38 protein-coding genes and 1 pseudogene (1 of these 39 cut by a window edge) are annotated in these 47,374 nt (G+C 46.5%); 26 read left to right on the top strand and 13 right to left on the bottom strand.

The window, feature by feature from the left end:
• Window positions 1-110: 110 nt before the first annotated feature.
• Both QT973_RS11495 and QT973_RS11490 read left to right on the top strand, forming a co-directional pair.
• A pseudogene (locus QT973_RS11495) lies at window positions 111-1,013 on the top strand (RNA-guided endonuclease InsQ/TnpB family protein); the annotation flags it as partial.
• Between the two features lie 590 nt (window positions 1,014-1,603).
• Complete coding sequence (locus tag QT973_RS11490; protein WP_006635253.1) at window positions 1,604-1,801, top strand: NblA/ycf18 family protein; 198 nt, start codon at window positions 1,604-1,606, stop codon at window positions 1,799-1,801.
• A gap of 435 nt (window positions 1,802-2,236) precedes the next feature.
• Here QT973_RS11490 and QT973_RS11485 read toward each other — a convergent pair whose 3' ends face one another.
• From QT973_RS11485 to QT973_RS11475, 3 genes are all read right to left on the bottom strand, one after another.
• Complete coding sequence (locus QT973_RS11485; RefSeq protein ID WP_445243021.1) at window positions 2,237-2,668, bottom strand: hypothetical protein; 432 nt, start codon at window positions 2,666-2,668, stop codon at window positions 2,237-2,239.
• A gap of 98 nt (window positions 2,669-2,766) precedes the next feature.
• Window positions 2,767-3,969 (bottom strand): anhydro-N-acetylmuramic acid kinase, encoded by a 1,203-nt coding sequence (locus tag QT973_RS11480; RefSeq protein WP_333056053.1) that lies wholly within the window; start codon window positions 3,967-3,969, stop codon window positions 2,767-2,769.
• A gap of 90 nt (window positions 3,970-4,059) precedes the next feature.
• Window positions 4,060-4,791, bottom strand: a complete 732-nt coding sequence (locus QT973_RS11475) for a PP2C family serine/threonine-protein phosphatase (protein WP_333056054.1) — start codon at window positions 4,789-4,791, stop codon at window positions 4,060-4,062.
• A gap of 117 nt (window positions 4,792-4,908) precedes the next feature.
• Between QT973_RS11475 and QT973_RS11470 the strand changes: the two genes are divergently transcribed.
• Window positions 4,909-6,090 (top strand): RNA-guided endonuclease TnpB family protein, encoded by a 1,182-nt coding sequence (locus QT973_RS11470; RefSeq protein ID WP_333056055.1) that lies wholly within the window; start codon window positions 4,909-4,911, stop codon window positions 6,088-6,090.
• Window positions 6,091-6,408: 318 nt separating this feature from the next.
• Here QT973_RS11470 and QT973_RS11465 read toward each other — a convergent pair whose 3' ends face one another.
• From QT973_RS11465 to QT973_RS11455, 3 genes are all read right to left on the bottom strand, one after another.
• Complete coding sequence (locus QT973_RS11465) at window positions 6,409-8,175, bottom strand: AarF/ABC1/UbiB kinase family protein (protein ID WP_333056056.1); 1,767 nt, start codon at window positions 8,173-8,175, stop codon at window positions 6,409-6,411.
• A 111-nt stretch (window positions 8,176-8,286) separates the two neighbouring features.
• Window positions 8,287-8,619: a DUF6825 family protein gene (locus QT973_RS11460; protein ID WP_333056057.1), complete on the bottom strand. Its 333-nt coding sequence runs from the start codon at window positions 8,617-8,619 to the stop codon at window positions 8,287-8,289.
• An 888-nt stretch (window positions 8,620-9,507) separates the two neighbouring features.
• Window positions 9,508-11,076: a serine/threonine-protein kinase gene (locus tag QT973_RS11455; protein WP_333056058.1), complete on the bottom strand. Its 1,569-nt coding sequence runs from the start codon at window positions 11,074-11,076 to the stop codon at window positions 9,508-9,510.
• 754 nt (window positions 11,077-11,830) lie between these two features.
• Here QT973_RS11455 and QT973_RS11450 point away from each other — a divergent pair.
• The 3 genes from QT973_RS11450 to QT973_RS11440 all read left to right on the top strand — a co-directional run bounded on the left by QT973_RS11450 (window position 11,831) and on the right by QT973_RS11440 (window position 15,848).
• Window positions 11,831-12,445 (top strand): hypothetical protein, encoded by a 615-nt coding sequence (locus tag QT973_RS11450; RefSeq protein ID WP_333056059.1) that lies wholly within the window; start codon window positions 11,831-11,833, stop codon window positions 12,443-12,445.
• Between the two features lie 497 nt (window positions 12,446-12,942).
• A complete protein-coding gene (locus tag QT973_RS11445; protein ID WP_333391347.1) occupies window positions 12,943-14,601 on the top strand; it encodes an ABC transporter substrate-binding protein in 1,659 nt (552 codons plus the stop codon).
• A 236-nt stretch (window positions 14,602-14,837) separates the two neighbouring features.
• The gene (locus QT973_RS11440; RefSeq protein ID WP_333056061.1) at window positions 14,838-15,848 is read left to right on the top strand and encodes an ABC transporter permease; all 1,011 of its coding nucleotides are present in this window, start codon (window positions 14,838-14,840) and stop codon (window positions 15,846-15,848) included.
• Window positions 15,849-15,859: 11 nt separating this feature from the next.
• Here the strand turns inward: QT973_RS11440 and QT973_RS11435 are convergent, their stop codons facing one another.
• Window positions 15,860-16,270 (bottom strand): hypothetical protein, encoded by a 411-nt coding sequence (locus QT973_RS11435; protein ID WP_333056062.1) that lies wholly within the window; start codon window positions 16,268-16,270, stop codon window positions 15,860-15,862.
• 520 nt (window positions 16,271-16,790) lie between these two features.
• On the opposite strand from QT973_RS11435, the gene QT973_RS11430 reads away from it, so the two are divergent.
• From QT973_RS11430 to QT973_RS11415, 4 genes are all read left to right on the top strand, one after another.
• Window positions 16,791-18,677, top strand: a complete 1,887-nt coding sequence (locus QT973_RS11430; RefSeq protein ID WP_333056063.1) for an efflux RND transporter periplasmic adaptor subunit — start codon at window positions 16,791-16,793, stop codon at window positions 18,675-18,677.
• Window positions 18,678-19,151: 474 nt separating this feature from the next.
• On the top strand, window positions 19,152-20,369 hold the full coding sequence (locus tag QT973_RS11425) for an ABC transporter permease (protein WP_333056064.1): 1,218 nt from the start codon (window positions 19,152-19,154) through the stop codon (window positions 20,367-20,369).
• A gap of 122 nt (window positions 20,370-20,491) precedes the next feature.
• Complete coding sequence (locus QT973_RS11420) at window positions 20,492-21,712, top strand: ABC transporter permease (RefSeq protein WP_333056109.1); 1,221 nt, start codon at window positions 20,492-20,494, stop codon at window positions 21,710-21,712.
• Window positions 21,713-22,039: 327 nt separating this feature from the next.
• Window positions 22,040-23,770: a chemotaxis protein CheB gene (locus QT973_RS11415; RefSeq protein WP_333056065.1), complete on the top strand. Its 1,731-nt coding sequence runs from the start codon at window positions 22,040-22,042 to the stop codon at window positions 23,768-23,770.
• 130 nt (window positions 23,771-23,900) lie between these two features.
• Here QT973_RS11415 and QT973_RS11410 read toward each other — a convergent pair whose 3' ends face one another.
• A complete protein-coding gene (locus QT973_RS11410; RefSeq protein WP_333391345.1) occupies window positions 23,901-26,936 on the bottom strand; it encodes a glycerol-3-phosphate acyltransferase in 3,036 nt (1,011 codons plus the stop codon).
• A gap of 211 nt (window positions 26,937-27,147) precedes the next feature.
• Here QT973_RS11410 and psb35 point away from each other — a divergent pair, with 211 nt between their 5' ends.
• Window positions 27,148-27,360: a photosystem II assembly protein Psb35 gene (gene psb35, locus QT973_RS11405; protein ID WP_332981549.1), complete on the top strand. Its 213-nt coding sequence runs from the start codon at window positions 27,148-27,150 to the stop codon at window positions 27,358-27,360.
• Window positions 27,361-27,819: 459 nt separating this feature from the next.
• Here psb35 and QT973_RS11400 read toward each other — a convergent pair whose 3' ends face one another.
• Both QT973_RS11400 and QT973_RS11395 read right to left on the bottom strand, forming a co-directional pair.
• Window positions 27,820-28,404, bottom strand: coding sequence for a DUF6658 family protein (locus QT973_RS11400; protein ID WP_333056067.1), 585 nt, complete (start codon window positions 28,402-28,404; stop codon window positions 27,820-27,822).
• Window positions 28,405-28,637: 233 nt separating this feature from the next.
• Entirely contained in the window at window positions 28,638-29,375 is a 738-nt protein-coding gene (locus tag QT973_RS11395) for a DUF2993 domain-containing protein (RefSeq protein ID WP_333056068.1), read from the bottom strand.
• 445 nt (window positions 29,376-29,820) lie between these two features.
• On the opposite strand from QT973_RS11395, the gene QT973_RS11390 reads away from it, so the two are divergent.
• The 5 genes from QT973_RS11390 to QT973_RS11370 all read left to right on the top strand — a co-directional run bounded on the left by QT973_RS11390 (window position 29,821) and on the right by QT973_RS11370 (window position 33,868).
• Window positions 29,821-31,230 carry an HD domain-containing phosphohydrolase gene (locus QT973_RS11390; protein WP_333056069.1) on the top strand — a complete coding sequence of 470 codons (1,410 nt, stop codon included), beginning with the start codon at window positions 29,821-29,823 and terminating at the stop codon, window positions 31,228-31,230.
• 94 nt (window positions 31,231-31,324) lie between these two features.
• A complete protein-coding gene (locus QT973_RS11385) occupies window positions 31,325-31,918 on the top strand; it encodes a pentapeptide repeat-containing protein (protein WP_333056070.1) in 594 nt (197 codons plus the stop codon).
• A 127-nt stretch (window positions 31,919-32,045) separates the two neighbouring features.
• Complete coding sequence (locus tag QT973_RS11380; protein ID WP_333056071.1) at window positions 32,046-32,801, top strand: DUF2993 domain-containing protein; 756 nt, start codon at window positions 32,046-32,048, stop codon at window positions 32,799-32,801.
• Between the two features lie 235 nt (window positions 32,802-33,036).
• Window positions 33,037-33,327 (top strand): DUF1816 domain-containing protein, encoded by a 291-nt coding sequence (locus tag QT973_RS11375; RefSeq protein ID WP_333056072.1) that lies wholly within the window; start codon window positions 33,037-33,039, stop codon window positions 33,325-33,327.
• A 265-nt stretch (window positions 33,328-33,592) separates the two neighbouring features.
• Window positions 33,593-33,868, top strand: coding sequence for a DUF1816 domain-containing protein (locus QT973_RS11370; protein ID WP_333260521.1), 276 nt, complete (start codon window positions 33,593-33,595; stop codon window positions 33,866-33,868).
• A 376-nt stretch (window positions 33,869-34,244) separates the two neighbouring features.
• Here the strand turns inward: QT973_RS11370 and QT973_RS11365 are convergent, their stop codons facing one another.
• Window positions 34,245-35,168, bottom strand: a complete 924-nt coding sequence (locus QT973_RS11365; RefSeq protein WP_333209488.1) for an ADP-ribosylglycohydrolase family protein — start codon at window positions 35,166-35,168, stop codon at window positions 34,245-34,247.
• A 321-nt stretch (window positions 35,169-35,489) separates the two neighbouring features.
• Here QT973_RS11365 and minC point away from each other — a divergent pair, with 321 nt between their 5' ends.
• The 7 genes from minC to QT973_RS11330 all read left to right on the top strand — a co-directional run bounded on the left by minC (window position 35,490) and on the right by QT973_RS11330 (window position 40,667).
• Entirely contained in the window at window positions 35,490-36,290 is an 801-nt protein-coding gene (gene minC, locus QT973_RS11360; RefSeq protein WP_333056111.1) for a septum site-determining protein MinC, read from the top strand.
• A 325-nt stretch (window positions 36,291-36,615) separates the two neighbouring features.
• A complete protein-coding gene (minD, locus tag QT973_RS11355) occupies window positions 36,616-37,422 on the top strand; it encodes a septum site-determining protein MinD (protein ID WP_333056075.1) in 807 nt (268 codons plus the stop codon).
• A 206-nt stretch (window positions 37,423-37,628) separates the two neighbouring features.
• Window positions 37,629-38,000 carry a cell division topological specificity factor MinE gene (gene minE, locus QT973_RS11350; RefSeq protein ID WP_333056077.1) on the top strand — a complete coding sequence of 124 codons (372 nt, stop codon included), beginning with the start codon at window positions 37,629-37,631 and terminating at the stop codon, window positions 37,998-38,000.
• 117 nt (window positions 38,001-38,117) lie between these two features.
• The gene (locus QT973_RS11345) at window positions 38,118-38,327 is read left to right on the top strand and encodes a hypothetical protein (protein WP_333056078.1); all 210 of its coding nucleotides are present in this window, start codon (window positions 38,118-38,120) and stop codon (window positions 38,325-38,327) included.
• A gap of 287 nt (window positions 38,328-38,614) precedes the next feature.
• Entirely contained in the window at window positions 38,615-39,190 is a 576-nt protein-coding gene (locus tag QT973_RS11340) for a TerD family protein (RefSeq protein ID WP_333056080.1), read from the top strand.
• 12 nt (window positions 39,191-39,202) lie between these two features.
• Entirely contained in the window at window positions 39,203-39,805 is a 603-nt protein-coding gene (locus tag QT973_RS11335) for a TerD family protein (RefSeq protein ID WP_333056081.1), read from the top strand.
• 160 nt (window positions 39,806-39,965) lie between these two features.
• The gene (locus tag QT973_RS11330; protein WP_333056082.1) at window positions 39,966-40,667 is read left to right on the top strand and encodes a zinc-dependent metalloprotease family protein; all 702 of its coding nucleotides are present in this window, start codon (window positions 39,966-39,968) and stop codon (window positions 40,665-40,667) included.
• 27 nt (window positions 40,668-40,694) lie between these two features.
• Here the strand turns inward: QT973_RS11330 and QT973_RS11325 are convergent, their stop codons facing one another.
• Window positions 40,695-41,150, bottom strand: a complete 456-nt coding sequence (locus QT973_RS11325; protein WP_333056083.1) for a TerB family tellurite resistance protein — start codon at window positions 41,148-41,150, stop codon at window positions 40,695-40,697.
• Window positions 41,151-41,368: 218 nt separating this feature from the next.
• Window positions 41,369-42,538, bottom strand: coding sequence for a DUF58 domain-containing protein (locus QT973_RS11320; RefSeq protein WP_333314272.1), 1,170 nt, complete (start codon window positions 42,536-42,538; stop codon window positions 41,369-41,371).
• A gap of 282 nt (window positions 42,539-42,820) precedes the next feature.
• Between QT973_RS11320 and QT973_RS11315 the strand changes: the two genes are divergently transcribed.
• The 3 genes from QT973_RS11315 to QT973_RS11305 all read left to right on the top strand — a co-directional run.
• The gene (locus QT973_RS11315; RefSeq protein ID WP_333056086.1) at window positions 42,821-44,101 is read left to right on the top strand and encodes a PilT/PilU family type 4a pilus ATPase; all 1,281 of its coding nucleotides are present in this window, start codon (window positions 42,821-42,823) and stop codon (window positions 44,099-44,101) included.
• Window positions 44,102-44,671: 570 nt separating this feature from the next.
• Window positions 44,672-46,303, top strand: a complete 1,632-nt coding sequence (locus QT973_RS11310) for a polysaccharide biosynthesis protein (RefSeq protein WP_333260514.1) — start codon at window positions 44,672-44,674, stop codon at window positions 46,301-46,303.
• Between the two features lie 591 nt (window positions 46,304-46,894).
• Window positions 46,895-47,374: the start of a glycosyltransferase family 2 protein gene (locus QT973_RS11305; RefSeq protein WP_333056088.1), read on the top strand. The gene runs 708 nt beyond the window's last position; the window shows 480 of its 1,188 coding nt (coding positions 1-480); its start codon is at window positions 46,895-46,897; the stop codon falls past the right edge of the window.

Raw genomic sequence — 47,374 nt, 5'->3', positions numbered from 1 at the left:
TTTGCCCAAAAATAGCTCAAAACCTCTGCCCTAGTATTTTTGGGTATTTATACTCATTGCAAAAGTGACACGCTCCCAATAAATACCTCCTCAAGAAATTCTTTAACAACCATGTAAAACCTGAGTTTACGTGGATTAAAGAGGCAGGTATTTGCCAAAAAATTACCCAGTATGCGTTTGATAACCTTGGGGATTCTTTCTCTAGATTCTTCTCAAAAAAAGGTGGCTATCCCAAATTCAAGAAGAAGGGGCATCACGATTCTTTCACTATTGATGCGAGTGGTAAGCCTATCCCTGTGGGCGGTACATCTATAAAGTTGCCGACAATCGGCTGGGTAAAAACTCACGAGGGATTGCCTCATACAACTTGCAAGTCAATTACCATTTCGCGCACTGCCGATAGTTGGTTTATCGCATTTGCCTACGAACAACATCATGAACCTACAATCAAAAGTCATGATGTTGTAGGAGTTGATTTGGGAGTCAAAGAGTTAGCTACACTTTCAACTGGCGTAGTATTTCCGAACCCAAAGCACTACAAAGCACATCTCGCAAAACTCAAGAGGTTGTCAAGGGTTCTTGCCAGAAAAGTCAAGGGTTCCGAGAATAGATACAAAGCCAAAATTCAATTAGCAAAGCATCACGCTAAGGTAGCAAATCTTAGAAAAAATACTCGGCATCAAATCACTACTTACTTATGCAAAAACCACGCAAAAATAGTAGTAGAAAATTTGAACGTTTCCGGGATGTTGGCAAATTATAAACTAGCTCAAGTAATAGCTGATTGTGGATTCCATGAATTCAAACGCCAGTTAGAGTACAAGGCTAAAAAGTTTGGCTGTGAAATAATCGTTGCCGACCGATGGTTCCCGTCGAGCAAGACCTGTTCAAACTGTGGACACATCCAAGATATGCCACTCAAAGAAAGGACTTATAACTGTGGAAGTTGTGGTCATTCGATGGACAGAGATTTAAACGCAGCAATTATGTTATCGCGGTTGGCTAAACCGTGAAAGCTTACTGAGGGATAACCGCTCCCATGCTCCCGATGAAGTAAGAAGCAAATGTCTAGACTTGTCTAGTATTTGTGTAGCAGAAATAGAAATTTTCCCAATCTCCTCATCTCCCGCTCTCCCGCTCTTCCGCTCCTCATCTCCTCATCTTTCAATCTCCCCCTTTCCGCATCTCCCCATCTCCCGCTATCCTCATCTCCCGCTATCCTCATCTCCCGCTATCCTCATCTCCCGCTATCCTCATCTCCCGCTATCCCCCTCGCGGAGAGAAGATCCGCCGGATTTGGTATAAAGGGCTTCAATTATTTTGGTTCGTACTGAGCCTTTTTTCTCTTGACAAGTAGATACACTTGTATATGCCTGCGGAAGGAACTTTTGCAGACATCTCGCCATCTCTATCCCTAAGTAAGTTATTTCCTAGGACAGATGGTAATTTTGTCAAATCATTGTTACCTTTTGTAATATATACTAAAGCCAGATGGGAAATCGGGCATCCCGAAACCAACGGTCGATCGCTGAAACAACTTACAAATCTGGTTAATCCAGGTGTTCAGTTTTAAGTCACCTTTACTTACAGAGGAGTCAAAGTCATGAGCCAACCAGCAGAATTGTCTTTGGAACAGCAATTTAGCCTGTGTTCCTTCAAAACACAGGTAAGTGACATGAGCCGCGAACAAGCTCAGGAGTTTTTGGTCAAGCTTTACGAGCAAATGATGCTACGAGAAACCATGTACCGCCATTTTCTGAAACACCACTGGGGTTTAGAACCTAACCCAGGTGTTGAGTAGCCAAGAGTCGCAGTCGGCGACCTCCGTCTCTTACTCTGTTCCCTCAAGCGGAAAGGAGTTGGGGGTGATGGGGCGTCACTCGAAGGCAGAAGCTAGAACGCATCTGTAAAGACGTGAGGAAAATTTGACAATTCCTTTGTGGATTTCACTGAATGTGGAAGTCGATGTCAGCAGTTTGTCGATCGACACCACTGGAGAGTGCAAAGATAATTTATCGCGTCTCAACTCGAAAATTGGACAACTATTAATAAAAAGTGTTAATTTTTTAACCACTTAAAATTTTTAACAAATTCAATATATTTTTGTTTATTTGCAGCGGATGAGGTTTGACAACAATGGCGCTAGTCGGACATCTGAGCGCGACCTCCGACTAGCAAAACCTTTAGTTTTCACATCACAATCCCTAGAACTGGCAACTGTGGCCTCTAGAAAGAGTTATTCCGGCTGACGTTCCAGAGTCGCCTCCATTGTACTTGTCAAGTAATGACCAGACATGATGCCGCTAGATTGGTAGTAGCGGTTCTCATCAACCCGGTGAAGGGTATCAAAACCCGTCCGCCGCTGGCGTTCGTCTCCCAATACCCAATAACGCTGGACGATCGACTGGGGAGCAATCCAACCTTCGCCCTCGACGCGGGCGAGTTCGCTGTGTTGGAGTACAAAAGTATACTGCCGTTCATCACTGTTGAGGTGTCCTCGGTACTGCAAAATAATCTCTTCGCGATCGCCTCCAGGAAATACGAGCTTTGTCACCATACTGAACCAATCTGTTCGGTTCCAGCTCACTAAAGTTTTGCCTTTAACCGTAATTGGCACGCCATTGCGCTCAATCCAGCTTCCTTCGAGCGTCCATTGGCCAGATTCCATTAAAAACGTGTGAGCCACAGTGCTGTTCCTATGCTTTTCCTGCTGGCTACAATGCTGGTGCAACAACGCACAGCCGTTGTCCCTCAGACTCTATGCTATCACGCCCAACTGTGCCAACAAGAGTTAATTTCTCCTAAAAGTACCGATGTCCGGGCACCAGTAACTTGAGGCAGATTGCCGGGAATGCCCCGAACCCGCCATGCGGCTAAAACCGCGAACGCGATCGCCTCTTTAAAATCTACATTCAAGCCTGCCTCTGAAGTAGTCAACACTTGCACTGGATGCAATTGAGATTGCAATCGGCGTTTTAAGTAGAGGTTGTGGCTGCCGCCCCCGCATAGTAAAACTCGATCGGGCATAGCCGGTAAAAAAGTTTGGTAACTGTGAACGATCGAGGCAACAGTCAGTTCTGTCAGAGTAGCCAGCACGTCAGCAGGACTGAGGTTGTAACCTTCGGCCTCGACCAAACACCTGTCAAAATAGTCTACACCAAATAGCTCTCGCCCCGTTGATTTCGGAGGTGGTTGGCGGAAGAACTCTGATGCGAGCCAATCCTCGACTAAAGCTTGACAGGGAGTGCCCGATGCCGCCCAAGCTCCACCTTCGTCGATCGTCTTAGTGCCGCCTGAGAAGTGCTGTACTGCCAAATCTAACAGGGAATTCGCCGGGCCTGTATCCCAGCCCGATATGCCATCCCCAAGACTGAAAATCTCAGACTCGTCATTCTTTCCCCCTTTTCCCCTGGCCGGAAGATAGGTAACATTGCCAATTCCCCCTAGATTTTGGATGCAGAGGCTGATGTTGGGTTCCGCCAGCAGGCAGGCATCAACTATTGACACTAAGGGTGCTCCTTGACCCCCGGCCGCAATGTCTGCCGATCGAAAGTTACTCACCGTAGTAATTCCTGTCAATTCCGCAATTAGCGCGCCCCGCCCGATTTGCAAGCTGTAGCCCATTAACGCACCGGCGCTGTCTTTCTGGGCTTTCCCAGCAGGTCGGTGGTAGACGGTTTGACCGTGAGAGCCGATTAATTCGGCTTTATCATATTCTGCTTGAATTGTCAAGGCTGCCCTGGCAAATTCTTGGGCGATGGCATCATCTAATTGGGCTAGTTCAGCCATTGACAAAGCTGAGCCACTGCAAACCGAGAGAATTTGCGATCGCAAATTAGCAGGATAAGGGAAAGTGTTGCCGGCCACCAATTGCACTTTCAAGTCTGTTTGGGAACCGACCACATCCACCAAAGCAGCATCTATGCCATCCACCGACGTGCCGCTGATCAAACCGATAACGCGGGTCATTCTATTTTAGATTTTAGATTTTAGATTTTAGATTGTTCAATTTTTCGATTTTTCGATTTTAGATGGTCGGGTGCGATCGGGCGATGAATATTATTTGAGGTCGATCGTCACGATCACCACAGTAATATTATCGCGTCCACCTTTATCCTTCGCTGCTTGAATTAAAGCATTTGCAGCGCCCTCGCAGGCGCGAATCGACTTCAGAGGCGAAGCTATCAAAGGATCGGAAAGTTCTTCAGTCAAGCCATCGCTGCAGAGCAGCAAGCGATCCCCAGGCTGCACGTCCACCGGCAAAATATCTATCTCCCGCAAATCATCGCGGCCCAAACACTGGGACAAAACGTGACGCCAAGGATGAGAGCGAGCCTGGTCAGGAGTTAGGGCCTTTCTTTTCACAGCCTGAGCCACCCAAGTCTGGTCTTCAGTAATCTGTTCCAAGCGAGATCCGTGCAGTCGGTACAAGCGAGAGTCCCCGATATTAGCGCACCAGGGTCGGCCCTCATCCCTAAACATGAGAACCACAGCCGTAGTTCCCATATCAGCACGCTCCGGGTGGTCGAGCTGATCCGTCAAAATTGCTTGATTGGCAATTAAAAAAGCCTTTTCCAACAACAGGGGAGAATCCTCTGGCCCTTCCCAATGTTCGAGCAAATAAGATTGAATCGCCTGAGTCGCAATCCGGCTGGCTTCTTGACCTCCGGCGTGTCCTCCCATTCCGTCGGCCACTATGAAAAATCGCCCGTCAGAGTCTATGTAGTACGAATCCTGATTTACGGAACGAACTAGCCCTGTGTCTGTCTTACCTGCGAAAGAGCGTTTCATCAGAAAAAATGGGTCTGAAACCCCGTCCTTGTAGGACGGCTTTACATAGATTTTTGTTAAGACGTACCATCTTACATAAGAGGTGCTACTATGTAAAACAGCACATTTAAAGTAAGCATGACACTAAAAGCCTTCAGCTATCGATTATACCCAACGCCGGAACAGGAAAATTTGTTGCGACGTACTCTGGGTTGTGCTCGTTTGGTCTACAACCGTGCTTTAGCCACAAGGACTGAAGCTTGGTACACAGAACAGAAACGAGTAGGATATGCTGAGACTTCTTCAATGTTAACCGAATGGAAGAAAACTGAAGAACTAGATTTTCTTAACGAAGTTAGCTGCGTGCCTTTGCAGCAATGCTTGAGACATTTACAGACGGCTTACACCAATTTTTTTGATGGGCGAGCAAAATACCCTAACTACAAAAAGAAACGTAACGGTGGCAGCGCAGAATTTACTAAGTCGGCATTTAAGTTCAGAGATGGACAAATCTACTTAGCAAAAAACACACAAGCATTGCCAATTCGCTGGAGCCGTATATTACCTGATGGTGCCATACCATCAACTATTACGGTAAAGCTTGCACCATCGGGCAGGTGGTCAGTTTCTCTACTGGTAGATGTAGAAATTGAAAAATTACCCGAAACAGGTAATCAAGTCGGTATCGATTTGGGAATTACCAGCTTGCTTACCTTGAACACTGGCGAAAAGATTGTCAATCCCAAAGGATTCAAAGCAAAGTATCGCAAACTTAGAAGAGCGCAGAAAGCTTTAAGTCGTAAGCAAAAGGGATCAAATAATCGTTACAAGGCACGACTTAAAGTAGCGAAAGTGTATCAAGAGATCACTGATGCAAGGAAAGATAATCTTCACAAGTTAACGACGCGGTTGGTGCGTGAAAACCAAACCATCGCCGTAGAAGACTTAGCTGTGAAGAATATGGTTAAAAATCGGAAACTCGCCGCTTCTATAAGTGACGCAAGCTGGGGGGAATTGGTCAGACAACTTGATTACAAGTGTGATTGGTATGGTCGCACTTTAATTAAGATTGATCGCTGGTTTCCGAGTTCTAAGCGATGTGGCAATTGTGGCCACATTGTTGACAAGTTGCCGTTAAATATCCGGGAATGGGATTGCCCTAAGTGCGGTACTCACCATGATCGTGATATTAACGCTGCGAAAAATATTTTGGCGGCAGGGCTTGCCGTATCAGTCTGTGGAGCGACTGTAAGACCCCAACAGAGTAAATCTGTTAAGGCTGGTGCGAAATCCCCGTCAGGGAAAGAAGCAGAAACCTAAGTTGTGAGTCTTAGGAATCCTCGCCCTTATAGGGCGGGGTGGATGTCAAATTGTAGATCGTATGATGGTAATCCCATCTTAAAATTTCGGTAAACCCAGTAAATTAAGCAGCACCTGCAAAAAAAACAGGATTTATACCCAAAATCAGAGGTTTAGCTGGCGAAAAACTTAGGCAGCAACCGGGTTTTTCGCCTCAAAGCGCGTAAGTGTTGTAAATTTTAGCAATCTGTGGTATGGCAGCCAAAACTTAACATTCGAGGTCAAATTTTGGCTGGCGAGAAATCTCAAACCTGAAATTTCAAATCCCAAATTGCCCCATTATGACATCCTGTCTAAACGATCGATCCGCTTGAACAAACGCATAAGAGCCAACCCTGCACCCGCAGCCAGCACGGCAACAGCGACAGCCGGCCAGACCTGATTGCTGACAAACAAAATTGTCGCCGACAAAGTAAAAGCACTCATCAGCAAAGCATAATTCGTGCCCATTTGAGCGCTGCTCATCCGGCGGAGCAAACGCTCTGTTTCGGCAGAACGGACGCGAATCCGCAAATCTCCCTGTTCGAGTTTATCAATAGTCTCCTCAATCCGGCGGGGCAAACCCAAAGCACTCGAACTCACCTGAGCCGCCTGACGGCCGATTTCATTAAAAATGCTGCTACTTGTATCATGGCCATTTCCATTAGTCATAAGCTGCATGGCAAAAGGTTGTGCCACCTCCATAAAGTTGAACTCGGGATCTAAACCTCGGCCCACCCCTTCGATGGTGGAAAAAGCTCGCATTACAAAAGTAAAAGTAGCTGGGAAGCGAAAAGGTTGATTGTAGGCAATATCGTAAAGGTCGTCGGTAATCGCGCTCACAGACTGATTTTCAAAAGGCTTGTCCATGAAGTTATCCAGCATATACTGGATGCTGCGGCGCACCGGACTCATATCACCCGTAGGCACCAAGGCTCCCAAATTGATCAGAGAATCCATAATCCGCTGTCCATCCTTGGAAGCAATGCCGTAGAGCGTCTCCATCAGTCCTTCGCGGACGTTCGACTGGATTTGCCCCATCATGCCAAAATCGTAGAAAATCAGACAACCGTCAGCACTAACTGCGATGTTGCCGGGGTGTGGGTCAGCGTGGAAAAAGCCGTCGTTGAGCAACTGGCGCAAATAAGCTTTTGCGCCCAACTGAGCGATTAATTTACGATCGATACCGGCCGCTTCCAAAGCTTCGTAGTGGCTGATTTTAATCCCCGGCAGGTATTCCAAAGTCAGCACTCGCGGAGCCGCGTACCGCCAATAAACCCTCGGCACCCGCACCCAGTCACAGTTGCTAAAATTGCGGCGAAAAGTATCAGCATTGCGGCCTTCATGGAGATAGTCAATTTCCAGCCACAGAATGCGACAGCATTCCTCATAAATCCCCATCCAATCGCGGCCGCGGCCCCACTTAGGATGGTTTTGAAAGTAGCGGGCTATTCCCTTAAGAATTTGCAAATCGATCTCGAACAGTTTCCGCAGTCCCGGCCGCTGCACCTTGACCACCACTTCCGGGCCCGAATGCAGTTGAGCTTTGTGTACCTGACCCAGACTGGCAGCAGCCAGGGGCACCGGGTCAAAGCTGCGGTAGAGTTCTTGAACAGTCTTGCCCAAGTCTTGCTCGACAATTACCTCTAACTGCTCGTAGCTGAAAGCAGGCACTTTATCTTGCAGCTTAGAAAGTTCCTCGACAAACTCTGCGGGGAACAAGTCGGCGCGGGTGGAAAATAATTGGCCGACTTTAATGAAAGTTGGCCCCAAATCCAAGAGTGTTTCTCGAACCCAGATAGCTTGAAAGCGCCGTCTGGCAACTTTCTTTTCTTCAGTCACGCCTCCCCAGTAGCTCCAATTTTTGCTGTCGAGCCACAGCGAAGCCAGCCAGAGCAAGACAAAGGCCCAAATGTCGAAGAAGCGCCGCTTCCGGGAGTATTTTTCGCGATTCCAGCGATAAGCTTTACTTTTGTAGGATTTACTAGGAGTTTTTTGCTCATCGGCTTCGCCAGTGTGCTTGGGGGAGCGCTGGCGATTAACAGAGTCATCAAGGAGAGCAGACACTTGGGTTCCCAAATTGCTTATTTTATGTTGTTGCTTTGATTGAAAGTAGGAGCGCAGGAGCGCAAAGCAGTGCGCTCACGTTGTAAATAATAGTTGTGGTCGAGTCGATCCCTAGGGCAAACTGCTGCGGTAACGCTGCAATTCCGATCGCACCAGAGCCACTTCGGCGCGCAGCTCGTCAATAGTCGCTTGCAAATCAGCGGGATGGATGTCTTGAATGGTGGTGGTGCGATCGGTGCCAGTTCTGGTCTGCATCGCCTCATCCGAAGCTCTATTGGCCCGTTCCACAACTCGATCGGTGAACTGCCGCAGGCGTTCTCTTTGTTCTGCGTCAAATTTGCCGAGTTCAGAGAAAGCGTTGGTGGCCGCGCTTTCTAATTGCTCGTACAGTGCTTCGGCAAGTGCTCTGCCTACAAAAAAAGCATGAACTGGGGGTTTACTCATAAAAAATATTCGGTAAGTGGGAAACTCAGAGTCTTTAGACCTGAGAGGAAAACGACTCGGCGGTTTCAACCGCCTTGAATCCCCTTTCGGGGTTAGAGGGGTATGGTTGCCCCTCCAATGGAGATACAGTTGTCTCCTTCCTCCCTTGCGGGGTAATGTTCGTGCAGACCTGGTTATAAAGGCTTGTTAGACCTGCAACACTGTCGAGCGTGACTTTAAAACTGTTTAATTGCAGATGACAGAGCGGAAAACTGGCGTCGCACTCAAGGAGTGTCGTGACCTGAATAACGTCTCCTCCTGAGAGGGGTCTGGTCAGAACAGCTTGTAAGAAATTACAAGCTCAGTGGCTTTAGCCCTGAGTTCCTGACAAAAAATCTCTGTGCGCTTCCGCAACAAATTATAACTTGCTTGTCCCCGATGATGCTTGCTCCCAAAGGAAGGAATTTTGGGGGAATTGACACTCCCACCCCGAGTGTCGGAGATGGGATTCTTGAGATTTAGAACAGTCTAACGCGCCACGGCGTAGCCCTAAAGCGTCGCTTACACTGGCTCAAATTCGAGGTTGGGGTTGCTTTGTACCAAAATGTTTGCAGCTTGGCAGTATTAATACGCGACATCACACCACCTCAGCGCCGCGCACATATTATAACATAATTTAAATCCAAATAGAAAACAGTCCTGCAATTTTTTGCGGGCATTTAGATTGCCGAGGGAATAGGAAATATTCGATAAACTCAGACGGCGACTGTTGGGATTTTCAGATTCGACGGAAGTTTTTGGAAGATAGTCGTTGGCTAGGTAGGGCCTTATTATCTCAACTACTGAGCGGATATTTGCTGACTCATAAAACCAAGTATTTGTCCGCACTTTTAACCAACAAAAACCATACTAATTTGTCGCAGGTTCGGGAAAAGGCATTGTGGGATCTGCCACAGGGGGTGGTGAATCAGGTGCGATCGAACTATCTGAATAGTTGTCACTGCCGCTTGGTATTGCAGGCTCAGGCGATCGCTCGATCGGCGAGGCTATTACTGGTGACGGGGATTCCGACGACGGCCAGGTTTCAGCGCTAGCACTCTCAGGGGCAGGTGGGGCGGGTGGGGCGGGCGGTTCTGGAGGCAGGGGCGCAACTTCCGGTACCGGTGCGGCTTCTGGTTCGGGCTCTGGCTCGATTTCGGTTTGAGGCTCTGGAATGAGGGACTCAGAAGGCTCCTCTGCGGGTTCTGGCGCCGGGGATGGCTCAGATTCCGCTTCGGGATCTGGGGCGGGAGTTTCCTCGTTTGGAGACTCAGAAAGTTCGGCGCTAGTTTCTGAGGACTCGATTTGTTCGGGAATGTTGCTGCTGTCTAAGGGGGGTTTGGGGAGCTTGTTGAGTTCGATGGGGTAGAGAGGGGTGCTTTCGACAGACGGCTGTCCGAACATCGGCTCTGATAAATCGCGGGATTTGAGCAAATCTTCGAGAGATGGGAAGGATTCAATTTTGGGACTATTACTGAGACTGGTGCTGTTGTAGTGCGATGCTAGGTCAAAACCCATCCAGCCTGCAATTGCAGCCGTTACCACAAATGCCACAAAAGTCAACTGCGGCGGGGGAGGTGCGGGCAATCTTAGACTTTGCTTGCCTTTTCTTTTTACTGATACTCGCTCTGTTTCTTGCAGCATGGTGAGCCAATTTTCCACTGTCTGAGGGCGGTTGTGGGGGTCGATTTCGAGTCCCTGAAGGATGGCTCGCTCGATTCCTGGGCTGAGGTTGGGCTGAAATTGCCGTAAGTCAGTCAAGGGAATGCGATCGCGCAGGGGTGCTGCTACGGGCGCCACGCCGGAGAGTAAGTAGTAGAGGGTGGCGGAGATCGCGTAGATGTCAGTGGCCGATGTACATTTACCGTCATGGAGGTATTGTTCGATCGGCGCGTACCCAGGGGAGAGCAAGTTGGTGTGGGTTTGCTTGGTGCCGGCGGTAAAGCCGCGAGCAATTCCGAAATCTATTAACATTACTACGTGAGAATCGGCTCGCCGGATAATATTTTCTGGCTTGATATCTCCGTGCAGCAATCCGCTGTGGTGAACTGTACTTAAGGCTGAGGCTATTTGCCGAATATAGTGCAGGGCCTGGGCTTCTGGGAGCGGCCCATCGGTTTCGACTATTTGGGCGAGAGTTTGGCCCGGAATGTAGTCCATTGCAATAAAAGACTGTCCGGCTTCTTCAAAAAAGTCGATTACCCTGACTATGTTGGGATGCTGACACCGCGATCGCTGTTGGGCTTCGGCAATAAACTGCTGCTGAAATTGGGCAGATTCTGGGTGTTGGCGCAGACTTTCGTTGAGGGTTTTGAGTACGACGGTTTGGTTTAAATGGGTGTGGATAGCTCGGTAAGTGATGCCGAACCCTCCTATCCCTAAAGTCGCGTTAATTGTGTATTTGCCCTGTTGCAGGACTGTTGCTGGCGCTAAGTTCATCTTCAGTTGATGCCGTTTCCCAAACTATGCTACCGCCTTTGGGTTATTTCGCAGAGTTAGGGGTGAGGTTCGATCGGCGCCCTAGTTTGAGCTTTAGCTCTGCTATATCTTTAATCTTGGCATCCCCACGTCATTTTATCTGTAGTAGCGTGAAACTTAACGCTCCGGCTTTCCAATAATAAAAATCCCGCTCTTGTGGAACGGGAAAGCCATCAGGGTGCATCTATAATATCTGACTCTAACTTGTGGGGGGTACAACCCCTCATTGCTTTAGCAAGTCTTTAAAATTAGCCGATTTTTGTAAAAATTTAGGTTTTATGTTGACTTATGAGCAATCTTATGATCGCTAAGATTGCCGGATGGCGATCTTGAGCTTGGGGAATTGACACTCTCACGTCTGATGTTGCTCCCAGAGTCAAACATTACAGACCAGATTACCTTTTTGGCTCTGATGAAGTTCAGGCGAGCGGCATAAAATAACAAAGAGGCATCGTATGGGGCTTAATCTTGAGACTGCACATGGCTCAAACCTTGTAAATAAAAAGGCTGTAAGCATTCTCCCGACATTTGTAGCCCATAGCCATAAATGCTTCAATCGCTGTTCGCGTTACACAGCAAGGCCTGGAGGCAAGCTCAAGTTCTCCGAAGGGGGGAACTTGAGCTTAAGTTGTCACAAATGGGGTCTTCCTAGTAACGAGAAGCGATAGATTAGCAATTAGCAGCAATTAGTAATTACTTATTCTTTGGTTTGAATATGTCTGTTAAACAATCACATTACGAGACTTTACTAGCAGAGTACAGCGAATCTTCTGCCGCGATCGCCCTGCTGAAAAAATATCGGGTTTACATGGAAATGATTCCGAGTATCCGCCGCGCCCATGAGAGTTTAATCACAATTCCTTTGCCAATTGCGCGCTTGCGGGACGGGGTTTCTTATGCCGGAAGCAGCGGCACTAGCATATCGCCCGGACAGGCAGTTTGTTTGCCCTGCGATTTGGCGATTTTGATGTGCGATCCTGAATGGAAAGTTAAAATTGGAGTGGAAATTTTGATTTTCATTCATCGTCCGGGCGAAGAGTTTTCTGAGTTGCTCGGCCGCTGGCGGCAGTCTCAGGTTTGGCTGGATAAAGGTTACGAATGGGTGATGCCACACCGCTACAGACATATTTACAGCGATGAAGCTGAGGCTGTTCATCCGCTATTTGTTTTGTTTGAGGAAACGCCGGAACTGGTTCAACGGGGTTTGATGGCGGCGGGTTTGCCGTTTGTGGTGGAAAGTTTCGAGTCGGGGAGTGAGGAAGTAGAGGAGGAAGAGTTTCTGGGTAGCGGGGAACTGGGAAGTATTGGTGAAGAGAGTTTTGATTTGTAGGGTGGGTGCGATCGCCTATAGCCATCCTATTGCTTGAAGTAAAGTAGATTTTTTTTTTAACCGCAGAGGGCGCAGAGGGCGCAGAGAAAGAGAAAAGAGAAAAGAGAGAAATATTGATGTTTTTGAATTCCGAATCGGGTTGTTATATGCAGATATTCAAAAATCTTTTGGGTGAGGAAAGGAATGTTTATGCTCCCCCTAGATTCAGGGAGTAACTCTAAAATCTACAATCTAAAATCGAATGACCCATCTAGCTGGGCCGGAAATGTTAGCTCTCATGCTGGCTGCGTCGCCTAATGTAAAGGTGTGTCTTGATATTTTCACCTCCAGCATGATATCATCAGGCTGCTCTATTTGGTTTGTTAATTTAGATGGGTTGTTAATAGAGAATTTACTAAATGAACCGCAGAGAACGCAGAGACCACAGAGGGGAGAGAAAGAGCAAATTATAATTTATTGATATGAGTATAATTTTCTATTAAACTGGAGCTATTGAAATGATATTGTTAAAACCCTGGCGTTTATTTTTATTAGGTCTAGTTTTTGGGATGGCTGTAATTTTATCAAATTGCGGCACTCCTTCAAACACTGTTAGCAATAATTCTCCAAGTCCGACAACTCCTGCTCCGGTTCCGGCTGGGGCTTTAGTTTACGGTGCGGGCGGGCCGCCGATTAATCTGGAACCGGGAAATATTACTGATGGCAATTCGGTGATTGTTATCGACCAAATTTACAATCGCTTGACTGATTTTAAACCGGGAACTGTGGAAATTGAGCCGAGTCTCGCTACTGAATGGTCAAGTTCTAAAGATGGTAAAACTTGGACTTTTAAGTTGCGTTCCGGGGTAAAGTTTCACGACGGTACGGATTTTGACGCGGAAGCTGTTAAGTTTAATGTGGATCGCTGGTGGGATGCGAAAAATCCTAACGGTTTTCGAGAAGCGGGCAAGAATTATCCGATTTGGAAAAATCTTTTTGCCGGCTTTAAGGGAGAAAAAGATTCTTTAGTAAAAGATGTGACGGTTGTTGATAAGTTTACAATTAAATTTGTTTTAAATCGACCTTTTGCTGCTTTTCCGTCGGCGATTGGGTCGGGTTATTTCGGGATGGCGAGTCCGGCGGCGGTGAAAAAAGCGGGTGCTAAATACGGCACTCCGGGGTCGCTGGCGGTGGGGACGGGGCCTTTTGTGTTTCGGGAATGGCGATCGGGCGATCGCATTGTTTTGGAGAAAAATCCGAATTATTGGAAAACGGGTACGCCAAAAGTCAATCAATTGGTAATTCGTTTTGTTGATGATCCGGCGGCGAGACTGGCTCAGCTACGAGCTGGACAACTTGATTTTACTGTGGATTTAACGCCGGATCAATTGCAAGAAGTTCAGGGAGATTCTAATTTAGAAGCTGTTGTGCGACCTTCTTTTAATGTCGGTTATTTAGCATTAAATCCGAGTTACGAACCTTTGTCAAAACCGGAAGTCAGGCGGGCGATCGCCCAAACAATTAACAAGCCAGCAATAGTCAAAGCTTTCTGGGGAGAACTCGGAAAACATGATTCGCAATTTATCCCGCCTGCGCTGAATTGGGCGGCGTCCGATCGAGTTAAAGATGATGAATTTAACCCACAGCAAGCTAAAGCAATGCTGGCGAAAGCCGGTTATCCGAACGGTTTTGATTTGGATTTGTGGTATATGCCCGTTAGCCGTCCATATTTTCCCACGCCGAAGCCGATTGCTGAGGCTTTGGCGGCGGATTTGAGCGCGATCGGGATTCGGGTAAAATTGCTGACAAAGGATTGGTCTGCTTATTTAGCCGATCGGCTCAAACCTCCCGGCTTTCAAGCTTTTATGTTGGGTTGGACAGGAGATTATGGCGATCCAGACAATTTTTATTATCCTCACTTCGGGCCGGGTTCGACGGCGGATTTGGGAAATTGGAAAAATCCGAAAGTTCTGGAACTTTTGGATCGGGGGAGGGCGAGTGGCGATAAAGCAGCTAGGGCGAAAATTTATGCGGAAGTTAGCGAGATTTTGCATGGGGAAGCTGTGCGTTTGCCGATCGTACATTCACAGCCGCTTTTAGGGAAACGCAAGAATATTCAAGGTTGGATTCCGAGTCCTTTGGGGTCTGAGTCTTTTGAGGATGTTAGTAAGTCTTGAATATGGCAGATTTTCCTTGTATCTAATTGTGTAGGGGCGGGTTTTACCAACAATATAGCCCTAATACCGACAATCTCAAAAACCCGCCCTCTTCTCTTGGTGGTTCCCTAAAAAAGGGCGGGTTTATCTATATTTTTAGTCATGCCAAATATTGCTCATAAAAAAAAACCTACCAATCACATAATAATATGTGAAAAAGCCGTAAAATCCGAGCCGATAGAATCTATATAAAAAACATGATTAATTATATTGTAAAACGTTTACTAGGACTATTGCCCGTCCTTTTCGGAATCACTCTGCTAGTATTTATCTTTTTGCATTTGATACCAGGAGACCCAGCTACAGTGCTTTTGGGAGAACGGGGAACTCCCGAACAGGTGGAAATTTTGAGAGCGAGATTAGGTTTAAATCAGCCTTTACCTTTGCAATATTTTGCGTTTTTATGGAGTTTGCTGTGCTTGGATTTGGGAAATAGCATTATTAGCGGTATCCCCATAATTGATGAAATTACAAGTCGCTGGCCTGCTACTTTTGAACTGTCTGTGGTGGCGATGTTGGTGGCACTGGTTATCGGAATTCCGGCGGGGATTTTGGCTGCTGTTCGGAAAAATAGCTGGCTGGACAATCTAGCGATGAGTGGTTCGTTAATTGGCGTATCTTTGCCGGTGTATTGGTTGGGATTGATGTTGATTTATTTGTTTGCTGTTTATCTGAAATGGCTACCTCCTAGCGGGCGCATTAGTGTAGATTTAGGGTTTGGTTTTAAGTCGATTACGGGTGTTTATGTTTTGGATGCGTTGCTGAGATGGGATTTGGTGGCTTTGCGGGATGCGATCGCCCATTTAATCCTGCCAGCTTTGACTTTAGGAACTATTCCTCTGGCTATTATAGCTCGCATCACTCGTTCTGCGATGCTGGAAGTGCTTTCTCAAGATTACATCCGCACTGCGAGGGCGAAGGGATTGCCGGAATATTGGGTGATTTTGAAACACGCTTTGAAAAATGCGTTTTTGCCGATCGTCACAACTATCGGTTTGCAGTTCGGCACTCTTTTAGGCGGCGCTATTCTGACGGAAACGATTTTCTCGTGGCCGGGAATTGGTTCTTGGATTTATAGCGGTATTCTGACGCGGGATTACCCAATAGTCCAAGGTGGAGTAATTTTTGTGTCTGTGACTTTTGTACTGATTAATCTGGCGGTTGATATTTCCTATGCTTTTTTAGATCCGAGAATTCAGTACCGTTAATTAAAAGGATATCAGACACGAAATGCTTGTTTAACATCCGGCCGCAGCAAGTAGTAAATGCTAGCTACTGCAAAACCCAGAGTTAAAAAATTGACTGCTGTACCGCCGCTGCCAAACATTTTGACAATTTGCGCGAGGGTGGCGATGATATGGACAATTAACGTTCCCGTCCAAGCCCAATTTTTGAGTTGAAACAAACCCCAAGTTAAGAGTAAAGAGAGGAGGCCTAAAATAAAACTAATTCCAGCAAAAATTGCAATGAAGCCGCCAATTACAGTGCCAACTTTTGCCCCGCCGAAAGCCGCACCGAGACCACCAAAAATGCCAGCAAAAAGTAAGATGAACAAGCCGTCAAGGAGGCTGAAAATGCCGCTAATTAGCTGCAAAATTGCCAGAACGGTAACGCTTTGAGGACGATTCATTTTTGTTTATTTTCCATTTTTAAGGGGATTTGGAAAACATTTTACCCTGTTGTGGGCACAGGGCTGATATGGATTCAGGGTTTACGCACCGCTACCCGTGAAACCGGGTTTATGAGAATAAGTGTGTCCATAGTGTGCCGTTGCGAGATTCGCACTGGCATATATCCCGCAGCGAGGGGCTCACGAGTCGGCAATGACCGAGTTTAGTCGATCGCCCGCTGCCCGATCGGCCTTTGTTGCTGCTGAGGATCACGCCCCGATCTCCCAAAAATGATATTATTTATTAAAATATATTTTTATTTGCCAGCAGCCGGGAGCGATTTTGTTTAGATCCACCTCTTTTGGCTGAAAAAACTTAACATTTTTTAATAACTTGCAAAGATTAGCTATAATTGTTTACAGGTGCGGGTTGGGGAACTTTTTTGAAATCACCCGATCGGATGAGTCTGAAAGACGATGCCAAGCATCAGCAAAAATTTTACCTTTAAGGTAATCCTGAGATTAAATTAGGTGAGTCGGTATGATCGTTAGCCCTAAAAAGGAAACTGCTCAGGTCAAGGTGGAAGATACTCAGACTGTAGACACCAATCAGACTGTAGACACCAAGGCCGCAGAGACCAAAATTGCAGATAAAAAAACCGCCCAAAAGCAGTCTCCGAAGAAACCCGCGCGCAAACCGCAGCGGTGGGCGATTGGGTTGGTTGCAGCCGGGTTGCTAGCTGTACCGACCACAATATATATAGCAAAAAGCCGATCGCAGCCGAAAGTAGATGCGATCGCCACTATGACAGTGCCGGTGGAAGCGCAAAACCTCACGGTGCGGATCACGTCTAGCGGCACGGTGCAGCCCGTACAGCGCGTGAATCTCAGCCCCAAAGGCTCCGGCCGGATCGCAGAATTATTTGTCGAACAGGGCGATAAAGTCGAAGCAGGACAAATCGTGGCCCGCATGGAAAGCCGCGATGTAGAAGCTCAACTCGCTCAAGCTAAAGCCCGCGAAGCCAGCGCGCGAGCTAGACTGGCCAAAATCGAAGCAGGAAATCGATCGGAAGACATCGCCAGCGCCCGAGCGCGCTTAGAGCAAGCCGAGGCCAGTCTCGCGCAAGCCCAAGCCGGTAGCCGCGTTGAAGAAGTTGCAGGAGCCAGAGCCCGCTTGCAGCAAACTCAAGCTGGCTTACAGCGACTGCGAGCCGGCAGCCGCGTTGAAGAAGTCAGCCAAGGGCGAGCTCGTTTAGCCCAAGCTCAAGCTCGTTTAGCAGACGCTCAAACTGGTAGTGTAAAACAAGAAATTGCCCAAGCACAAACGCAAATTGACTCGAGTAAAGCCCAAGCCGAACTAACAGCTCAACGGGTGGAACGCAACCGACCTTTAGTTGAAGAAGGTGCTCTGGCTAAAGATAAACTGGATGAATTAATTAAAGAAAATCGCACTGCCCAAGCTAAATTAATAGAATCTCAAAAACGCCTGCAACAACTGCAAGAAAGTCGGGAGTCCCAAATTCAGCAACTGCAAGCTGCTGTGCAAGTCGAGCAGCAAGCATTGAACCAATTGCAAAACGGCACGCGCTCCGAAGAAATTGCGAGAGCCGAAGCAGAAGTTGCCGAAGCTAGAAGCAAATTAGCGCAGCTAGAAAACGGCAACCGTCCAGAAGAAATCGCCAAAGCCGAAGCAGCAGTTGCTGAAGCCAAAAGTCAATTGGCCGCACAAGAAAACGGTTCTCGCCCGGAAGAAATAGCTCAAGCTCAAGCTGAATTAGAGGAAGCTCAAGCTCAAGTACGCTTTCAAGAAGTGCAGTTAGAAGATACGAAAGTTCGCGCTCCTTTTGCTGGAATTATTACCCAAAGATACGCCATTCAAGGAGCTTTTGTAACTCCGGCCACTTCGGCATCGGAAGCTACTTCGGCAACTTCGACATCGATTGTCGCTCTAGCTAGAGATGTGGAGGTTTTGGCGAAAGTCCCGGAGGCTGATATCAGTCAAATTAAATCTGGTCAAGAAGTTGAAATAGTGGCTGATGCTTATCCAGATAAAGTGTTTAAAGGTCGCGTTAAATTAATTGCGCCGGAAGCTGTTAAGGAACGGGATGTGACGCTATTTCAAGTGCGAGTTGCCATTGATACGGGCAAAGATTCGCTGCAATCGGGGATGAATGTAGATTTGAGATTTGTTGGTCAAAAGCTGAGCAATGCTTTAGTTGTGCCGACGGTGGCAATTGTGACTAATAAAGGTCAAACGGGTGTGCTGGTTCCTGATGAGAAACAACAGCCGCAGTTTAAGCCTGTTACGGTTGGATCGACTATTGGCAACAAGATTCAGATTTTGGAGGGTGCAAAAGCGGGCGATCGCGTTTTTACCGAACTTCCTCAAGGTAAAAAGCTGGAGGATATTATCAAGAATCAGAAATAGGGCATAGGGCATGGGCCACAGGGCAGGGGGCCTTATTTATCTCGATCGCTCTAGGGTGTTTTCTTTCCCCGGACATCCCCCCTAACCCCCCTTCTTAAGGGGGGGACAAGAGCAGTCATTCGATTTTAGATTTTAGATTTTAGATTTTGGATTGACTTGCGCGAGATAAATTCGGGGGCTTGAGGATTTTAGATTTTAGATTTTGGATTGATTCCACGGATAAATCCGGGGGCTTGTACCATCAAGAAATTCTTGGTCAAAGTCCCTCTTAATAAGGGGGAGTTAGGGGATCTAGACTCGGCTACAAGCGAGTTTATTATGGGTTTAAATATTAAGTTGACACCAATAATCCCAGTCCCAAATCTAAAATCTAAAATCTAAAATCGAATAATCCAATCCCAAATCGAAAATCCCCAATCTAAAATCGAATAATCCCCAATCTAAAATCGAAAATCTAAAATCTAAAATCGAATTATGGATATTGTTGAAAGCGTCAAAATGGCTGTCACAACTTTGATGGCAAACAAGCTTCGCAGCACCTTGACGATGTTAGGAATTATCATCGGCAATGCTTCTGTCATTTCGATGATCGGTATCGGCGAAGGAGCTCAAACATTTATCGAAGGACAGGTTAACTCTCTGGGTTCAAACTTGCTATTTATTATTCCCGGAAGTCCTGAAGCACAAAGCCGCCCGGTGATTCCGCCCCAGACTTTAGTAGTGGAAGATGCAGAGGCGATCGCATCTCAAGTTGCTTCTGTCGAAGAAGTCGCACCAACTCTCAATGATAGTCAACTCGTTACCTACCGCAACAAAAATGTCTCATCTTCCATTGTCGGAACTACCCCAGAGTTTCTGACAGTCAGAAGCTTTGATGTTGCCCAAGGTCGATTTTTAAACAAATTAGATTTAGAAAGACAGGAAAATGTGGTTGCTTTAGGATCGGAAGCAGCCGAACAATTGTTTGGTAATACACCGCCACTTGGTCAATACATCCGCATCAAAAACTCGACTTTTCAAGTGATTGGTGTCATGCAGGCGAAAGGCTCAAGTTTTGGCGACAATCAAGATATGAATGTTTATTTGCCGCTGACAACAATGGCAAATCGGATCGTAGGTCGCTCGTCTCCCTACGGTACAAAAGTAACATTTATTTCGGTTTCCATTAAAGATGAAAGTATGATGCAAGCAGCCCAATTTCAAATAGAAAATTTGCTCAGGTTGCGTCATAAAATTACAAAAGAAGATGATTTTACTGTTCGCAACCAGAAAGATTTAATGAATACTTTGGGCAGTATTACTGGTGCTTTGACGTTGATGCTGGCTTTCGTGGCGGCAATTTCGCTGTTTGTAGGCGGCATCGGGATTATGAATATCATGCTGGTTTCTGTTACCGAACGCACGAAGGAAATTGGATTGAGAAAGGCGATCGGAGCTTCTCAGCAAGATATCCTAATTCAGTTTATGATCGAGTCTGTGATTTTGTCAGCGGCAGGCGGGGCGATCGGCACTGGATTCGGTATCGGCGGCGTGCTTTTAGTCGCTGCTTTTACTCCCCTGCAAGCTAGTGTTTCCCCAATGGCGATCGCACTTGCAGTCGGTGTTTCCGGCAGTATCGGCTTATTTTTCGGCATCGTACCTGCAAAACAAGCTGCTAAATTAGACCCGATTGTGGCATTGAGAAGTGCTTAAGAAGTCAATAGTCATTAGTCATTAGTCATTGGTTATTTGTTGGTTTCAATTACCAATGCCCGATGCCCGATGCCCGATGCCCGATGCCCAATTCTAAATTTCCAATTCCCAATTCCCAAATTATGAATTTTATTGAAAGCGTCAAAATGGCCGGTCAAACGCTACTAGCCAACAAAACTCGCAGCAGTTTAACAATGATCGGGATGATTGTCGGCAATGCCTCAGTAATTGCGATGATTGGAATTGGAGAAGGAGCTCAAAAATTTGTAGCAGGACAAGTTCAATCCCTGGGTACAAATGTATTAATCGTGAGGCCTGGAGTTCCCAACGCGAGGCGAAGTACCATCTCAAGTGCGCCTCAAACTCTCGTATTGCCAGACGCAAAGGCGATCGCAACTCAAGTCCCATCCGTTCAAGGCGTGTCAGCAGAACTTAACAGTTCTGAAATAGTTCGCTACAGCAACAAAAATGTTTCGTCTCTAATTTTTGGCACAATTCCAGAGTTTCTAGAAGTTAGAAGCTTTGAAATGGCAAAAGGGCGGTTTTTGACCGAACTTGATGTTAAGCAAAGTAACCAAGTTGTAGTGCTCGGTTCAGAATTAGCCGAGAAACTTTTTGGCAATACAAATCCCTTGGGCGAACAAGTGCGGATCAAAAATGTCAGCGTCAAAGTAATTGGAGTATTGGCGCCCAAAGGCACATCTTTTGGTACGAATTTTGATAATTCCGCCGCTGTGCCGATCACCACAATGGCCAATCGCATAGTCGGGCGCAAATCTCCCTACGGTTTGGCTGTCACGTCGATATTTATTTCGATTAAAGATGAATCGCAAATGGACGCGGCGCAATTTCAGGTAGAAAACTTGCTGAGATTGCGGCACAAAATTACTACCGAAGATGATTTTACTGTCAGAAATCAGAAAGATTTAATGGCAAGAATGGGGGCCATTTCCGGCGCTTTGACTCTGATGTTAACTGCTGTTGCCAGCATTTCCCTATTAGTCGGCGGAATTGGGATTATGAACATTATGCTTGTGTCCGTTAGCGAACGCACTCAGGAAATTGGGCTCAGAAAGGCGATCGGCGCATCTCAACAAGATATCTTGTTTCAATTTATTGTCGAAGCTGTGATTTTATCCGCTGCCGGAGGGATAGTCGGTACTTGCGTAGGTGTCGGTGGTATCTTGCTTGTAGGTAATTTCACGCCTTTGCAAGCTGGAATATCACCCGTGGCGATCGCCCTTGCTGTCAGTGTATCCGGTGCAGTAGGCCTCTTCTTCGGCGTTGTCCCCGCCCGCCAAGCCGCCAAACTCGACCCGATCGCAGCTTTGAGGAGTGCTTAATAAATATCTACTTAGTCCGTTACACAATCCGCTCATTTATGATATGGGAATAGGGGTTATATAAAAATTTAAAAAAAATGTTTTTTTGTAAAGATTTAACAAAATGGGACTGTTTGAGGAACTTTTTTAAAGAGTATTTTGACTTACATTTACAGCGCAAAAGTTCATCAAAAACCCATTAAATGTTAAAGATTTAATAAACCTTTATTGTGGCGTTTGCTTACGAACAACAAAGTTTAATAATATTAAATCTGGGGTAAACAGACTTAAGCATCTACAGAGTTTACGAAACCTTTGCGATTTAATCAAAATATCCAATAAATCAACATGGCATCCCTGACCCCTAGTCCTCAATTTGACTATCTCGAAGGAACCACCCAACCAGACAGATTTAACGCTTTGGATGGCAACGACATAATTTATGCCAACAGCGGAGACGACTATCTCGAAGGCGATGTCGGCAAAGACAAAATCTGCGGCGACCAAGGCAACGATACTATCATTGGCGGTGCAGACGACGACATCCTCTGGGGAGGCAAAGGCAGCGACCTAATTGGTGGCGATTCCGGCAACGATCTCATCTACGCGGGCGCCGGTAGCGATACCGTGAGCGGCGGCACAGGCGATGATATATTTGCCATTGCTAAAGGCAGCGGCGGCCCAACTTTAGCCACAGCCGATAACATCGCCGACTTCGGCAACGGCAATGACAAAATTCGATTGCTAGACGGCCTGGGCTTTGAAGATTTAAACATCCAGCAAGGCACCGGCGCTAACAGCAACAGCACCATAATTCAAGACAAACTCACGGGCGAGTATTTAGTAGTATTACCGGGAGTCAACAGCAACACAATCAACCGCGACCAATTCACCAATCAGCTATCGGGAAACCCTGTCATTGAGTGGAACGGAGTCATGCTGAATGCAGTGCGGACAGCCAACAGTGCGCCTCCTCTGGCCTCCCGCAACATGGCAATGGTTCACGCAGCCATTTACGATGCTGTTAACTCGATCGGCAAAAAATACAGCCCTTACCAGGTCAACATAGATGCACCAGCAGGCACATCAGCAGAAGCTGCCACCGCCGCAGCCGCCCATCGCGTCTTAGTCAGCGTCTACCCAGCGCAAGCAGCCACATTCAACGAAGTATACGCATCGTCTTTAGCTAAAATTACCGATGGCAAAGCTAAAGAAGACGGGATTGCCCTCGGACAGCAAGTTGCCGACCAAATTATCAGTTTGCGGAATACAGACGGCATCGCCAAAGTAGTGGAGTACAACCCCTCAAGCAACCTTGGCAGTTGGGTTCCGACTCCCCCCGCCCTTGCCGCCCCGCTGGCACCACAGTGGGGAGAAGTTACTCCCTTTGCCATGACTAGCGGTTCTCAGTTCCGCCCGCCCGGCCCGCCCGCCCTTGACAGCGCGAAGTACGCAGAGGAAGTTAACTACGTCCAAGAAATCGGCAAAAGTGACAGCCTCACACGCACCCCAGACCAAACAGTCATCGCCAAATTCTGGGCCAACGGCGCTGGGACGTTTACCCCTCCGGGTCACTGGAACCAAATCGCCGAAGAAACAGCGACTCTCACTGGTCAATCCTTAGAAGATAGCGCCCGCTTATTCGCCCTGCTGAATATTGCTCTCGCCGATGCAGCTATTAGTTGCTGGGATGCCAAGTACCAGTACAATTTATGGCGGCCGCTGACAGCTATCCGCCAAGCTGACACAGACAACAATCCCAACACGACAGCCGACCCCCTGTGGACGCCTCTGCTAACTACTCCGCCGTTCCCTGAGTATACCTCGGGCCACAGTACCTTTAGTGGTGCCGCCGATCCTGTTATGAGTGCTGTATTTGGTTCAGATTACGGCTTTGCTGATCGAGGCGATCCATCTGTCAACACTTTGCGAACCTACGAGAACTTCAGCGAAGCGGCCGACGAATCGGGTATAAGTCGAATTTACGGAGGGATTCATTTCATGAGTGCTAACGTAAATGGTTTGAGTGCGGGTAGAAATCTGGGGAATTATGTTCTCCAGAATTTCTTAACAGCCTAGGAAAGTTGGGACGGGTTTACGAGATTGCTGAGATGTTGCACCATTTTCAATAATCTTTTTAGGAACAGGCAAGATGCCTGTTCCACAAGAAATCAACTCTTTGTGGAACAGGCATCTTGCCTGTTCCTAATTATTCCAGCAGTTCTACAGTGCCGAGATACCCATCTACTCGCACTTTTTGACCGTCTCGGAAGCGAGTTGTAGCTTCAGCAATATTCATAACTGCGGGAATTTTGTACTCGCGAGCGATTATTGCTCCGTGAGATAGTTGGCCGCCAACTTCGGCGATAATTGCTGTTGCTCCTAATAGCAGCGGTGCCCAACCTGCATCGGTGTAAGGAACTACTGCGATCGCATTTTCTCCTAAATCCGTGCTCGCAGTGCGGCAAATCTTGACAAAGCCTTCGACACTACCAATACTTGCTGGAATTCCCTGGATGATATTAGTTTCCGATGTTGCGGAGTCGATCGCCCTTGTCTGAGAATTCGGCAGCAAATTGCCGTAGACTACAGGGGGAATCGGGCGATCGCGATCGGCTTTTAACTGTTGGCGCCTTTGGCTAATTGTATCCTGAAAAGAAACACTCGCGCCGCTGCGAATCCACTGCTGAATTTCCCCAAATTCCAGATAAAAAATATCCCCGCTTTCCTGAAACACCTGCATTGCCAATCCGCAAGCTTCAATCTCCAAAAAAGTCCACCGTAAATGAGCCAACAACCGCGCGTAAATTTCGCTAATTTCGTTTTTGACAAGCGCTCTTTCTTGACATTTATCTAATCGCCACTTCTGCGAAAAAGTCAATTTTGTTTCACGCTTTTCAACTAAATTATTTTCGGCTTTTTGAGCCATATTTATTAGCAACTTTTGATAAACTTCCGGTTGTTCTCGCCAAGTAGGAACAGCAATATCCGTTCCCACCTCGCTCAAATATCCGTAAATATCAAGCCACTTTTCAAAATCTGCTTGTAAAGCCGGAGTTTCCGCAAATGTCTGTGCTAAATCTGCGACTGAACCAGTTTCGTCAGACTGCGAAACACCAGCTTGTCGCAATTTCTGAGCCAACTGCTGTAAAGCTCGCACCGAAGCAATTTCAGGAGCGCTGTCATTAGCCAGCCAGTCATCATTAACGCGAAAAATTGCCTTGCGAATAGCCAGCCCGATCGGCCCTAATATATTGTAGTAAGTAATCGGTTTCAGCCACTCCTGAATTTGCTCCGCTCTCTCCAACAATTCCGTTAAATATTGATAATTGGGCATTGGGAATTGGGCCTTGGGCATTGGGCCTTGGGCATTGGGCCTTGGGCATTGGGCATTGGGCATTAATATTCCTTTTGACTCATCCTCCATAATTAATTCGTGTATCCGTGTCAAAATCCGTGTCGTGCCTTCCTTCTCCAGACTTTGCAGTGCCGGGAGGAAAATAGAACTACGATCGCCCTTAAATTCTGCATTGAGCGCCCTTTCTCGCTGCACCAGACGCCACAAACCGGGCAAAGAAGGCAAAATCTTCCCCAAAGGCGGCTTGCCCATTTTTTGCCCTCTCAGCAAAAATTCCAAACCCTGCTCCGGCAATCCCATCATCCGAAAGATTTCGCCCAACAAAGTAGCATTAAAATAGGCATGAGAACCCAGCAAAGTTGCCGTTTCATTAAAGTTTAAGCCACTGGCGCGATCGCCCAAAACCACCTTGAAAATCTCCCCCCAAACCCCGCAAGTTAGCGGCCGATTAATCGACCAAGTTAGGGGGCGAATTGCACCGGGAATCACTTCTGCTGCAATAGTGCGCGTCCAAAACGGCTGTAAATTTGTAATTGGGCGGCTTTGCAAAATCCAAACTTTTTCCCCGTCCCAACTCCACTCAATATCCTGCGGGATTCCGTGAAAAAATGCTTCAATCGCTTGGGCTTGTTTCACCAATTCTGCTAAAATGGGTTGATCAATAATTGAATTACTTTGAAGTTCAGTTAATTTGTTTTCTAATGATTCAGGTTTACTAAAATCAATTTCTAAATGAACCGGAGTAGATTGTCCGCCGACAACAGCTTCTGCTCCTCCCGGTAAAGCTTCTATAATTACCTGGGAACCGCCATCTAAAGGATTGCGACTGAACATCACTCCCGCAAATTCGCTGTCAATATAAGGCTGAATTAATACAGCCATTTGGGTATCGGGGAGTTGTCGTTGGCGGCGGTAAGCAACAGCTTCGGAAGTCCAATAAGACTGGCGGCAGCGATTAATGCCGTCGAGTAATTCTGCTTCAGTGAAAACAGGGCCAATAGTTTGATATTGTCCGGCGGCAGAACTCGTATCGCCATCTTCTCCCGCAGCAGAAGAACGCACAATCATTCGATTTTGGATTTTGGATTTTAGATTGTGAATGGAAGCATTGGAAATTGACAATTCATCACTATTTCCTCGCTGCCCGATGCCCGATGCCCGATGCCCGATGCCCGCTTCTTGTGATAATACCCAACCAGAAGGTACGTTAAAACCTGCGCGTTTGAGTTGAGACAATTTAGCAGCTTTATCGCCACAGATTGCAGCATCTAACGAATCATCAAGAGAAAACAATTGCTCTGATTTAGATAAAGCCATATCATCACCCTGACGAAGACTAATTGTGAAGAGTAAAAAGGCTAATCCTGCTGCTGCTAAAAATTCGGGCATTGATTGTCGCCACACCCAAACCCAGATTGGGGTACACAGACACCCGCAACGGGAAGCAAAGAGTCTCGCCCGATCGCCCTCACCCCACCACCGCTGTGCCAAACCCCACACCAGCAGCCCCCAAATGCCCGATGATACAGCCACCGGCGGCGAAAATACCAAAAGACCCCAAACAGCATTGGTCACGCCTCCACCTCCGGCGATCGCATATCTGCCCGCAACTAGAGGAATTAACAGGGCAAGTGCGATCGCAGGTGCATCCGGGAAGCAAAATCGCCCCGCCAAAACCGGCAAAATACCCCTGGCAATTTCCGCCAACACCGCCGCAATTCCCGCTAATTTCCCCCCGTGAATGAAAGCAGCAGACACGCCAACATTCCCCGTGCCCAGCGCCCTCAAATCTCGGCGGCTAAACACTCGCACCGTCCATCCCGTTAGCGGTAAAGCACCCAGGCTGAAACTCGCAGCCAACAGCAATGCTATTGTCCCCAACGGCATAAAATCTGCTCTCCTATTTTCAACCTCTAAACATTATGACCTCAATTCTGTCAATTTTTCTGTCTTCCGATATATCAACCAAACGGCATTAGCACTTAAGATAATGTAAAAGTAGAGTAGATAAGGATTTAGCTTAATGATAGATATCAGCTTGACAACTCCTATGGGAGTTCTTGTTGCACCCATCAAGCGAGTAGCGATCGATCTGCTGATGCAGCAGCCAGTGCCGGAATCAAGTGTCAGCTTGACGGCTCCAATAGCAGTTCTTGGTGTTGGCTTTGTTGCCGCAGTTACGATCGGGTCGATCGCCTGGTACAACTCCAAGCGCCCACCCGGTTGGGAATCCAAAGAACGCCCTGATTTTGTACCGAAAGTTGATAAAGACGATTTGATTGCTGATGTTTCTGACTCCAAAGGTAAATAAAACAAAGTTTCTTTAGAGGAATAAAAGCAGGACTTGTGCATTAATTAATGAGAAAACTCGGTCAGTGCGAGTTTGTCATTGCCAGCCGGAGCGCTGCAATTTCAATGGTTCATTTTCCCATTTTTTGCACAAGTCCTAGAAATTTAAAATCCCCATCTAAAATATCAAATATCGGTAATGTGCGCCCTAAGCATCCTAAATATACAGGGCTTACGAAAAAAGTAAGTAGTTTTACATGATACATATAACGTAAGGTGCGCCATAAGCACCATAGATATACAGGACTTACGAAAAAAGTAATTTTAGAGGATTAATATAGGGTAAGGTGCGTCCAGCGCACCTAGAGATTCTGCGTCCAAGACAGATATAGAATTTCTGGATAAATACTTGTGAATATAGTGTAGGGGCTATTCTGAAAAAACCCCTACAAATCGGCGATACCGCGCCAGTTATGCTAGCTTATTTTTGCAGCGGATTGAGTTTCGTAACCGAGCTTTCCTTGGCATCTTCAGCGCTATCTTGGAGGAAACCAGAAGCATCCTTAAAGGCGGCGCCTACTCTCTCTAAAATATTGGCATCGGGATCGCTGCGATCGAATACGGGTTGAGCCTTAGCCGGCTGTCCGTCTGGCGCTTCTAACAGAGTTTTATCTCCGCCGAGTTCGAGGTCGAACTTGTCAGTTTCCATCGGTGCAGAACCCGGATAAAGCAGCTTTGAGGAATTAGATTCAGCGGTAGTCGCAGCCAGGAGACGATCGCCGATAATCGCCAAATCAGCCCGATTCTTTTCTGCTTGAGCAGGGGACTGATTTACTTTAGGATCTGTGGAGGTTTTATAATTCGTGTATCCATCACCGCCACCCTTGTGAGGGTTATTCATTCCTCCAGCTTGAACGGGAGGATTCTCAGGCCGAGCTCCTCGAACATCGCCCGCATTGCAAGCGGTACTGGTAAACAGCAGCACACCTGCCATAAATACAGTCAACAATTGACTCAAAAATTGACCGATACGCAGTCTTTTAAAAAAAGCAGTTACAGTGTTCACAAAACTTTTCCAAATTTTTACTACTACTTGTTAAGAGTAAAAGTTAAGTCCCCATCCCTGCCTCTAACGGCGGTGATACTTTGGTGCCAGTTGCTATCGACTTTTTTATAACTTTAGAGGGATTTCATCAACGGCGGCTATTTTTCCAAAGCCAAGCATAATCATAGGGTGCGCCAGTTCCAATAGTTGGAGGAATTGAAGAGTTTTTTGTTTCTGACCCACCCTACAAGCTCCTAATTAGGGAATTGTTCGACTTTCGCTTCAGCTTGCAAAGTTAGCACACCAGCTTCCACATTTAGCTGCTGAATTCGCAGGGACATTCCCTCAATTTCAAAATTTCGCAAGTTTAAAACCTCACCAGCTTTGTCCGCCAAAGCTTCAGTTAACTCCGGCGAAAATTCCTTGTTTTCGGGATACTCGACATCCTGAAGAGAAATTGCCCAACCGCCCGCTGCGATCTCAGGTTTTGCTGTAAAATAAATTTTTTCATTGGAGGCAGTTTCCTGCACCCATATCTCAGCATTTAAAGCGATTTTTCCGGCTAGCAATTGGCACTCAATAGTTTTAACGTCTATTGTCCGCAGTTGTCCGTCAACAGTAACTTTTAAGTTTTTCAGTTTCCTGCTGATGTATTCGGAATTAAAAGCGCGGTTGATATCGCTTTCTGTTAAAACTGCGCGCGCCCCACCGAAGGCAGGCCCGTTCAGTTCAATTTTGCCAAACATAGCGGTGAGGGGATTGACAGCAATATCCTTGACGTGAATTTGCAATTCTTCCACGCGCAAATCTTGCTGCATTACCAACCCTGTGCCCTCAACGGCAACGGCCTCTACTGAGCCCTGGGCTAGCTGGATCGGATCGGTGTTGACTGTGACAGACAAAGTTTCGGATTCGTCTAATTTGCTCGTAATAGCAATCTCTGCCACTTTGTCGATCGCCTGTTCCCCTAAACTTCTATTTTGTTGAAGCACGCTCAGAATTCCTAATAATATTGTTTTCAAAATAGTAGTTAATACCTAAGTCATTTACCGTCTTCCTCTCGGCTGGTTTCTCGTCTGAAAAAAACTTAGCCAAAGACAGAGGGTTTCCAGAAAATTGCTAAAATTAATCAGGTAGTCTTCGGCGCACTCTACATTGCCCGAAAGCATCCAGCATACAAGCCCCCAGATTCATTCCGAAAGCAGACTCAGGACCGGTGAAATAAGAAACCTGTATCCGATGAAACTTGCCGAACGTATTTATCGGTGGGGTCAATGCTTCAATTCTAAAATCTAAAATCTAAAATCTAAAATCTAAAATCGATTGACTCGGTTGCAAAGCGGTGAAAACTCAAAAACTCGGATTTTTGCCAAAAGTCTTTTCGAGAAGTTCGATCGCCCGGTACAATTAAGTTAAGAGCCGGCACCGCCATTTGCAATGAATCCAGAATCAACTCTCGCTAGACTACAAGCTACACTTCCCGACGGAAAACTGCCTTCTAGCTACGGGGTATACTTCAAAAACACCCTAGTAGCCCTATGTCACGCCCTAGAAGACCACATCTTGCAAACCAGTGGCGGGGACAAGAGCGAACTCCAACCCTTAGTTTTGGTAACGTTTCAGCAGGGTAAATGGTATTTACAGGAAGCCGATCGCTACCTAGATATTGCTAATGCCTCTAGGCGCGTTGTCATAGGTGCAGTAGCCGACAGCGGTTTCGCTACCCACAAAACCGGGCAATTAGAAAATGTATCTTTAATAAATCTCGATGAAAACGACCCCATAATCCAAGAATGGAATTTAATCATCCTCGCCCCGACATACAAAGCAATGGTGCTTTGTCGCGAACTTTCAGATCGGGAATACTTGCCCGAGGGCAAGCCAGAAGTAGATACAGAACGAAAGTTCTACGGTTTGTGGTCGTTTGACCAGTCTTTGGTGTCGGCTGCAGCAGAAATTTTTATAGAACAGACGCGACATTACAACTCTCCTCTGGCAGACACTTTGCTGGAAATGCACCACGAAATCCTGGCAACCAAAGGCCCGCCCTTGGCCGACATTAGTGGCGTGGTATCGCGGATAGTCACTTACCTGCAAAGTTCTCAGCAGCAAATGGTAGCAATTAACCGCCAAACCCGCGAGTTGTGGGAATTGGAAGGTCAAGCTTTGCGTGTCAGTCGTAATTTGAACGCTAACAAACTTCAAGCTTTTCTGCGAATGGCCCAGCGCGTGGACGAACGCGATACCTCAAATCCTACAGCGTCCTTGCAGGTGGCGGCTTTGTCGGAAACTTTGGGTCAACTGCTGGATTTGCCGGCTTTGCAGTTGCGGAGGCTGCGGCTGGCTGGATTGCTATTTCGAGTCGGCTTAATTTCGGCCCCGAATGAGGTGTTCGATCGCACTCCCGATGCTTTTGACGAAGCAACTTTCTCGTTTTGGCGCGATCGCAGTTTCATTGGTTCCCAACTGCTGCAAGCAATGCCGGAACTAGCACCTGTAGCGGAAATTGTCAAGCATAAACTTGAATATTGGGACGGCAGCGGCAGGCCAGAGGGTTTGCGAGCCGAAGCGATACCGATGACTTCGCGGATTTTGGGGTTAGTCGCTTATTTTCAAGAACTGACTCAACCACGTGGCGATCGTCCGGCTTTGAGTTTGAGCGAAGCTTTGGAACAGTGCCGCGAACTGTCGGGCACTCGCTTCGATCCGGCTTTGCTGGAAACTCTCAGCAACGTCGTCAGAATGACAGAAATTGGTTTGATGGAGTTACCAACTCGCCCAAGCCAACTGCCTAACGTGTGGTTGGAGGAGGGCGATCGAACGACCTCGGCCGCTCCGGCATTATAAAATAACTCGACTGTTGACTGTTGACTGTTGACTGTTGACTGTTGACTGTTGACTGTTAACCAACAACTGACAACCAACAACTGACAACTGACTAATGACTAATGACCTCGAAGCCATACGCAAAGGCAAAATTTTGATGTTGGCCGGCACTGATTTAGCCGGCCAAGACTTAGCGGGAGCGGATCTCGCCGGTGCTAACTTGTCTCAAGCCAACTTGAGTGGAACTAATCTCGCCGGCGCTAACTTGCAGCGGGCAGTATTGCGAGCCAACCTCCGCGGCGCTGACTTGAGCGGCGCCAACCTGCGAGGCGCAGATTTTCGGAATGCCGATTTGCGGGGAGCTTCCTTCGCTAACGCTTTAGTCCGCGACGCCAGTTTTGGGGGTGCTTTTTTGACGGGGGCATCCATCGGCAATTTGGATTTGAGCGGTGTCGATTTGCGCGGCGCCGATTTGCGGGGCGCTGCTTTGGCTAGGGCAATTTTGCTTGGTGCCGATTTGAGCCATGCCAATTTATCCGGCGCTGATTTATCGGGAGCTGACTTGGAAGAAGCGATCCTGAATGGAGCCGTACTGCGCGGCGCTAACTTGACCGGGGCTAATTTGCTTTGCGCCATGATGGAACAAACCCTTTGGGATGGAGCTTTGCTCGATCGCGCCTGTCTCCAAGGCACCCCCCTGAGCCCTTAAATTTCAACAATGTTGTTTTGAAGACAGACAAAAAACAATATCTGCTTATGAGGTGAATAAGCACAAGCAATTTTTACATTTCTTAATATGAGGTTATAATGGCGACTGTAGATGAGCAAACGAATAAATGGTAGCAGCTTTGTTTAGCGGTACATCCTTTCAAGGTCAAAGTGGCGATCGCCTTGTTAGTAAAGTAGCAGGAGCTGCGATCGCAGCCTTATTCAAGCGTTCTGAAAAGGCCGAGGCCAACATCCGAGTCGAACCAGTAGCCAAACTCTTGCAGGGAAGCATCGACGGTTTCGACTTCGTTGGCAAAGGTATGTTGATGTACAACGGCCTTCGCATAGAAGTGATGGAACTCTATCTGCAAGCACTCTCCATTGATTTTGGGGCGATTTTTGCAGGTCAAGTGAAATTACGGCAGCCTACCCAGGCAAATATGCGAGTAGTCTTAAGTCGATCGGATTTAACCACCTCATTCAATACACCTTTTGTAGTTGAAAAACTCCAGAAGCTGAAGTACCAAGAGCAATCTCTGCACTTTCAAAACACTGAAGTCAGCTTCGGAACCGACAAATCAATTCGGCTTCAGTCCGAAATTACCGTAGGCGAGGCCAGCGAACCGGTCAAAATAGATATTACAGCTCAGTTGCAAGTAGAAGACAGACGCAAAATCCAATTTGTCAGCGTTACTTACGGCGGTGACGAGCAAGCAGTAGACTTGGGTCAAGCTATAATTGCCCACGTAAATAACTTGCTAGACTTAGACAAATTTGCCTTAGAAGGCACTCAACTGCGAGTAGACCGCTGCCGAGTTCAGAACGACGAGCTGGTTTTCTACGGTTGGGCTGGTATCGAACAGTTCCCCAAAGGCAAGCGCTAAACCTCAGCAAGCTGAGGTTTGCCCAGCCATCTAGTTTGGAAAAAGAGCATTTTTTAGTTAGCAAACAACCCGCACCGGCGGGTTTTGCTTTAGATTTTAGATGGGAGGAAAAATCTAAGATATAAAATCTCGCATCTAAAGTCGATCGACGCAAAATCAGCACTGAGGTTGATTCGATCTGGCAAATTATTTTGATAGATTTAAATAATAAATTAAACCACCCTCAAGAATAAAGATGCTCGGATTTTATTTATTTTGTATCTACGTTGCAGTCTTGTCCGTGTTGGCCGGGCCGAACCACCGCGGGTCTGAGAAATGGTGGGTAGAAATTGTCACCGATTTGCCCCACTGTACCTACTATTTTGGCCCCTTCGACACCGACAAAGAAGCCTCCAGCAATATTCCCGGCTACGTCGAAGACCTCGAAAGCGAGGGAGCTAAAAGGGTTAGTATCCGCATCAAACGCTGTCAGCCTTCGCATCTTACCATTTGCGAAGAAGAATTATCAGCAACTGTAGAGATTTAAAAAAGTTGAGTTTTGACTTAACTCAAACCTCAACAATAATATAAACACACTCTTCTTCTAGTCCTTACCTTGCGGACTTTGTATGTCTAGCAGTGACTTACAGCCACCCAGCCTAAAACTCTCCTCCACCAAAATGCTGATTTGATGCAGCACTTACTCTCAAAAATTACCTGCGTCAAATCAGCACTGAGGATGAGGCGATCGCTCCCATTGCGTTGATAAATTGAGAAGAGTAAAAACTACTTAAGTCTTCCCAGAGGTAAATATGTTTGAAATCTCTATGTTGGGTATGTTTTTCACGGCTTTTTGGCTACTAGGTCAACCTACTAGCAGCACTCGACGCGACGAATGGTGGGTAGAAGTTGATACAGATTCGCCAAAGCGTACCTATTACTTCGGGCCCTATGACAGCAGACAGGAAGCTTCCGACAACTCGAACGACTACATCCGAGACTTGGAAAACAAAGGATCTAAAAAAATTAGCATCAACATCAAACAAGGTAGCCAACCTACTCAGCTAAGAGCTAGCGAAGAGTCTTGAGAAGGTGGGAAAGTGCAAATTACGGGCGAAGAAAAGTTGACTTATTAACAGGGTATTTTTCAAATGAGATCGCGCTGGCATACAGTAGGGACACAACAATGCTGTGTCCCGATGAAATAGTGAAGAAAGGGTATTATCTGCGTCCGAGAAATGCACGCTTTTTCAATTAAAACAGCAGGAGTCCCGCAGTCTAACGGTACTCCGGTGAGTGACGGGAGGAATGCGCGTGAGGCTCAAGAGCTGAACAAATTATCTATAAAAATAACAGAATTTCTTCCATACGTAATACAATATTGTCATGAAACAAGTCCTGACAGTATCTACAATTATTTATGTTATGCCTGGGAATTGTCACCCTTGATTTAAAACATCGATTTTAACTAGATAAAGAGAAAAGCCGATCGCCAAAAGATACAATTAAAGTGCGATCGGCTAATTGCGAGAGCCATTTTTCCGGTATACCAGATTCTCCGTAAAAAGCCCCCGCCAACTGTCCGTAAACCGCACCAGTTGTATCCGCATCGTCGCCCAAATTCACAGCCAACAAACAGCCTTCGGCAAAAGAAGAACTGTTGTAAAACGCCCAAAGTGCCGCCTCCAAAGACTTGACAACATAACCAGTACCTTTAATTTCAGGAGGTTGTCGCAATTTAAAAGAACCCGCCGCAATCTCATCAATCTCTGCTACCAGCGGATTTGCGGCCCAATATCCCGAAATAGGACAATATCTTTCCGACAGCAACACATCTTTAGCAACTCCATTCACCGCCCCCGCAATTAAAGCACCCAAATAACGGCAAGCATCCACACAAGTAGCAGCACCGTGAGTAGTTCTCGAACTTTCTCCAGATTTTTCTATGACTTCCAAAGGATTTGTAGCATAAAACAAAGGCACGGGAGCCAAGCGCATAATCGAACCGTTGCCAGCAGTCTGAGCATCGGTAAAACCGCAGTAAGGTTTTCTTGTATCTTCAAACTTCCAAAGAGCTTGCTGAACCGTATTGCCAATATCAAAACACTCGCCCGTACTGCTCAAATGTCCGTCTCGCCACCACCGCAAATAAGTTTCTAACTGATGGACTGGATCGAAACCTTGCTTCTCAATCAAACTTTGGGCCAAACAAAGCGCCATCGAAGTATCATCCGTCCACTCACCCGGTTGCAGTCGAAACGGGCCACCGCCAATCATATCGTTAATAGGTGTAAAAGTTCCGGGGCGACAGAACTCTAAAGTTGTTCCCAAAGCATCGCCAACTGCTAAACCTAGGAGACTGCCGCGATAACGTTCAATTTGTTGCATAACGTAATTAAAAATCAATAATTAGTAAGCCCGTTATTATTGAATTATCATATAGCAATCCTTGCAGGAGTCGTGAATTTTTTACCCCTCCCCAACTCTCCCCGAACTCGCGGGGACGGAGTAAGAAATTCACAAATGATGCGAGGATTGCTATAGCTTGTCAAAACTATTTCTCTCTTCTCCTCTCTATTCTCTTTCTCTGTGTCCTCTGCGCCCTCTGCGGTTAATAAAAAAAATCTTGTTCACAAACGAAGCTGAGCCAAAAGACCGATCGAGCTAATATTGATGTTAACCTGTCCCTACCTGAACTCAGACCTGTCCATGACACCCGATGCCACCGCCGGAGCCGCTGCCGCCCCTCAATCAACACCCGAAGTCAGCTTGGAGCTGCAAGTCAGACTCAAAACCGAAGATGGACAGCTACTGTTGCTACTCCCCCCAGAAACCAATAGCGAACCCGCAACAGCCTCCGCCTCGACTTGGACTGAACTTTGGCAGCAGCTAAAAGTCAGACTGAACGCAGGAGAACGCTTTTGGCAGCCAAACGCAGAAGTACAATTGATGGGGAACGATCGACTTTTAGATATCCGCCAACTGCAAGAAATCGCCGATGCCCTCTCCGAAGTGGAACTGCAACTCAAACGAGTCCACACCAGTCGCCGCCAAACCGCCGTTGCCGCAGCTACAGCAGGCTATTGTGTAGAACAGCAGCCTCCGGTTTCTTCCCTGAATAAAGCCGCCGCTGAAAAACCGCAATCGCTGGCGGAACCTTTATATTTGCAGATGACAGTGCGATCGGGCGTAGAAATTCGCCATCCGGGCACCGTCGTACTTTTGGGAGACGTAAATCCCGGCGGCTCAGTCATCGCCGGAGGCGATATCCTAGTTTGGGGCCGTTTGCGGGGAGTCGTGCACGCCGGTGCCGGTGGCAACACCAAAAGCGTGATTATGACCTTGCAGATGGAACCGATGGTGATTAGGATTGCTAAGTATGTTGCCAGAGGCCCAGAAACCTCACCCGCTCAGTTTTTCCCGGAAGTCGCCTATGTGACGCCCCAAGGGATTCGGATCGGTAGAGCCTCTGATTTTGACAAATCGCAGTTAGTCGGGGGTAATGAGTAATCGGTAATTGGTAATTGGGAATTGGTAATGGGTAATTTGTAATACTATTTCTTTTTAAGCCTGCACTTGATAATTTTTCCCTTGGCTAAATCAGCCACTAAAGGACGATTTTAAAATTAAGTGCAGTTTCATATAGAATTAGTATTACAAGGACAGTTTTGAGTGTTAAGTTAATTCACTGAATAACAAATTACTGCCAACTTCCCAAATAATAATTGCTAATTATCAACCAATAATAAAATCAATTACCAATTCCCAATTACCAATTCCCAATTACCAGTTACTAATTCCCAATCATCAATTCCCAATAAATCTAAAATCGCTTATGGCTCGCATTATTGTTGTTACATCAGGGAAAGGCGGGGTAGGAAAAACCACCTCCACAGCCAATCTCGGCATGGCTTTAGCTAAGCGGGGGCGCAACGTTGCTGTAATTGATGCCGATTTCGGTCTCAGAAATTTAGACTTGCTGCTAGGCTTAGAAAATCGGATTGTTTACACGGCATTAGAAGTTCTCGCTGGAGAGTGCCGATTAGAGCAAGCTTTGGTGAAAGATAAGCGGCAGCCGCGCTTGGTGCTGTTGCCGGCTGCCCAAACTCGGATGAAAGATGCCATCAGCGCCCAGCAAATGAAGCAGCTTGTGGGGATGTTGGGAGCAAAATACGACTATATTTTGATCGACTCTCCTGCTGGCATTGAACAAGGTTTTCAAAATGCGATCGCGCCGGCTCAAGAAGGGATAATTGTCACCACTCCCGAAATCGCTGCTGTCCGCGATGCCGATCGAGTCATCGGCCTGCTGGAAGCCAACAACGTCAAGAAAATCAACCTGATCGTCAACCGGATCAGACCCGCAATGGTGCTGGCAAATGATATGATGTCGGTGCAAGACGTGCGGGAAATCCTCGCCATTCCGCTGTTAGGCGTGGTTCCCGACGACGAGCGCGTCATCGTTTCCACCAACCGAGGCGAACCATTAGTATTGTCGGAAACGGCCTCTTTAGCTGGAACTGCCTTCGACAATATTGCCCGCCGCTTAGAAGGCGAAAAAGTTGATTTTCTAGATCTCAATCCCCATCGAGAAAACTTCTTTACTCGCCTCCGCAAGTTCTTAAATACTAAAATTATGTGATGTGCTGCAATATGGGCGATCGATCTTTAACAGCAGCGACTTCATCAAAAAAACTAGCCCAAATTTTCCCCCAGTGACACCAGTTCCCAAAAAGAATGAAACTGTAGGTCAACTTTAAACCATTAGGGAATGAGTGATTCCCCAATCGAAAATCGAAAATCGTATAACGTTTTCTATGCCTAACCCTTGACAAATCAGCCTGACCCATGATACACACACTTCTCGAACGACTTTTCCCGCGCACCCCTGACAACAGCCGCGACGAGGTAAAACGGCGCCTCAAACTGGTTCTAGCCCACGATCGCTCAGAACTCAGCCCAGAAATGGTTGAGTCGATGCGCCGAGAAATTCTAGAGGTGGTGTCTCGCTACGTGGAAATCGATACCACTGGGTCTGAGTTCTCGCTGGAGAGCGACCAGCGGGCCACAGCACTAATTGCAAATCTTCCGATCCGGCGAGTCAGGATCGAGCATCCACCGGAGAATTTGCCCAAGAATTTGCCCCCGAATCGGCCCGAAAATCGACCCGAATATGTACCGGAGTATGTAGTCGAAATTCTCCCCGACACTACGGAGTGATAGGGATTGAGATTTTATTGTCAGGCAAAGAGTTCGATTCGAGCCGATCGGCATTTAAATTAAACTATAGCAACCGCTTTCGTCGGTTAGAAAATAGACTACAATTAGTGGCCAGTTTTGCAGAGCGAGCGCGCCGACTTTTGGGCCCAAACTGTACATTTATACATCCTTCATCAGGTCATCCGAGCGATCGAGTTAAATGGCATGAAAAAAATCGAAGTTGCTCAAGAGTTGGGCCTCCGTCGCAACACCATCGACGCCACAAGTCGATGGTATTGCATCACAGGAGACTTCCAAGCGGAGGGCCTTGTGGAAACGGCCTGGTAATGGTCACTTGCATCACAAAACAGAGTCAAGTTCCGAGAGTTCAAAATACACAAGCACAATAACCCAAGTTGAGAATACACAACTGTGGGAGGCAGGGCATGATTACTTTGTACTCAGACCCAAAAAATAATTAAGAGTTGTCATCCCTATTGACATCTGCACAGTTAGCTAATATTCTTATTATTTAAGATTAAAAATTCTACAACTATTTCCAGCAAAAACTTAAAAAAGTTTTCAAGTCCGCGCCTCCCTCCATAACCACTTCTAATAAAGAGGAAGATTGAATCATGGCAGTATCTCTGAGCAAAGGACAACGGATATCGCTTGAGAAAATTTCACCCGGTCTCTCAGAAGTATTCATAGGACTGGGATGGGACGTTAAAGCTACAGACACGGGCTCTGACTTTGACCTAGACTCATCATTGTTCCTCTTAGGTGCTAACGAAAAATTAATTTCTGACAACCACTTCATTTTTTACAACAATCTCACAAGTCCAGATCCCGACAAATCAGTGCAGCACCTGGGAGATAATCTCACGGGGGCCGGCGAGGGGGATGATGAAGTTATCAAAATCAACCTCAAAAAAGTGCCTAATGATGTCCAAAAAATTCTTGTAACTGTAACCATCCATGAAGCACAGCAACGCCGTCAAAATTTTGGTCAGGTGCAAAATGCCTTCGTGCGGCTCGTTAATGCCCAAACACAACAGGAAGCTGTTCGCTATGACCTGGTAGAAGATTATTCCATAGAGACAGCACTGATCATGGCTGAACTCTACCGGAAAGACGGCGAGTGGCGTCTCAATGCAGTGGGCTCAGGTTATCAAGGTGGTTTACAAGCATTACTCGATCGCTATAGCTAAAAGGTAAAACACATGGGAATTAACCTACAAAAAGGACAGCGCATCTCGCTTTCCAAAGAAGCACCCGGGCTAACAAAACTGATGTGCGGATTAGGGTGGGATGTGGCGAAACGCTCCGGTGGAGGTTTGTTTGGGGCTTTTAGCAGTGCTCCCGATTATGACCTGGATGCCTCAGTGATTTGTTTAGATGGAAATGACAAAGTGAATGATATGACCAATATCGTTTATTTTGGCAATCTCTCCCACCGTTCAGGAGCTATTACGCATCTAGGTGATAATTTGACTGGAGCGGGAGAGGGAGATGACGAGCAAATTCTCGTCGATTTATCTCGAATTCCCTCGCAAATTGTCAAACTGGTTTTTACAGTTAACATTTACGATTGCATTGCACGCAAGCAAGACTTCGGACAAGTTCAAAATGCGTTTGTGCGTTTGGTTAATACGTCTAATAATCAAGAACTTGCAAAATACAACCTCTCAGGTTCTGAATACAAAGGCATGACGGGGATGCTGATGGCAGAAATCTACAAGCATAATAATGAGTGGAAAATGGCAGCCATCGGTAACGGTGTTAAGGTTAATGGGTTACAGGAACTTGTGAAAACCTATGCTTAACAACTCCTTCGGTACATAGATGCTCCTTACTTGCTGGAATCAGAAGTGGACAACAACGATGAATACCCTTTGTTTTGTTGAAATACCTGAAGTAATCAGCGTAATTTACATGAGATGAAAAATACGTTATGTTACGAGAAAAAATTCCTACACTCAGTCAATGTCGCTGTACGATCGCCTAGACTTAACCAAACACAATCGCAAGCTAAAACTCCCCCTCTCTCAACGGCTAAACCTGACTAGAACCCCCAAACTCTGCTGTCACGGCTGTCGTTCCCGTATCCACCCTCAGTGGGAGTTTTGCCCTTCCTGTGGAATAGTTCTAATTGATAATGATAGCGATTTTCGCCGTTGTATTTGGGTAGATGTATCAGGAATGGATGTCGCACCCGAAAATAAAGAAGCGATCTTTTCCCTACTGATGGACGCTTTCTCCAAACTCTACGGCGCATTTAGAAGCATCAAGGTATTTTTGACCTCCGAGCCCCCCGATCGCAAAGAGTGGGGCGAAGATTTTACTCATGTTTATATATTCGTTGATAGCCAGCCGGTTGACTATCTCGGCGTGGCTAGCTTCAAATCGGCAATGGTTACAGATCGGGCGATTATTCGGATTGACCAAGTATTCTATGCTTCTTACAATGCCAGCCTTAGTCTCAATCAACTATCTAACTTAATTGCAAATACCATTGCCCATGAAATAGGACATACACTAGGACTCGATCATTCTGCACTTCCGACCGATGTCATGCACAATGGACTCCTTCATACTGTTCATAGCTTAATGCCTCCCTCATTTCACCCAGAGCAAATAAACTCCATGAACAATGCTATTCGCAGATATCAAGCCTTGAATAATTGATGGGCTAGAACCAGGAAATAGCTGAATTTAGAGATCGAATTCCACAGGATTAATGCCCACAGCATGGCAAGCTTCTTTGACAACCTTCTTTTCATCTTTGTCAAAATTACCATCCGCACCACCGATAATAATGCCAATTTGGATGACGGCACGACCTTGGTCTAGTTTTTTATTAAGTTTCCCTATCGCTTGGATAGCCTCAATTTTACCAAAATCGAAGTCCTGTGAGAGCTTCTCACAATAAAAATCAAATTTTTGCTTCAACTCCGACGCCGGAAAAATTTGGAGTGTTTCATTGGAAATTATTAGAGCCGCCGTTTTTTGTCTTTCCTCGGTATTGATAGTGCCATCAGCAGCAGCAATCAATGCACATATTGCCATTGAGGCATCAGCAAAATCATTATTTTTAAACTTGGAAATATTGGTTTGCAGAGAAACATTGATTTGTGATACGTTCTGCTTTAATTTCTCCCAGAAAGTCATTTTTTCTCCTATTTGGTGAATGAGATATGATGTTTGCGACCGGAGTCACAGTAATCTAAGCTGCTCTTAACTTGCCAAGCAATTGCCAGACCCTGTAAGATCCTTAAGTTGATGAATTACACTCCTGTAGTGTATCATGGTTCTTGAGGTTTTAGATTGATCAAGTCAATCTTCATAACTAATCGCTCTTTCATAGGTTTTTTCGTGGTCTATCTTACTTAATAACTAATCGCTCTTTCGAGAGGATCTTGTAACTGAAGTTCTAAGGGTCGGTCAGAGCGAATTTCTAAACCAGGTAAGTCATGTTTGACTAACATTTTTTCGCCTGTTTCAGCAGTTGCCGACGGCCATAGTACCCAGCGACTGCCAGGGGAAAGAGTGCTTAAAGTTGCAGAGTTTTGAGTCAGCCAAATTATCGGCAGTTTCGACCGATTATCGATCGCATCTTCCCCAGCATTAACCGCCGCTAAAGTTTCCAAAACTACCCGGTTCCCCGAAACAAGTCCAGTCCCGGCAGTCCAAAGTTTGACGTTTAACAGGCGCTTGCTAGCATAGAAGTAAAGAGACGCAGCTACTGTCACGGCTCGTTCAAATTCTTCTGGCTGCCACGCCGCAGCGCTGTCGAGAGCAATAATAATTTCTTGACCGCCGGCTGCAACTTCTAACTCTCTCACCCGCAGTTCTCCGTAGCGGGCGCTGGTGCGCCAGTGAATCAGGCGGGTGGGGTCTCCGTGGCGGTAAGGTCTCAGGTTGCGGGTGAGACCTTCGGTAGCAGTTTGCGATCGACTGCGATTGTAAAATTGCGGGCTGTCTTCTTGACCGATGCGATCGATCAAAGGACAAGTGCTCAACGGCAAAACCTTTGGATACACAACCGCCACCGCTTTGACTGCGCGACTGCGTCTGCACCAAAACAACCCTAAAGGTGCCGCCGTCCTCAAGTTTACCTCTTGCCAACGATAGACGCCGCGCTGCCGGACTTCTAGATAGTATGTATCCCTGTATATACTGTTAGGGTCTATGACTTCGATCGGGCGGACAACCGGTTCTCCCAATACAAACGGCAAGATGTCTATCACTTGCAACAAAGTCTTAGGTTGGCGGGCGCGATTTTCGATTTCTAGTTCGACGGTGATTTGATCGCCCGCACTCACCGGTTCGATCGGGCGGCGACGGACTTCCAAGGCACGGAGCGATTTTCCCGGCAAAACCGCCGCTACTGCCAACAGCGCCAAACCCCCACCGCTGAGCACGTACAGCCACCCAGACATTGTATTAGTCGCCGACCCAAAAAAGAAAACCGTCATCCCCGACAGCAGCCAACCGGCGTAGGCAGGGGTAACAGCACGATTTTCGAGCCAGTCGGCAATTTTGTGACCGATGTTCATAGGAGTTAAAATTGTTAATTACTCGATCGCCCAATCAAGCCTAATTGTAAAATATTCTCAGCATTTAACACCGAATTAGCTGCGAGGGATTAGATTATAAATCGGGCATTTTTTCGCAATAAATCTACATTGACCCGCCCAAAAACGGATACCCTGCCACGTACACTCAGTCAGGGTCGATGCCCAAATTTTAGACTCTAGTTCCTGCTCCCAGATTAATCTGTGGAGTAAATCTAAAATCTAAAATCTAAAATCTAAAATCGATTGACTGGAGACCAAAAAATGAACCCATTAAACAATCCTACACCCGTTCAACCAGAGGCTCAAGGCCGCCGACGAACACCGCCACCGCCCCCGCCCTTGGCTGCAACTCCCGCACCGCCTCCAGCGCCGAGTGTGCCCCCCGCAGCCCAGCAGCAGCGGCCTGTTGAGACACCCGTCAGTACGATCGAACAAATGGTCAGAGATGCCCATGCAGCGAGCGCTTCCGACATTCACATTCGAGTCGGCCAACTACCTCGATTTCGGATTCGGGGCGTGATGCAAGTAGCAACTAACCACCCCAAAGTAACCCCAGAAATTTTTGAAAATTACCTAGCCGAAATTCTCACCCCCGAACAGAGAAAACAGTTTGCAACTACCAAGGAATTAGACTCAGCAATTTTTTACCCTGGCTTCGTGCGGTGTCGGCTAAACTGTTTTGATTCCCTCAGCGGCGGTGCCATAGTATTGCGGTTGATTAGTTTGGAAATACCTACTATCGATTCCTTGAGGTTGCCAGAAGTTCTCAAAAATATCATTTTGCGATCGCAGGGATTAATATTGGTTACAGGGCCTACCGGTTCGGGGAAATCCACAACCGTAGCTGCGATGATCGACCACCTCAATCAGATGGAGCAAAAGCACGTAGTTACAATTGAAGACCCGATCGAATTCATTCATCCTTCTAAAAAATGCTTGGTCAGCCAGCGGGAAGTCGGCTTGCATACCCACGAGTTTCAGCAGGCTTTGCGCGCAGTTTTGCGGGAAGATCCCGATGTAATTCTGATCGGGGAAATGCGCGACAGAGTTACCATCAATACAGCTTTGCAAGCAGCTCAAACTGGTCACTTAGTATTGGGAACTCTCCACACTCGCAGCGCCATTAACGCTATTAATCGGTTGTTGAACCTCTACCCACCTGAAGAACAACAGGCGATGCGGCTTCAAATTTGCGATTCTTTAGTAGCGGTAATTGCCCAACTTTTGCTGCCAACAGTTGACAACCGTCGGGTAGCAGTTCACGATATTTTGGTGAATACACCTGCTATGCACGATTACTTGATGAAAGGTGCTGATGATGAAGCTTTCCGGTTGATGGAACATGATACTTACGAAGGAATGCAGATTATCAACCAAGGTCTTTACAAACTGGTGCTAGAAGGCAGAGTGACGATCGAAGAAGCAGCAAAAACTTCTCCTGAAGCCAGCGATTTAGACCGCCGCTTGCGGACAGGAGGCTACGATGTTGCCGACGCTCGCGGCTTTGAAGGCAGCAAAAAAGAACGCACCGTTCGCGCCTAGTAGCAGCACACATACAGGGGTAGGCACTGCAGGACTACCCCACCCCTCAAGTAACAAGATTTTGAGCAGACGGAAATATTTGATTAAGATTTTTGTGCGTATTTTTACTTAAGCTTCACTTTCATTTAGTAACAAAAAATACATTTTAATTAAATAGTAAAGTGCTAGAATCAATGTCTAGTGTATTGTTAAGTTTTTTAAATGTAGACCCTACTTTACATAAACTTTAAAATTACGTGAAAACTCACAGGTTATTGCAAAGAAATAGTAAAGATATGTTCAGAGTATTGGCAGCAATCAGCAATTTAAGTATATAGTTGTAGTGACAAATTTTCGACAGAAAACATTCCGACTTAGCCGATATTTGCAGCTCGCAGAAGTAAGCAGGTTACAAAAGGGCTTAATAAAACTACAAGCCGAGCCGATCGCGTGTCTTTCCCATTAACTAGCTTTTCGTCGTCGAAAAAATCCTAAAACCCACCAGAATTTTAAAGATTCTGTTCCTCGAAAATTTGTTTAACAACGCGCTTATCAGCAAGGGTATTTCTAGAATTTAAAGGAGAAAAAAAAGTGAAGAGTGCATTTAACCAAAGAGAAGTGTTTGAAGGTGCCAGCAAAGCGGAAATAATCGATCGCATCCAGCAGCTAGTTCGCCCCGGTTCCCCGGAACCCCAAGATCCTGAAATCCTCGCGGCCTTACAAACTCTCACCGCACAGCTAATCTCCGCCTATCAAGCAGACGGACAATTAGAAAGCGAACCTTTTAGCGACGTGCGCGATCGCACTATTCACCTATACGCATCCGCCTGCAGCAGCCAAATCAAAGGAAAAACCATCCTCATCACCGGTGGAGAAGGATGTGTCGGTCGTTTCTTAATCGCAAAACTCCTCGAATTAGGCGCAACTAAAATCATTTCCGCAGACAACGCCCGATGTCACAACCCCGAAGAAAATCTCCCGCTTTTTACCAGAGAAGGTGCTGTAACTTTCTATGCCGCCGACATTCGCAACCTCGACGCGCTCAAACACATATTTGAGGTAGAAAAACCAGCAATTGTTTTTCACCTAGCAGCCCAACGCCAACCCGGACTAGCTGAAATCAAAATCCGAGAAACAGTTACAACCAGCCTGTTAGGATGTAAACACATCATCCAACTCTGCGAAGAATACGGCGTAGAACATTGCATCTTCTCTTCTACAGGCAAAACATCTCGATATTTTACAACCGAAGTTTACGCCGCCTCGAAAAAGTTTGCCGAATGGCAATTTGCTAAAGCAGCTCAAGAAGGAGATGTCACTTACGGGATGGTTCGCTTTACCCATATGTTGGAAAATAGCTTGTTCTGCGAGCAAATGTCCAAAAAAGTAGAGCAAGGTAAAACTGTCAACGTTCACGCTCCCCACCGTTACGTAACTGCTCAAAATCTGGTCGAAGCCGTACATTTATTGCTGAATTCTTTGGTTGTGTCCGTTCCCGGCAAACTGAAGTTTGTCGCAGTAAGTAATCTCGGTTGGCCGACAGAAACCTTGGAAGTAGCTCTTTATAAAATTCTTGAATCAGGCAAAAATCTGCCGATTTATTTTCAAGGACTTTTGCCGGGATATGAAGAACCGTTTTTCCTAGGACAGTTTGACTGGAAAAAGCCTACAGACATTCACCTCCTAATTAATGTCTTGGAAGATCCTTTTAGAAGTGTTAACGATGCTGGCGACATGGTGAGTGTAGAATTAGCTCCTTTTTCTTTGCCCGTATTAGATAAACAAGTTTCAAAGCTGGAAAGCTTAATCATCGATCCAGATTTCCCCGAAGTGCAAATCAAGCACGCTCTTGTCGCAGCGGAAAAAGAAGTCATTGCTTCCTCTTTTGCGTGGAGTGCGCCTGAAGACTTGTTGAAGATTTTGCAGTGGGGAATCAATCCCAAGAAATTGCAAGGTTACGGAACAGAAATCGCTGACTATAGCGAGATTATCGAACTCCTCCTGCAAGGAATCTGCGGGCGACTTAACCAAGAAGTCTTGCACAATGCTGGAGTTACGGCAGATGAGTTTGATGACTTAGTTGAGAGTCTTTCTACCCTGGATTCGATTCAAGCAGAAGTGGGATATTTGCGATCGATATCGAGATATCTAAGAGAATTTGCACCCCCCGCACAGTTCACCACCAAAAAATCTGAACCTGTTGCTATCCGCGATGCAGCGTAGCTTGAACATAGTTTTGAGTTGGGAGATTACTTCCTGAGTTCCCACCCACAGGGGATGAGTTATATCAATTCCGGTTGCACGAGCGAAATGATTGTTGACTGTTGACTGTTGACTGTTGAAGGATGGGTCTAAAAACTGAATGGTTAAGTGTTAACTCTTGACTCGATTTTATTATTCCCCTGCAACCGGATTTGATGTTAAACATCGACTAAGTGTTTAGTGGATTAAAAATAGAACACGTAGAAACCTGGTTTCTTTTTGAAACCGGGTTTCTCCAGTCTGGGCTTGTTTGATGTTTAATTAAATTGAGTGACTTAACATTGTCAGAATTGACATGATATGATCTTACTGGAAACCGCACAACCGCAATCAAATTAATTTTTAGTGAGGAGGCTAGTCCTAATATTTTTAGGAGGACTTAAGTTCTCACAACAAATGTGAGAAGGGTGATTGTTGGCGGGCATGATATAATCATACTTTAGATAGCGTGGCGCAGTGAGTTAACAAAGATGCAATAAGATTAAATACACTCAATGAACGCAAAAAATAAAATTAAATTAAGGTACTAGAATTGTGGAAATTAATCAGCTAATGTTCCTATTGATTGATGTTGTGCTATTGGCGATCGCCCTGATCCTTCTAATTCCCGTTGCAGTTCTATTTCTAGAATGCAGTGCAGCTTTCTTGTCCGGCGAGGGCGAGACAGCGGAAACTAAAGCGCCCCGCCCCAAAGTAGCAGTTTTAATTCCCGCTTACAACGAAGCAGCAGGAATTGCCGCCACCATCTCCACCATATTGCCACAGCTAACACCTCAAGACCGCCTCTTAGTGATTGCGGACAACTGTACGGACGCCACGGCAGAAATCGCCCGTAACTGCGGTGCAAGTGCGATCGAGCGCCAAGACACACAACGCAAGGGCAAAGGATACGCACTGGATTTTGGCTTGCAGTCGATCGAATCCGACCCCCCAGAAGTAGTCATCATGGTTGACGCCGACTGCATCTGTGGGCCAGACTCTATAGAAAAATTAGCCAGGGTTGCAGTTGCTCAACAAAGACCAGTGCAAGCA

The organism is Microcoleus sp. Z1_A1 (assembly GCF_036700305.1).
Classification (GTDB): domain Bacteria; phylum Cyanobacteriota; class Cyanobacteriia; order Cyanobacteriales; family Microcoleaceae; genus Microcoleus.
This window is presented reverse-complemented; position numbering and strand designations above follow the sequence as displayed.

Excerpts from the sequence above, each read along its gene's own strand:
- QT973_RS11455 (WP_333056058.1), bottom strand. The coding sequence starts at position 11,076 with ATGAACTTAGCGCCAGCAACAGTCCTGCAACAGGGCAAATACACAATT.
- QT973_RS11425 (WP_333056064.1), top strand. The coding sequence starts at position 19,152 with ATGGATATTGTTGAAAGCGTCAAAATGGCTGTCACAACTTTGATGGCA.
- QT973_RS11330 (WP_333056082.1), top strand. The coding sequence starts at position 39,966 with ATGTCGCTGTACGATCGCCTAGACTTAACCAAACACAATCGCAAGCTA.
- QT973_RS11490 (WP_006635253.1), top strand. The coding sequence starts at position 1,604 with ATGAGCCAACCAGCAGAATTGTCTTTGGAACAGCAATTTAGCCTGTGT.
- QT973_RS11370 (WP_333260521.1), top strand. The coding sequence starts at position 33,593 with ATGTTTGAAATCTCTATGTTGGGTATGTTTTTCACGGCTTTTTGGCTA.
- QT973_RS11450 (WP_333056059.1), top strand. The coding sequence starts at position 11,831 with ATGTCTGTTAAACAATCACATTACGAGACTTTACTAGCAGAGTACAGC.
- QT973_RS11410 (WP_333391345.1), bottom strand. The coding sequence starts at position 26,936 with ATGCCGTTGGGGACAATAGCATTGCTGTTGGCTGCGAGTTTCAGCCTG.
- QT973_RS11470 (WP_333056055.1), top strand. The coding sequence starts at position 4,909 with ATGACACTAAAAGCCTTCAGCTATCGATTATACCCAACGCCGGAACAG.
- QT973_RS11365 (WP_333209488.1), bottom strand. The coding sequence starts at position 35,168 with ATGCAACAAATTGAACGTTATCGCGGCAGTCTCCTAGGTTTAGCAGTT.
- QT973_RS11385 (WP_333056070.1), top strand. The coding sequence starts at position 31,325 with ATGACTAATGACCTCGAAGCCATACGCAAAGGCAAAATTTTGATGTTG.
- QT973_RS11440 (WP_333056061.1), top strand. The coding sequence starts at position 14,838 with ATGATTAATTATATTGTAAAACGTTTACTAGGACTATTGCCCGTCCTT.
- QT973_RS11475 (WP_333056054.1), bottom strand. The coding sequence starts at position 4,791 with ATGAAACGCTCTTTCGCAGGTAAGACAGACACAGGGCTAGTTCGTTCC.
- QT973_RS11335 (WP_333056081.1), top strand. The coding sequence starts at position 39,203 with ATGGGAATTAACCTACAAAAAGGACAGCGCATCTCGCTTTCCAAAGAA.
- QT973_RS11460 (WP_333056057.1), bottom strand. The coding sequence starts at position 8,619 with ATGAGTAAACCCCCAGTTCATGCTTTTTTTGTAGGCAGAGCACTTGCC.
- psb35 (WP_332981549.1), top strand. The coding sequence starts at position 27,148 with ATGCAGCAGCCAGTGCCGGAATCAAGTGTCAGCTTGACGGCTCCAATA.
- QT973_RS11445 (WP_333391347.1), top strand. The coding sequence starts at position 12,943 with ATGATATTGTTAAAACCCTGGCGTTTATTTTTATTAGGTCTAGTTTTT.
- QT973_RS11320 (WP_333314272.1), bottom strand. The coding sequence starts at position 42,538 with ATGAACATCGGTCACAAAATTGCCGACTGGCTCGAAAATCGTGCTGTT.
- minD (WP_333056075.1), top strand. The coding sequence starts at position 36,616 with ATGGCTCGCATTATTGTTGTTACATCAGGGAAAGGCGGGGTAGGAAAA.
- minC (WP_333056111.1), top strand. The coding sequence starts at position 35,490 with ATGACACCCGATGCCACCGCCGGAGCCGCTGCCGCCCCTCAATCAACA.
- QT973_RS11380 (WP_333056071.1), top strand. The coding sequence starts at position 32,046 with ATGGTAGCAGCTTTGTTTAGCGGTACATCCTTTCAAGGTCAAAGTGGC.
- QT973_RS11435 (WP_333056062.1), bottom strand. The coding sequence starts at position 16,270 with ATGAATCGTCCTCAAAGCGTTACCGTTCTGGCAATTTTGCAGCTAATT.
- QT973_RS11485 (WP_445243021.1), bottom strand. The coding sequence starts at position 2,668 with ATGGAATCTGGCCAATGGACGCTCGAAGGAAGCTGGATTGAGCGCAAT.
- QT973_RS11430 (WP_333056063.1), top strand. The coding sequence starts at position 16,791 with ATGATCGTTAGCCCTAAAAAGGAAACTGCTCAGGTCAAGGTGGAAGAT.
- QT973_RS11325 (WP_333056083.1), bottom strand. The coding sequence starts at position 41,150 with ATGACTTTCTGGGAGAAATTAAAGCAGAACGTATCACAAATCAATGTT.
- QT973_RS11375 (WP_333056072.1), top strand. The coding sequence starts at position 33,037 with ATGCTCGGATTTTATTTATTTTGTATCTACGTTGCAGTCTTGTCCGTG.
- QT973_RS11480 (WP_333056053.1), bottom strand. The coding sequence starts at position 3,969 with ATGACCCGCGTTATCGGTTTGATCAGCGGCACGTCGGTGGATGGCATA.
- QT973_RS11340 (WP_333056080.1), top strand. The coding sequence starts at position 38,615 with ATGGCAGTATCTCTGAGCAAAGGACAACGGATATCGCTTGAGAAAATT.
- minE (WP_333056077.1), top strand. The coding sequence starts at position 37,629 with ATGATACACACACTTCTCGAACGACTTTTCCCGCGCACCCCTGACAAC.
- QT973_RS11390 (WP_333056069.1), top strand. The coding sequence starts at position 29,821 with ATGAATCCAGAATCAACTCTCGCTAGACTACAAGCTACACTTCCCGAC.
- QT973_RS11315 (WP_333056086.1), top strand. The coding sequence starts at position 42,821 with ATGAACCCATTAAACAATCCTACACCCGTTCAACCAGAGGCTCAAGGC.
- QT973_RS11420 (WP_333056109.1), top strand. The coding sequence starts at position 20,492 with ATGAATTTTATTGAAAGCGTCAAAATGGCCGGTCAAACGCTACTAGCC.
- QT973_RS11415 (WP_333056065.1), top strand. The coding sequence starts at position 22,040 with ATGGCATCCCTGACCCCTAGTCCTCAATTTGACTATCTCGAAGGAACC.